At 60.5% G+C, this 57,498-nt stretch carries 49 protein-coding genes, 1 tRNA gene, 1 other RNA gene and 1 riboswitch (2 of these 52 running past the window's edge); of the genes, 19 read left to right on the top strand and 32 right to left on the bottom strand.

Going from position 1 to position 57,498, the window contains the following annotated elements; all coding sequences use genetic code 11:
- On the top strand, positions 1-515 hold the 3' portion of the coding sequence (olsF, locus tag BN1139_RS08380; protein WP_005353420.1) for a bifunctional ornithine lipid synthase OlsF. 1,195 nt of this gene lie to the left of the window's left edge; 515 of the gene's 1,710 nt are visible here — the last part of the coding sequence; its start codon lies off the left edge, out of view; it ends in the stop codon at positions 513-515.
- A 114-nt stretch (positions 516-629) separates the two neighbouring features.
- Here the strand turns inward: olsF and BN1139_RS08375 are convergent, their stop codons facing one another.
- The 4 genes from BN1139_RS08375 to BN1139_RS08360 form a co-directional block, all read right to left on the bottom strand.
- A complete protein-coding gene (locus BN1139_RS08375) occupies positions 630-938 on the bottom strand; it encodes an Rdx family protein (RefSeq protein ID WP_005334408.1) in 309 nt (102 codons plus the stop codon).
- Positions 939-1,016: 78 nt separating this feature from the next.
- Entirely contained in the window at positions 1,017-2,141 is a 1,125-nt protein-coding gene (locus BN1139_RS08370) for an adenosylhomocysteinase (RefSeq protein WP_005353422.1), read from the bottom strand.
- Positions 2,142-2,323: 182 nt separating this feature from the next.
- On the bottom strand, positions 2,324-3,061 hold the full coding sequence (locus BN1139_RS08365; RefSeq protein ID WP_005353424.1) for a hypothetical protein: 738 nt from the start codon (positions 3,059-3,061) through the stop codon (positions 2,324-2,326).
- A complete protein-coding gene (locus BN1139_RS08360) occupies positions 3,061-3,621 on the bottom strand; it encodes a YceI family protein (RefSeq protein ID WP_005353426.1) in 561 nt (186 codons plus the stop codon). The genes BN1139_RS08365 and BN1139_RS08360 overlap by 1 nt, the downstream gene beginning before the upstream one ends.
- A gap of 109 nt (positions 3,622-3,730) precedes the next feature.
- Between BN1139_RS08360 and BN1139_RS08355 the strand changes: the two genes are divergently transcribed.
- On the top strand, positions 3,731-4,633 hold the full coding sequence (locus tag BN1139_RS08355; RefSeq protein ID WP_005353428.1) for a LysR family transcriptional regulator: 903 nt from the start codon (positions 3,731-3,733) through the stop codon (positions 4,631-4,633).
- A 42-nt stretch (positions 4,634-4,675) separates the two neighbouring features.
- Here the strand turns inward: BN1139_RS08355 and BN1139_RS08350 are convergent, their stop codons facing one another.
- Positions 4,676-5,092: a hypothetical protein gene (locus BN1139_RS08350; RefSeq protein WP_005353430.1), complete on the bottom strand. Its 417-nt coding sequence runs from the start codon at positions 5,090-5,092 to the stop codon at positions 4,676-4,678.
- A 67-nt stretch (positions 5,093-5,159) separates the two neighbouring features.
- Between BN1139_RS08350 and BN1139_RS08345 the strand changes: the two genes are divergently transcribed.
- Positions 5,160-6,890, top strand: a complete 1,731-nt coding sequence (locus BN1139_RS08345) for a formate--tetrahydrofolate ligase (RefSeq protein WP_005353431.1) — start codon at positions 5,160-5,162, stop codon at positions 6,888-6,890.
- 72 nt (positions 6,891-6,962) lie between these two features.
- Here the strand turns inward: BN1139_RS08345 and BN1139_RS08340 are convergent, their stop codons facing one another.
- Complete coding sequence (locus BN1139_RS08340; RefSeq protein ID WP_013723570.1) at positions 6,963-8,618, bottom strand: methyl-accepting chemotaxis protein; 1,656 nt, start codon at positions 8,616-8,618, stop codon at positions 6,963-6,965.
- Positions 8,619-9,029: 411 nt separating this feature from the next.
- On the bottom strand, positions 9,030-9,686 hold the full coding sequence (gene folE / locus BN1139_RS08335) for a GTP cyclohydrolase I FolE (protein ID WP_005334419.1): 657 nt from the start codon (positions 9,684-9,686) through the stop codon (positions 9,030-9,032).
- Positions 9,687-9,995: 309 nt separating this feature from the next.
- Here folE and moeA point away from each other — a divergent pair, with 309 nt between their 5' ends.
- Positions 9,996-11,222 carry a molybdopterin molybdotransferase MoeA gene (gene moeA / locus BN1139_RS08330; RefSeq protein WP_005353436.1) on the top strand — a complete coding sequence of 409 codons (1,227 nt, stop codon included), beginning with the start codon at positions 9,996-9,998 and terminating at the stop codon, positions 11,220-11,222.
- The gene (moeB, locus tag BN1139_RS08325) at positions 11,219-11,974 is read left to right on the top strand and encodes a molybdopterin-synthase adenylyltransferase MoeB (RefSeq protein WP_005353440.1); all 756 of its coding nucleotides are present in this window, start codon (positions 11,219-11,221) and stop codon (positions 11,972-11,974) included. Before moeA ends, moeB begins: the two co-directional genes overlap by 4 nt.
- A gap of 70 nt (positions 11,975-12,044) precedes the next feature.
- Here the strand turns inward: moeB and BN1139_RS08320 are convergent, their stop codons facing one another.
- The 16 genes from BN1139_RS08320 to moaA all read right to left on the bottom strand — a co-directional run bounded on the left by BN1139_RS08320 (position 12,045) and on the right by moaA (position 24,954).
- Complete coding sequence (locus tag BN1139_RS08320; protein WP_005353442.1) at positions 12,045-12,821, bottom strand: alpha/beta fold hydrolase; 777 nt, start codon at positions 12,819-12,821, stop codon at positions 12,045-12,047.
- Positions 12,822-12,912: 91 nt separating this feature from the next.
- The gene (modC, locus tag BN1139_RS08315; protein ID WP_005353445.1) at positions 12,913-14,013 is read right to left on the bottom strand and encodes a molybdenum ABC transporter ATP-binding protein; all 1,101 of its coding nucleotides are present in this window, start codon (positions 14,011-14,013) and stop codon (positions 12,913-12,915) included.
- Entirely contained in the window at positions 14,010-14,690 is a 681-nt protein-coding gene (modB, locus tag BN1139_RS08310; protein ID WP_005353447.1) for a molybdate ABC transporter permease subunit, read from the bottom strand. Before modB ends, modC begins: the two co-directional genes overlap by 4 nt.
- Before the next feature lie 111 nt (positions 14,691-14,801).
- The gene (gene modA, locus BN1139_RS08305) at positions 14,802-15,530 is read right to left on the bottom strand and encodes a molybdate ABC transporter substrate-binding protein (RefSeq protein ID WP_005353449.1); all 729 of its coding nucleotides are present in this window, start codon (positions 15,528-15,530) and stop codon (positions 14,802-14,804) included.
- A gap of 87 nt (positions 15,531-15,617) precedes the next feature.
- Positions 15,618-16,091: a molybdopterin synthase catalytic subunit MoaE gene (gene moaE, locus BN1139_RS08300; protein WP_005353451.1), complete on the bottom strand. Its 474-nt coding sequence runs from the start codon at positions 16,089-16,091 to the stop codon at positions 15,618-15,620.
- A gap of 2 nt (positions 16,092-16,093) precedes the next feature.
- Positions 16,094-16,339 (bottom strand): molybdopterin synthase sulfur carrier subunit, encoded by a 246-nt coding sequence (moaD, locus tag BN1139_RS08295; RefSeq protein WP_005353453.1) that lies wholly within the window; start codon positions 16,337-16,339, stop codon positions 16,094-16,096.
- On the bottom strand, positions 16,336-16,860 hold the full coding sequence (gene moaC, locus BN1139_RS08290; protein ID WP_005353456.1) for a cyclic pyranopterin monophosphate synthase MoaC: 525 nt from the start codon (positions 16,858-16,860) through the stop codon (positions 16,336-16,338). The genes moaD and moaC overlap by 4 nt, the downstream gene beginning before the upstream one ends.
- A 9-nt stretch (positions 16,861-16,869) precedes the next feature.
- A complete protein-coding gene (gene moaB, locus BN1139_RS08285; RefSeq protein WP_005344126.1) occupies positions 16,870-17,376 on the bottom strand; it encodes a molybdenum cofactor biosynthesis protein B in 507 nt (168 codons plus the stop codon).
- Positions 17,377-17,618: 242 nt separating this feature from the next.
- A complete protein-coding gene (locus BN1139_RS08280; RefSeq protein WP_005353459.1) occupies positions 17,619-18,209 on the bottom strand; it encodes a cytochrome c3 family protein in 591 nt (196 codons plus the stop codon).
- An 11-nt stretch (positions 18,210-18,220) separates the two neighbouring features.
- Positions 18,221-18,676: a nitrate reductase cytochrome c-type subunit gene (locus tag BN1139_RS08275; protein WP_005334452.1), complete on the bottom strand. Its 456-nt coding sequence runs from the start codon at positions 18,674-18,676 to the stop codon at positions 18,221-18,223.
- The gene (napH, locus tag BN1139_RS08270) at positions 18,676-19,551 is read right to left on the bottom strand and encodes a quinol dehydrogenase ferredoxin subunit NapH (protein ID WP_005353461.1); all 876 of its coding nucleotides are present in this window, start codon (positions 19,549-19,551) and stop codon (positions 18,676-18,678) included. The genes BN1139_RS08275 and napH overlap by 1 nt, the downstream gene beginning before the upstream one ends.
- Positions 19,548-20,285 carry a ferredoxin-type protein NapG gene (gene napG, locus BN1139_RS08265; protein WP_005353463.1) on the bottom strand — a complete coding sequence of 246 codons (738 nt, stop codon included), beginning with the start codon at positions 20,283-20,285 and terminating at the stop codon, positions 19,548-19,550. The genes napH and napG overlap by 4 nt, the downstream gene beginning before the upstream one ends.
- A gap of 16 nt (positions 20,286-20,301) precedes the next feature.
- Positions 20,302-22,791, bottom strand: coding sequence for a nitrate reductase catalytic subunit NapA (gene napA, locus BN1139_RS08260; protein ID WP_005353466.1), 2,490 nt, complete (start codon positions 22,789-22,791; stop codon positions 20,302-20,304).
- 101 nt (positions 22,792-22,892) lie between these two features.
- Positions 22,893-23,147: a chaperone NapD gene (locus tag BN1139_RS08255; protein ID WP_031227438.1), complete on the bottom strand. Its 255-nt coding sequence runs from the start codon at positions 23,145-23,147 to the stop codon at positions 22,893-22,895.
- A 29-nt stretch (positions 23,148-23,176) separates the two neighbouring features.
- On the bottom strand, positions 23,177-23,719 hold the full coding sequence (gene napF / locus BN1139_RS08250; protein WP_005353470.1) for a ferredoxin-type protein NapF: 543 nt from the start codon (positions 23,717-23,719) through the stop codon (positions 23,177-23,179).
- Between the two features lie 239 nt (positions 23,720-23,958).
- Positions 23,959-24,954, bottom strand: coding sequence for a GTP 3',8-cyclase MoaA (gene moaA, locus BN1139_RS08245; RefSeq protein WP_013723569.1), 996 nt, complete (start codon positions 24,952-24,954; stop codon positions 23,959-23,961).
- Positions 24,942-25,082, bottom strand: a riboswitch (molybdenum cofactor riboswitch). Its footprint overlaps the gene before it by 13 nt.
- 78 nt (positions 25,083-25,160) lie before the next feature.
- On the opposite strand from moaA, the gene narQ reads away from it, so the two are divergent.
- The 3 genes from narQ (at position 25,161) to BN1139_RS08230 (ending at position 28,190) form a co-directional block, all read left to right on the top strand.
- Positions 25,161-26,873, top strand: coding sequence for a nitrate/nitrite two-component system sensor histidine kinase NarQ (gene narQ / locus BN1139_RS08240; protein ID WP_005353498.1), 1,713 nt, complete (start codon positions 25,161-25,163; stop codon positions 26,871-26,873).
- Positions 26,873-27,511, top strand: a complete 639-nt coding sequence (narL, locus tag BN1139_RS08235) for a two-component system response regulator NarL (protein WP_005334471.1) — start codon at positions 26,873-26,875, stop codon at positions 27,509-27,511. The genes narQ and narL overlap by 1 nt, the downstream gene beginning before the upstream one ends.
- A 103-nt stretch (positions 27,512-27,614) precedes the next feature.
- Positions 27,615-28,190, top strand: coding sequence for an LON peptidase substrate-binding domain-containing protein (locus BN1139_RS08230; RefSeq protein WP_005334473.1), 576 nt, complete (start codon positions 27,615-27,617; stop codon positions 28,188-28,190).
- A 249-nt stretch (positions 28,191-28,439) separates the two neighbouring features.
- On the opposite strand, the gene BN1139_RS08225 is transcribed toward BN1139_RS08230, so the two are convergent.
- Both BN1139_RS08225 and BN1139_RS08220 read right to left on the bottom strand, forming a co-directional pair.
- Positions 28,440-30,536, bottom strand: coding sequence for a hybrid sensor histidine kinase/response regulator (locus tag BN1139_RS08225; protein ID WP_005353503.1), 2,097 nt, complete (start codon positions 30,534-30,536; stop codon positions 28,440-28,442).
- Positions 30,537-30,567: 31 nt separating this feature from the next.
- Positions 30,568-31,752 carry an FIST signal transduction protein gene (locus BN1139_RS08220; protein ID WP_041202727.1) on the bottom strand — a complete coding sequence of 395 codons (1,185 nt, stop codon included), beginning with the start codon at positions 31,750-31,752 and terminating at the stop codon, positions 30,568-30,570.
- Between the two features lie 113 nt (positions 31,753-31,865).
- Here BN1139_RS08220 and BN1139_RS08215 point away from each other — a divergent pair, with 113 nt between their 5' ends.
- Complete coding sequence (locus BN1139_RS08215; RefSeq protein ID WP_005353509.1) at positions 31,866-32,780, top strand: gluconeogenesis factor YvcK family protein; 915 nt, start codon at positions 31,866-31,868, stop codon at positions 32,778-32,780.
- Between the two features lie 39 nt (positions 32,781-32,819).
- Here BN1139_RS08215 and BN1139_RS08210 read toward each other — a convergent pair whose 3' ends face one another.
- The 3 genes from BN1139_RS08210 to lpcA form a co-directional block, all read right to left on the bottom strand.
- Complete coding sequence (locus BN1139_RS08210; protein WP_005353511.1) at positions 32,820-33,155, bottom strand: Hpt domain-containing protein; 336 nt, start codon at positions 33,153-33,155, stop codon at positions 32,820-32,822.
- Between the two features lie 291 nt (positions 33,156-33,446).
- Positions 33,447-34,256, bottom strand: a complete 810-nt coding sequence (locus BN1139_RS08205) for a class II glutamine amidotransferase (RefSeq protein WP_005353514.1) — start codon at positions 34,254-34,256, stop codon at positions 33,447-33,449.
- A 164-nt stretch (positions 34,257-34,420) separates the two neighbouring features.
- Positions 34,421-34,999 (bottom strand): D-sedoheptulose 7-phosphate isomerase, encoded by a 579-nt coding sequence (lpcA, locus tag BN1139_RS08200; RefSeq protein WP_005353517.1) that lies wholly within the window; start codon positions 34,997-34,999, stop codon positions 34,421-34,423.
- Between the two features lie 254 nt (positions 35,000-35,253).
- Between lpcA and fadE the strand changes: the two genes are divergently transcribed.
- Complete coding sequence (fadE, locus tag BN1139_RS08195; protein WP_005353519.1) at positions 35,254-37,710, top strand: acyl-CoA dehydrogenase FadE; 2,457 nt, start codon at positions 35,254-35,256, stop codon at positions 37,708-37,710.
- A 179-nt stretch (positions 37,711-37,889) separates the two neighbouring features.
- Positions 37,890-39,164: an amidohydrolase gene (locus BN1139_RS08190; RefSeq protein ID WP_005353533.1), complete on the top strand. Its 1,275-nt coding sequence runs from the start codon at positions 37,890-37,892 to the stop codon at positions 39,162-39,164.
- Between the two features lie 81 nt (positions 39,165-39,245).
- On the opposite strand, the gene BN1139_RS08185 is transcribed toward BN1139_RS08190, so the two are convergent.
- Positions 39,246-39,593 carry an RnfH family protein gene (locus tag BN1139_RS08185; RefSeq protein WP_005353535.1) on the bottom strand — a complete coding sequence of 116 codons (348 nt, stop codon included), beginning with the start codon at positions 39,591-39,593 and terminating at the stop codon, positions 39,246-39,248.
- Positions 39,586-40,020: an SRPBCC family protein gene (locus BN1139_RS08180; RefSeq protein WP_005334496.1), complete on the bottom strand. Its 435-nt coding sequence runs from the start codon at positions 40,018-40,020 to the stop codon at positions 39,586-39,588. The genes BN1139_RS08185 and BN1139_RS08180 overlap by 8 nt, the downstream gene beginning before the upstream one ends.
- Before the next feature lie 169 nt (positions 40,021-40,189).
- Between BN1139_RS08180 and smpB the strand changes: the two genes are divergently transcribed.
- From smpB to fdhF, 5 genes are all read left to right on the top strand, one after another.
- Positions 40,190-40,678, top strand: a complete 489-nt coding sequence (smpB, locus tag BN1139_RS08175; RefSeq protein ID WP_005334498.1) for an SsrA-binding protein SmpB — start codon at positions 40,190-40,192, stop codon at positions 40,676-40,678.
- A 166-nt stretch (positions 40,679-40,844) separates the two neighbouring features.
- Positions 40,845-41,204: a transfer-messenger RNA gene (gene ssrA, locus BN1139_RS20920) on the top strand.
- A gap of 294 nt (positions 41,205-41,498) precedes the next feature.
- Positions 41,499-45,743, top strand: a complete 4,245-nt coding sequence (locus tag BN1139_RS08170) for an ATP-binding protein (RefSeq protein ID WP_005353538.1) — start codon at positions 41,499-41,501, stop codon at positions 45,741-45,743.
- Positions 45,736-46,947, top strand: a complete 1,212-nt coding sequence (locus BN1139_RS08165; protein ID WP_005353540.1) for an EAL domain-containing response regulator — start codon at positions 45,736-45,738, stop codon at positions 46,945-46,947. The genes BN1139_RS08170 and BN1139_RS08165 overlap by 8 nt, the downstream gene beginning before the upstream one ends.
- Positions 46,948-47,478: 531 nt before the next feature.
- The gene (fdhF, locus tag BN1139_RS08160; RefSeq protein WP_005353542.1) at positions 47,479-51,669 is read left to right on the top strand and encodes a formate dehydrogenase subunit alpha; all 4,191 of its coding nucleotides are present in this window, start codon (positions 47,479-47,481) and stop codon (positions 51,667-51,669) included.
- Between the two features lie 157 nt (positions 51,670-51,826).
- Here fdhF and BN1139_RS08155 read toward each other — a convergent pair.
- Positions 51,827-51,902: transfer RNA gene (locus tag BN1139_RS08155), tRNA-Thr, on the bottom strand.
- A gap of 89 nt (positions 51,903-51,991) precedes the next feature.
- The gene (locus tag BN1139_RS08150) at positions 51,992-52,732 is read right to left on the bottom strand and encodes a phosphatase (RefSeq protein WP_005353544.1); all 741 of its coding nucleotides are present in this window, start codon (positions 52,730-52,732) and stop codon (positions 51,992-51,994) included.
- Between the two features lie 462 nt (positions 52,733-53,194).
- On the opposite strand from BN1139_RS08150, the gene psrA reads away from it, so the two are divergent.
- From psrA to BN1139_RS08135, 3 genes are all read left to right on the top strand, one after another.
- On the top strand, positions 53,195-53,848 hold the full coding sequence (psrA, locus tag BN1139_RS08145) for a TetR family transcriptional repressor PsrA (RefSeq protein WP_005334507.1): 654 nt from the start codon (positions 53,195-53,197) through the stop codon (positions 53,846-53,848).
- A 48-nt stretch (positions 53,849-53,896) separates the two neighbouring features.
- Positions 53,897-56,236, top strand: a complete 2,340-nt coding sequence (locus BN1139_RS08140) for an acyl-CoA dehydrogenase (RefSeq protein WP_005353557.1) — start codon at positions 53,897-53,899, stop codon at positions 56,234-56,236.
- A gap of 167 nt (positions 56,237-56,403) precedes the next feature.
- Positions 56,404-57,498: the 5' portion of an efflux RND transporter permease subunit gene (locus BN1139_RS08135; protein WP_005353559.1), read on the top strand. Its footprint extends 1,968 nt past the window's final position; only the first 1,095 of its 3,063 coding nucleotides appear in the window; the start codon lies at positions 56,404-56,406; its stop codon lies off the right edge, out of view.

The raw sequence follows: 57,498 nt of genomic DNA, 5'->3' as shown, positions 1-57,498 counted from the left end.
TGGAACAGGCCATCGAGCTTGGCCGCAGCTTTATTCAGCCCGCCTACTGGGGCAAGCGGGGGCTCGATTATCTCTGGTTCGGCATCGGTGCCTATCTGGCCCGCTATCCCCGCTACCGCTACCTGTTTGGCCCGGTGTCGCTCTCCGGCAGCCTGCCGCCGGCGGCCAAGGATCTGCTGGTGAGCTTCTACCGCCAGCACTTTGCCCCCGAACTGGCGCTGGCCCCCTCCCGCCGTCCCTACCCCGAGACGCAACCTCTGTTCGAGGGAGTGGATTACGGCGCCGATCTCAAAGCTCTCAAGGCACGCCTCGACAATTTGGGCTGCGCCATCCCTACCCTCTACAAGCAGTATTCCGAACTGTGCGAGCCGGGCGGCGTCCAGTTCATGGATTTTGGCATCGACCCCGACTTCAACCACTGCATCGACGGGCTGGTGTGGGTCGATGTGAGCCGCATCAAGTCCCACAAGCGGGCCCGCTATATCGGCAGTCATCTGGCCGAGCCGCGCTTATAACCCTGCTGGAGCCAGGCAAACAGCCAAAGGCAAAAAAGGAGAGAGAGGCCATCGCCTCCCTCTCCTTTCGCTCTCATGCTCAGCACCTATTCGAGGCGCTCGGCCCATCTGGCGTTACTCGGTCACCTTGCGATCCGAGTGGCCGAGATCCCGCTCAGGGGCGATGACGTCACGCACCCGCTGCTTGATCTCCTTGGCCTCGGGGAAGCCGTCATCGACCACCCGATCCCACACCTGCACCCCGCTCACCAGAATGCGGAACTCCCCCTTGCTGGCCGGCACCAGCGCCACCTCCCCCAGATCGCTGTCGAAGGTGGAGAGCAGCTCCTGCGCCAGCCAGGCGGCGCGCAGCATCCAGCGACAGAGGGTGCAGTAGCGGATTTCGATGCGGGGTTTGCTGATCAGGGTTTCAGACTCGGTCATGAGTGACTCCATAAAAAAAGCGGCCAATGGCGGGAAGTGGCGTACCGCCACCCAATGGCCGATCCCGATTCGGTCAAATCAGTGCTGATCAACCCCATGAAAATCGGCCAGCCAATGGCGGGCAATGGTACGCATCGCCGATTCTGGCAGCTCGAACAGCCCGGGTGCAAGAGGGCCTGCCGCCAGCATCCGGATCCCTTCCATGATCTCCGCCAGCACCAGATAGACATATTCACCAATCACGGCGCCATGGACGAAGTTGACCGCCTCACCCCGGTTGAGCAGGTAGATCTGGGTACCATCCGGCCGGTTGAGGGCCAGCACATGGGGGCACACCTCTTCGCTCGGCCACGGCAACTGGGCCAGCGAGAAGGCAAACTCGTCGTCGGCCGAGGTGACCGAGGCGACCATGGTGCCGGGGCGCAGCGCCTGCAGATCCGCCAAATCCAGCGAGCCGTTGCCGGTAGAGCAGATCACCAGCTCGGCGCGGCTCAACGCCTCGGCCTTGGTGATCAAGCGAAAACCGTGAGAGAGCGCTTCGACCTGTCGCAGCACATCGGTCTCCACCAGCCCGAGATGGAGGTTGCGACAGCGCAGGTCGCGGGCGATGCTGCGTCCCACCTTGCCATAGCCAAACAGCACGGCTTCGCAGACGTTGAAAGTACGGTTGAGGTTACGAGCCAGCGACTCCGCGGAGTAGACCACGCTCAGACCAATCTGAATATCCTCGGCCTGCTTGAGGGGACTGCGTGCCACCGACACCACGGGGGTCGCCAGCACCTCCTGCTCATAGCGCTGGTGGCCGTTCTCGGTCATCTCCACCACCCCTAGGAAACGGGGGCCGAAGTATTCACTCAAGATCACCTGGGTTTTGGCAAAGTAACCGCCTATATCGAGGATCAGCAACCGCTCGTGGGGGGCCACCAGCGGCGCAATCTGCTGGATGAGGCTGTCGGGTTCATTGGTCCAGCGTCGGTTGAGGGGCAGTACCGGATAGTGCTGGGATACCCACTCCAGGGTCGGACCGTGTACCGATTTCGGTTTGGGCAAAATGGCGCCAATCCGTCCAATCTGACCGAGAGCGTCGATAAAACGGGGGCGATCGGGAAGCAGGTGAGTGACCAGCAGAATGCAGAGACCATCGATACGTCCCTGTCCGGTGAAATGGCGAAAAAACAGATGCTCAGATCCTTGACTGCGCAACTGTGGCCTCCTTATGTGCCGCAAAGCAGGCAAACAGAACCCGGCGCGGCCGGGTTCTGTGTGTGTCCAAATAAAATGAAAATCCTTTTTATCTGAAACACATATGGGGCTCAATCATTATCTGCCAAGAGTATGAGCGAGTATGCAAAAATGACTGTAATTGCCTGTTTTTCATGCAAAAATCAGTACAAAGAAGCAGCAGGCCACACCCACCACATGCTGAGCCCGGTTCCCGCCGCTGCGAGCAAGATCAGCCCACCCCAACGCACTGGCCAGGGTTTGTCACGCAACGCCCACTCCAGCAGCGGCATCAACCAGACCGGCAGCAACACCACCAGCGGCACCTCCACATATTGCCAGGCCAGCATCTGGACGAAGGCGAGGGCCAGCGCCAGACCGGCTGGGGCTACCTTGATGCCAACAAAGGTGGCAAGCAGGGCGCGAAAACCGGCAAAAGCGGCCAGCGCACCGGCCAGCTGGGCAATCAGCAGACTGCCATCGATGCCGATCACCAGCGCCAGCCAGATAAAGCCGAGGGCAAACCCGAGCCCCTCGCGGCTATCACAGCGCAAGGTGCTCCAGCCAAACCAGAGGATGGCGGGCAGTAGCGCCAGCCAGATCCCGGGTTCGCTCGCCAGTACCGAGGCCAATCCCTGCCACCACACCAGCGCACTGAACACCGCAAAGAGCAGCAGTGAACCGCGCTGATCGTTCACCTGAGCCGCGATGGCGGGGACCAGCAGAGTTAGCGGCAGCCATTGCCACGCCTTTTCCGGCATGCCATAGAGGCCGCCGAGCCAGGATCCCACCAGCCAGAGCGCCAGCGCGCCCCACAGATAACCCAGTCGCGGCCAGCGCCACGATAGCAAAGCGGCTCCCAGAGGAGCCGCCAGGGTTTGCAGCAGAAGTTCTGCGCCCATTACTTGCGCACGCCTTCGACAAACAGGTTGATATTCATCTCGTCCGGGATGCCGGGCAGCATGTAGCTCACGCCAAAGTCACTGCGCTTGATGGTGGTGGAGGCGTTGAAGCCGCTGCGGTAGCCGCCCCAGGGATCCTTGCCCTCGCCAATTTTGACCAGATCGAAGGCCACTTCCTTGGAGACACCGTGCAGGGTCAGGGTCCCTTTCAGCACGCCTTTATCCTTGGTGCCCTCGTAAGCGGAGCTGACGAAGGTCATCTTGGGATACTGCTTCACGTCGAGGAAGTCAGGACTGCGCAGGTGCTTGTCGCGGGCCTCGTGGTTGGAATCGACGCTGGCGGCATCCACTTCAAAGCTCGCCTTGGCGGCCGCCGGTTTGGCGTCATCCATGCTGAAGGTGCCGCTGAAGGTGTTGAAGCGACCCACCAGCTCGGAGAAGCCCAGGTGACCCACCTTGAACTGCACTGTGGTGTGCGCCGCATCCACATCGTAATCCGCCGCCATCAGAGGGGTAGCCATAAACAGGCAGGAGGCCAGCAGAGCCTTGGTCATTTTCATCCGTTCGTTCCTTCATCTTGGGGTTCACATCAGTGGTTAAAATGCTAACCTCGTTCTGAAGATGAATAATCAGTGATTTATTAAATTCATTATTTACTGAGGATGGAAAATGGACCAGATCGCCGCCATGCGTACCTTTATCAAGGTGGTGGAGTGCCAGAGCTTTACCAAGGCCGCCAACCAGCTCGGCATCTCGGTCGCCATGGCCTCCAAACTGATGCAGCAGCTGGAGGAGTCCCTCGCCACCCGGCTGCTGTCGCGCACCACCCGTCAGGTCAATCCCACCGAAGCGGGCCAGTTCTACTACCAGCGCTCCCTCGCCCTGCTGGCAGAGTTGGAAGAGACCCACAGCCAGCTGACCCACCACAACCAGCAGCCGAACGGCACCCTCAAGCTCTCGGTGCCGATGGACTTTGGCTATCTGCACCTCTCCCCCGCCCTGCCGCTGTTTCGCCAGCGCTTTCCCGACCTCAAGCTCGATATCGAGTACAGCGACCGGCGGGTAGCGCTGGTGGAAGAGGGGTTCGATCTGGCGCTGCGGATCGGCCACCTCAGCGACTCCTCGCTGGTGGCGCGCCAGCTTGCCACCATTCGGGTCGAACTCTGCGCCAGCCCCGCCTATCTGGCACGCAAGGGCAGACCGGGAAAACCCGAGGATCTCAAGCAGCACGACTGTCTGATCTACACCCTGACCCAGCCGGAGTGGCACTTCAAACGGGGAAGCGAGCAGCAGAGCATCCGGCCACAGGGACCGCTGCGGGCCAACAACGGGGTAGCGCTGACCCGCGCCGCTTGTGATGATCAGGGCATCATATTGCAGCCCACCTTTATCGTGGGGGAGGCCCTGCGGTCAGGACAGCTGGTCAGCCTGCTGCCGGAGTGGGACAAGGGAGATGTGGGACTTTATGCGGTCTATCCGCACCGCCGCTTCGTCTCGGCCAAGGTGCGCTGCTTTATCGAGTTCGTGCAGGAGCGCTATCTCGCCCCGCAACAGTGGGATGCGCCGACCTGATTGCCAGAGCTGAGGGTACGGCCTGGCTGTCCGGCCTGAAACCTAGCGCTGGCCAGGGGCCGCGGCAGGAACCAGCTTCGCCAGCAGACGCTCCTGCTCGGGGTGCAACTGCCAGCGTGGCAGTCGGGTGCGGACAACCGACAACTGCTGTTCACTGAGGGCATAGGGGAGCGCCACTTCAATCTCGGGGCAGTCAAACATGGCGGCCAGCTGCAGGATCAAAATGAGGTTTGCCTCGTCGGTCTTGTGCTTGTTGACCCGTTTGCGGATCTCGTGGCGCAGCTGGGTTTCGGGGTCCTGGGTCATCGCCTGCCAGCCGAAACCGAACAACGGCACCAGCGCGCTGACAATCCCCAGCGCCGTCATCGGCTGCTTGGGGGGATGATAGAGTGCGTTGAGATCCAGCCGAACAGGATTCTGACGAACCTCACCCTCACCAAATAAAATCGTTTTCGTCATTGGATTACCCGTTATATTCCACTAGACTGCGCCGCATATTTTACCCCGATATGCCAACGAGGTGCTGATGCTAAGCGATATCGAGATCTCCCGCCAGTCCCCCCGTCTCTCAATCCACGCGCTGGCCGAACGCCTCGCCATCCCCCAGCACCTGCTCAGCCCTCATGGCCACTACAAAGGCAAACTCAGCCTCGATCTTCTCACGTCTCAACCCAAGCATAGCGGCAAGCTGGTACTGGTGAGCGCCATCACCCCGACCCCGCTCGGTGAAGGGAAGACGGTGACCACCCTTGGCCTCTCCATGGGGCTCAACCATATCGGCCAGCCCAGCATCGCAACCATCCGCCAGCCGAGCCTCGGGCCGGTATTCGGGGTCAAGGGGGGCGCTGCCGGTGGCGGCCACGCCCAGGTGGTGCCGATGGAGGAGATGAACCTCCACCTCACCGGCGATTTTCACGCTCTGACGGCGGCTCACAATCTGGCGGCGGCAGCCCTCGATGCCCGCCTGTTCCATGAGCGCAAACTCGGCGACCAGTTCACCGCCAAAACCGGCCTGCCGCGGCTCGATATCGATGCCGACAACATCCTCTGGCCACGCACCCTCGACATGAATGACCGCGCACTGCGCCACCTCACGATTGGACAGGGGGGCGCTGCCGATGGTGTGGAGCGCAGCGATCGCTTCGTCATCACCGCCGCCTCCGAGCTGATGGCCATTCTGGCGCTGGCGAGCGATCTGAAAGACCTGCGCCAGCGCATCGGCCGCATCCAGCTGGCCCGCGATATTCACGGCGAGCCCATTACCGCCGAACAGTTGGAAGTGGCGGGCGCCATGACGGTGCTGCTCAAAGATGCGCTGCAACCGACCCTGATGCAGACCACCGAACAGACACCGGTGCTGGTGCACGCCGGCCCCTTTGCCAACATCGCCCACGGCAACTCCTCGGTGATCGCCGATCGTATCGCCCTTGGCCTGACCGACTATGTGGTGACCGAGGCAGGTTTTGGCTCCGACATGGGGCTGGAGAAGTTCTTCAACATCAAGAGCCGCCAATCCGGCATTCCCCCCGCCTGCGTGGTGCTGGTGGCCACGGTGCGCGGCCTCAAGGCCAACAGCGGTCTGCTCGATATCCGCCCGGGCCAGCCGTTGCCAGCCAGCCTGCAGGGAGAAGATCTGCCAACCCTCAAGCAGGGCTGCGCCAACCTCGCTTGGCATATCCGGAACGCCCGCCGCTACGGAGTGCCGGTGGTGGTCGCCATCAACCGCTTCCCCACCGACAGCGAGGCCGAGCTGGCGCTGTTGGCCCATGAAGCGCAGCAAGCCGGTGCCTGTGGCGCGGCCATCTCCAACGCCTTCACCCAGGGTGGTGCCGGTGCCAGCGAGCTGGCCCGCGCCGTGGTCACCGCCTGCGAGCAACCCGGCAAGGTGAAACTGCTCTACCCCGATGAGATGAGCCTCGACACCAAGCTGGCGACCCTGGTGGAGTGCGGCTACGGTGGCCGCGGAGTGCAGCTCTCCGACAAAGCGCGCCAGCAGCTGGCACAGCTCTCCGCAGAAGGGTGGGATCACTTGCCCATCTGCGTGGCCAAGACGCCGCTCTCCATCAGCCACGACCCAGCCCTCAAAGGGGTGCCGACCGATTTCGAGGTGCCCATCGACGAGGTGAAGCTCTGCGCCGGTGCCGGGTTCGTCTATGCGCTGGCGGGCCCCATCATGACCATGCCGGGGCTGGGTAGTCTGCCTGCCTATCGCCATATCGATATCGATGAGAACGGCGAGATAGTCGGCCTGAGCTGAGCCCTTCCACAACGCCAGAAACAACAAGGCCCCGCCAATTGGCGGGGCCTTCTGTTATCCATGCATCAACCCTTAGAGGGTGAAGCGCTGGGTCATATGGTGCAGGGTGTTGGCCAGCTTGCTCAGCTCGACGCAAGCCTGGGCGATCTGATGAGCGCCCTGGGCATTCTCGTCAGCGGCATTGTGAATGTTGACAATGCTGCGGTTGAGCTCTTCGGTCACCGCGTTCTGCTCTTCGGTGGCGGTGGCGATCAGAGTGTTCATGTCGGTGATGCGCACCACGGCACCGTTGATGGTCTCGATACTGGTACCGGCATCCCGTGCCAGACCGACACTCTCCTGCATCTGGTGACGGCTCAGCTGCATGGCGTTGCCCGCCTCGGCGGCGCGGCTCTGCAAGAGCTCGATCATCTTGCTGATCTCGGCGGTGGAGTCCTGGGTACGCTGGGCCAATGAACGCACTTCATCCGCAACGACCGCAAAACCACGGCCCTGCTCACCGGCACGGGCCGCTTCAATGGCTGCGTTAAGGGCCAGCAGGTTGGTCTGACCGGCGATATCGCGGATCACATCCAGCACCACGCTGATATTGGCGCTGTCGGCCTCCAGCTGCTGCACTACTGTGCCCGCCTGCTCAATCTTGACCGACACATCTTCGATGCTGGCAATGGAGCTGCGAACCACTTCGCTGCCAGCAGCAGAGGTGCGGGAGGCATCCTTGGCGGCGCTCATGGCATCCGTGGTGTTGCGGGCCACTTCATTGACGGTGGACTGCATCTCGTTCATGGCGGTCGCCACCTGGGAGACTTCGTTCTGCTGGATGGCCATGCCGCTGGCAGACTGGCTGGAGATGGCGCTCACCTCCTCCACTGCGCTGCTGAGTTGGCTCACGGAGCCGGCGATCTCACTCACCAGATCGGAGAGGGAGCCCTGCATCCGGTTGATGGCGGAGCCCAGCTGACCCAGTTCATCACGGTTGAAGCGGCTGTCACGGATCCACTGCTGCAGTTCGCCCTGACCCAGATCGCCATTGGCAATACGCTGGGCCTGACGGGCCAGCATGATCAGCGGGTCGCGGATCTGGCGGGTCAGTACCACGGAGAGCACCACCACAAGGATCAAACCGATCACCAGCGCGATGGTGACACTCAGATTGGCGGATTGATAAGAGTCGACAATGTCGCTGCGGGATTCAGACGCATAACCATGGTTAATCTGAATAAGGGAGGCCACTGACTTGCTCAGCGCGGTGTAAAGGGGAACCCCCTCCTCAAGGAAGATGCGTTGGGCTTCGGCAAGCTGATCGCTGTCTTGCAGCTGTTGGACTCGCTGGTGCAGGGCGACGTAACGATCCCAGTCAGATTTCACCGTATCGAAGGTACGGCGTTCCGCCACATCCTCAGGCCAGATCGTCTTGTCATGGGCAATCAGCTGCTGCGCGATCGAGTTAAGCTGTTGACTGGCAATATTCCGATATTCAGCCCTTTTCAGCGGCTCGGCAGCCACCACGAAATAACCCAGCTCATAACGACGCAACTCACCGAGAGAATCCCCGATCGCGCTGGTGCGATTGACCGCTGGCAAGATGCTGTCGGTAAACCGGATGGCAACATCATTCATATTGCCAAACTGGACAAGGGAAAAACCGCCGATAAAGGCGACCATCAAACCGAGCACGGCAAAGCCGGCGGTGAGTTTTTTGCCTATGGTCATGGAACTGGTATTCATGGGATATCCTGGTGGTCGTTAAATTCGTAGCACTCGTCCGGTTCACGCCCTCCTGGCATGAACTATCTGGCCACCTGTTCAGTGGCGCACCATCCAACCTTGATGAATATCTCTGAATTCCATGAGCGGCAGCGAGAGCCGTGAGGGGGCGCTAGAGTAACCGGATTGTGATGGTTCGGAAAGAGTCTGCCCGGTTACTTTTTGTAAGGTGAAAACGAGGGATTTATCGTACTCGATTAAATATACCGCTCAGATGAATAAATCGAAAAAATGCATAACGTTTGCATAAGGCAAGCCGCGCGGGTCAAGCCGTTGCAGGCCGGCACTCTCATCCGGGACCAATGAAAAACGCCAGCAATGGCTGCTGGCGTCTCGTTTATTCAGCGTTGCGGTTACAAAATAACCGCAATCTTATCCGCGCAGGCCGCCCAGAAACTCGGCCCGGGTATCGGGCTGGGTCTTGAACACCCCGCCGAGGGAGGTGGTGGTGGTATAGGAGGTGGAGTCCATCACTCCGCGCGCCTTGACGCAGTAGTGAGTCGCCTTGATGCTGATGGCCACATCCTTGGTGCCGAGCAGGGTCTGCAGCGCCAGCAGGATCTGCTGGGTGAGCCGCTCCTGCACCTGGGGACGGCGGGCAAAAAACTGCACGATGCGGTTTATCTTCGACAGGCCAATCACCTTGCCACGAGGGATATAGGCCACATGGGCCATGCCGTCGATGGTGACGAAGTGGTGTTCGCAGGTGCTGGTGAGGCTGATATCCCGCACCATGATCATCTCGTCCACCTGCATCTTGTTCTCGATCACTGTCACCTTGGGGAAGGTGGAATAATCGAGGCCGGAGAAGATCTCGTTGACGTACATCTTGGCGATGCGGTGCGGCGTCTCGGCCAGACTGTCATCGGTCAGATCCAGCCCCAGTGTCTCCATGATGGAGCGCATATGGCCTTCGATCTTCTCCCGCTTCTGCTGGCTGTTCAGCTCGTTGGTGACCAGGGGGGTTTCCAGTCCCTGGGCTTCGAGGGCAGCCCTGACCAGCAAGGCTTCCGGACTTAAGGTTGTCATTATCTTCTCTCCCACGCTCAGGGACTGTGAGGGCAGCTCAAGGAGCAACCCCTTATGTTATTGCGGCGCACAGGGCCGACGGTATCGCTGTAATGGTCGCCACTCGGGATGTGACGGCCATCTGTTATGGCGGCATAGTAAACGGCCATTGCCGCCAAGATTCAAGTCAACTTGTGCGTCACCTCATACTTTATGGCCATCTACCCCCGTTTTGGCGCCGATTACCCCGAGATTCCCTTGAGATAACCTGCCCATACCCGGGGATTTTTGTGATAATCCCGCCTTCAATCATAGAAAGAGGTCATGACGATGGGATTTGATACCAGCGGACTACTCCCCTTAAGCGATGCCCTGCAAGGGATGCTGGAACAACTCGCCTGCTGCTGCGACAGCGAGCAGTTGCCCCTGCCAGAGGCCCTTGGCCGGGTTCTTGCCAGCGACATCGCCTCTCCCCTCGCCGTGCCCCCCTTCGACAACTCTGCCATGGACGGTTACGCCGTACGCCTTGCGGATCTCGCCAGCGGCACCCCGCTCATCATGGCGGGCAAAGCGTTTGCCGGTCAGCCCTATCAGGGTGAATGGCCCGCCGGCCACTGCGTGCGGATCATGACCGGCGCCCCGGTACCGGCTGGTACGGATGCAGTGGTGATGCAGGAAGAAACGCAGGCCGACGGCGATCGGATCACTTTTCTGGCACAACCCGAACCGGGCCAGAATATCCGCCGCGCCGGCAGCGATATCGGCAAGGGCGCCTGCGTGCTGCCAGCCGGTACTCGCCTCACCCCGCGCGAAATGCCACTGCTGGCCTCCCTCGGCGTGGCTACCGTCACGGTGCGTCGCCCGCTGAAAGTGGCCATCTTCAGCACCGGCGATGAGCTCAAACCGGTCGGCACCCCGCTCGCCCACGGCGATATCTATGACTCCAACCGCTATGGCGTACGGGCCATGCTGGCGCGCATGGGCTGCGACTGCCTCGACCTTGGCATCATCCCCGACGATCCCGCCCAGCTACGCGCCGCCTTTATCCGCGCCGACGAAGAGGCCGATGTACTCATCACCACCGGCGGCGTCTCGGTGGGGGAAGCGGACTTCACCAAACAACTGCTGGACGAGCTCGGCGAGATTGGCTTCTGGAAGCTGGCCATCAAGCCGGGCAAGCCGTTTGCTTTTGGCCGTCTGCCCCGCGCCTGGTTCTTCGGCCTGCCGGGCAACCCCGTCTCCGCCATGGTCACCTTCGATCAGCTGGTGCAACCGGCGCTGGCCAAGCTGGCGGGCCAGCACTTCGAGCGCCCGCTCCAGCTGCAAGCCATTGCGGCCGAGCCACTCAAAAAGAGCCCGGGCCGACTCGACTTCCAGCGCGGCATCCTGAGTCAGGGACCGAACGGCCTCGAGGTGCGCAGCACCGGCTCGCAGGACTCCGCAGTGTTCAGCTCCCTGTCGCGAGCCAACTGCTACATCGTTCTTGAACGGGAACGGGGCCGCGTCGCCGCGGGCGAGACGGTGACCGTGGAGCCATTCGGGGGATTGCTGCTGTGAGCGAGATCCTGAGCGACGCCGAACTGCTGCGCTACAACCGCCAGATCATCCTCAAATCCTTCGACTTCGAGGGACAGGAGGCGCTCAAGCAGGCCCGTGTGCTGGTGATCGGCGCCGGTGGCCTTGGTTGCGCCGCCAGCCAGTATCTGGCGGTGGCCGGGGTTGGCCAGCTCACCCTGGTCGATTTCGACAAGGTGGAGCTCTCCAACCTGCAGCGTCAGGTGCTGCACAACGATGAGCGCATCGGTCACTACAAGGTGGACTCAGCAGCGCAGTCGCTGCGTGCCCTCAACCCCTGGCTCAACGTGGAGACCCACGCTGCCGTGGCCGATGAGGCGCTGCTCGATACCCTGCTGCCACGGCATCAGCTGGTGCTCGATTGCACCGACAACCTGGCCATTCGCAACCTGCTGAATCAAAAGGCACGCCAGCACAGGGTGCCGCTGGTCAGTGGCGCCGCCATCCGGCTGGAGGGACAGCTGTGCAGCTTCACCTGGCAGGAAGATGAGCCCTGCTACGCCTGCCTCAGCGCCCTGTTTGGCGAGCAGGCCCTCACCTGTGTCGAGGCGGGAGTGCTCGCCCCCGTGGTGGGGCTGGTGGGCAGCCTGCAAGCGCTCGAAGCCATCAAGCTGCTGGCTGGCATGGGTAAGAACTACAGCGGCCGCCTGCTGATGATCGACGGCCTGAGCGGCACCTTCCGCGAGATGAAGCTGCCCAAACGCCCTGACTGCCCGGTCTGCTCCCACCCTTGACGCAAACGGGATCAAAAAAGCCGAACCCTGTGGTTCGGCTTTTTGGTACCTGCACCTAACAACCCCTTCCTCAATGGGTCGTGAGGATCCGTTGCAACAGGTGATTAAAGCCCGAGGGATCTTCCGCGGGCCAGGCGTGGTGGCCATTGGGGGTGTGGATGGTGGCGTTGGGCAAGGCGGCAAACTGCTCTACCCGTTTGGCCAGCGGCAGGTAGTCGTGACTGGTGGAGATGATGGCCACCGGCTGCCAGATGGAGCCGAGCCGGGCGCGTACCGACCAACCCGGTAGCGCCTCCAGCAGCGCCTTGTAGGTTTTCTTTTTATTGCGCACGAAACGCAGTCGGAAGGTGTGGCGCACCTTTGCCAGATCCGGGCCCGGGAAGAGCTCGCGCCCCAGCCACCAGGCGAGGGGGCGCATACCGAACCAGCGCAGCCACTTGAGGCGCTGGGCATAACGCTCCTGCTCTTTGGGGGTCTCCAGCAGAAACTCGCTAAAGCCATTGACCAGCACCAGCCCCTGCACCTTGTGGGGCAGTTGCAGCGCCAGCTCCAGCGCCACCATGGCCCCGAGCGACAATCCCACCACCCAGGCGGGCTCCGGCTGCTCATCGAGCCAGCTCACCACATCGGCTGCCAGGGTCGCCACGTCAAACGGCCCCTCCTGCATGCTCTGGCCGTGGCCACGCAAGTCCAGCGCCACCACCCGGTAGTGCTCGGAAAACCGTTCGATCTGCGCCTGCCAGTCGAGGCTCGAGGAGCCCAGCCCGTGCAGCAGCAACAGCAAGGGGCCCTCCCCCGCGCTGCGCAGGGCAAGACCGTTGAATTTCATCACCTGATTGCGGCGCATCAGTGTATTGCCTCTCGACTCATCACCTGAACCATCTCTCGTTGTTATGTTGCCCGTGGCCATCCTGCCACGTTATCAGCACGGCGCCCAATCAGCCTTCGCTGACCAGACTCACCGCCTTGATATAAGCGTAGATCTGCTGCTTAGGCGCCAGCGCCAGCCGCCTGGCGGAGCGGCTGGTGATCCGGGCCAGCAGTATCTGCTCACCCAGCGCCAACTGCAACAGGGTCTGGCCGGGGCGCACCTCGCGCACCGCCAGCAGACGGGTGACGAGACAGTTGGAGAGACTGGAGTGCTCGATAGGTGCTGTGGCAATCACCACATCGCGCCCCGCCACCTTGATCTGCAAAGGGCCGCTCTCGTCCGGCACATGGGTCATGGTGACCCGCAGTTGCTGCTCACCAAGCTGCAGGATCGCCATCTGCTCCTCTTCATCGTAGTGAGAGAGGGTCGCCGCCAGCATCACCCCTGCATCGTCACGGCTGGCAAGCGAGAGATCGGTTCGGGCGAAAATCTCGCTCGGCCTACCTTGCGCCTCCACCCTGCCACCTTCCAGCAGCACCAGCTGATCGCAGAGCAGGCTCACCTCCTCCATGGCGTGGCTGACGAAGATCATCGGGATGCCGCTCTCCTGCTGCAAGCCCTTGAGCACATGGGCCTGATGGATGCGGCTGCGCCGATCGAGCGCCGAGAAAGGCTCATCGAGCAGTAGCAGATCGGGTTCGGCCAGCAGCGCCCGCCCCAATGCCACCCGCTGGCGTTGCCCACCCGACAAAGCATGGGCAGGCTGCCCCAGCAACTCGGCAAAACCGAGCCGCGCCGCCAGCGCCTCGGGCTGCCAGCGCCCTCGCCCCTTGCGGGCCGCCAGTTGCAGATTGCCGAGCACCGTCAGATGGGGGAAGAGGCGCGAGTCCTGAAACACCAGTCCGATCCGGCGCGCTTCGGGCAGCAGTTGAGCATACTCCCGATCGCGCCACAGCAAGCGATCCCCGCTTCGGCGATCGAGTCCGGCGATGATGCGCAGCAGGGTGCTCTTGCCACAGCCCGAGGGGCCGAACAGGCCAAGGATCCCCCCCAGTTCGAGAGTCAGTGCGCAATCGAGAGTAAAGGGGCCAAACTCACGCCGAGCATTGAGGCTCAGGGCATGGCGGTGCAGGGCGTTGTCTTGCGGAATAGTGGCTGGCTGGTTCATCCGAACACTCTCCGCTGTCTGCGCTGCAACACACCATAGACCAGCACCAGCATCACCAGCGAGAAGGCCATCAGGCCGCCAGCCAAAATATGGGCGTTCTGGTAATCCATCGCCTCCACATGATCAAACAGGGCGATGGAGAGTACCTGGGTTTCGCCGGGGATATTGCCGCCAATCATCAGCACCACGCCAAACTCCCCCAATGTATGGGCAAAGCCGAGGGCTGCCGCCATTACGAAGCTGGGCAGGGTCATCGGCAAGATGATGTGGAAAAAGCGCTCCAGCGGGCCGAGCCCCAGGGTCGCAGCAGCTTCCAGCTCCTTGTTGCCCATGTTGACGAAGGCGGAGGTGAGCGGCTGCACCACAAACGGCAGCGAATAGAGGATGGAGGCAAACAGCAGGCCGAGAAAGCTGAAGGCGAGCGGGGCGCCAAAGGTGTCGCGCCACCAGGCGCCGAAACCATATTCGGGGGAGAAGGCGAGCAGCAGATAAAACCCCAGCACTGTGGGGGGCAGCACCAACGGCAGCGCCACCAGCGCCTCCACCAGCGGCCGCAGGCGGTTCTGACTGCGCGACAACCACCAGGCCAGCGGCGGAGCCAGCAACAGCAAAATCGCTGTGGTACTGGCTGCAAGCTTCAGGGTGAGCCAGACCGCCAGCAGATCCCCTTCACTCATTGCCGACCTCCCGGTTGATAAATGCCCCCAACGGCATGGTATCCATCCTTATTGCAAAGAGTGGCCGACCCGAAGGCCGACCACTCAGGGTATCGCATCAGGCCCATCCCCTTATTGGGGCAGGGCATAACCCGCAGCCTTGATCTGCGCCTGACCCGGCCCCTTGAGCCAGGCGACCAGCGCCTCGACCGCACTCCCTTTCTTCAATACCAGCCCCTGCTGCTCGATGGGGGGATAGAAGCTCGCAGGCACTGCCCAGGCTTCACCAGTCTTGCCCGCCTCAACCAGATTGGCCCAGGCGACAAAGCCCAGCTCGGCATTGCCGGTGTCGACAAATTGCCAGGTCTGGCCAATGTTGGCGCCGGTCAGCAACCGGTACTGCTTGGGATCGATCTTGAGATGGGTGAGGGTCGCCATGGCGGCAGCACCATAGGGAGCTGTGCGGGCATTGGCGATGGCGAGGTTGCCTTTCCAGCTACGCAGGGTCGCCTCGTCAGGGGCCGGCCCCCCCTTCTTCCACAGCCCCAGCTGGCCGATGGCGTAGGTGAAGCGATCGCTCCCCTTGCGCTCTTTTTCCAGCTTCTCGGGGGTCGCCGCATCGGCGGAGAGGAAGAGATCGAACGGTGCGCCGTGACTGATCTGGGTGTAGAGCACCCCGGTGGCGGCAGACGAGATGGCCAGGGTGTGGCCGGTCTTGGCGGTGAACTCCTTGCCGATACGCTCTATGGTGCCCTTGAAGTTGGCAGCCACGGCCACCTTCACTTCATCAGCCTGCACGGCACCGGTATGCAAGGTGGCGGCGCAGACGCCGGCGATGACAACAGATAACAGCGGTTTCATTCCCTTTCTCCTGATGGGGCCCGCACATCCGCGCCCCTTGGCGGGGCCGTGGTTCCCGTTGAACCTGCGCCCCTCGTGATGAACAGGTCAGGCTTGCCAGCGGGCAGCGGCGGCGTTGTCGCGATCAAGCGCCTCGACCCAGCGTTGCACACCCTCGGCAGTCAGCTCTTTTTTCCAGAACGGTGCCCGGGTTTTCAAGAAATCCATGATGAAGTGACAGGCATCAAAGGCTGCGTCGCGGTGGGCACTGCTCACCGCCACCAGCACAATCTGATCGCCAAGCCACAGCTCGCCGATACGATGAATGAGGGTACACTCCTGCAGCGGCCAGCGGCGGCGGGCCTCCTGCACGATATCGGCCAGCGCCTTCTCGGTCATACCGGGGTAGTGCTCGAGGGCCAGCCCCTTCACCTCCTCCCCCTGATTGAAGTCGCGAACCTTGCCAACGAAGGTGACGATAGCGCCACTGTCGGGGCGGGTGGCGAGGCGGGCATATTCGTCCGCCAGCGAGAAATCCTCCCGCTGCACCAGAATGCGATCTGTGATGGTTGCCTCGCTCATCCTTAACCTCCGGTCACCGGCGGGAAGAAGGCCACCTCATCGCCATCGTTGATGGGGGTATCGAGGGGCACCAGGGTCTGATTGACCGCCACCAGCAGTTTGCCCGCCTCGAGGGCGAGCGCCCACTTGTCGCCGCGCTCACAGAGCGCCGCGCGCAGTTGTTCGGCAGTGGCGTAGTCGCACGGCAGGCTCAGCTCATCGCAGGCCACCAGCTCTCTTACTTGCGCAAAAAACAGTACCTTGATCATGCTTGCTCCCCGCTATTTGACCCCAGCTGAAAATGGCCGGACTTGCCGCCCTTTTTCTCTACCAGCCGCACCTGTTCGATCACTATGTCCTTTTGCACTGCCTTGCACATGTCGTAGATGGTCAGCGCCGCTACCGACGCAGCCGTCAGCGCCTCCATCTCCACCCCGGTCTTGCCGGAGAGCTTGCAGAGGGTGCGGATATGCACCCGATTCTGCTCGGCCAGCGGCACTATCTCCACCTCGACTTTGGTCAAGGCCAGCGGATGGCAGAGGGGGATGAGATCGGAGGTCTTCTTGGCGGCCATGATGCCGGCGATGCGGGCGGTGGCGAACACGTCCCCCTTGTGGTGCTGGCCGCTCAGGATCAGCGCCAGCGTCTCGGGGGCCATGGCAACAAACGCCTCGGCGCGGGCTTCGCGCTCGGTCACCAGCTTGTCGGTCACATCCACCATATGGGCTTCGCCGCTCTGGTTCAGATGCGTCAGGTTGGGCTGGGTCTGCTTGGGATCGGTCTGGTTCATCGTTTGCTCTCAGAGGTGGGAGACAAAGTTGCACGGCTTGGTGCGGGCATCGAGCTGATCGCGGATCAGTTGCTCCCAACCCAGCTGGCAAGCGCCGGTGGAGCCGGGCAGACAGCAGATCAGGGTGCGATTGGCGAGTCCCGCCAGCGCACGGCTCTGCATGGCGGAGCCTTTAATCTCGGCAAAAGAGAGTTGACGGAACATCTCGCCAAAACCCTGTACGGTGCGCTCGAACAGCACACCGACCGCTTCCGGTACCCGGTTCTGTTCATTGAAGCCGGTACCGCCGTTAATCAGTACCACCTGCACCCCCTCATCGGCGATCCACTCGCTCACCCGCGCGCGGATGCGAAACAGGTTGTCCGGGCAGAGCGCCCGATCGGCCAACTGATGGCCCGCGTCGGTAAGGGCTGAGACCAGATAGTCGCCCGAGCTGTCATCGGCGGCGGTGCGGCTGTCGGAGACCGTCAGCACGGCGATCTTGAGGGGAATAAATGCGTTGTGTTTCTGTCCCATCGGGCAGCTCCTTGTGGCTATGGGCCGTCAACGAGGCAGGAAGAGAAGGGGTATGAGAGGCCAGCTGTCAGGGCGCAAAAACGGACGCAGACAGGGGTGACCAACTTGCTCAAGCGTGTGACGGCGGGCTGATTCTATCAAAGGTTTCACGAGATATGGGATTTAAAAGACACACAAATCTGATGCTTGTCCCATATATGAACAAAACGCAGGCCGGGCAAACCCGGCCTGTCGTCGCAGGATCAGAACCCTTTCACCCCGGTCATGTCGGGCAGCTGGTGAGCTATCCCCTTGTGACAGTCGATGCAGGTACTTTCACCACTGGCCAGATTGGTAGAGTGCATCTTGGCGGCACGCTGCCCCTGCAGGGAGAAGTCCATGTACTCGAAGTTGTGGCAGTTGCGGCACTCGCGCGAATCGGTCTCTTTCATTCGTTGCCACTCCCGTTCCGCCATCTCGCGCCGGTGCGACTCGAACTTCTCGCGGGTATCCACCTTGCCGGTGATCATGCCCCACAGCTCCTTGGAAGCCTGCACCTTGCGGATGATCTTGTAGGTCCACTCATGGGGTACGTGGCAATCCGGGCAGCTGGCCCGCACACCGGAGCGGTTAGCGTAGTGGATGGTATCGCGATACTCCTCGAACACGTTGTCCTTCATCTCGTGACAGCTGGTGCAGAAGGCCTCGGTGTTGGATGCTTCCATGGCGGTGTTGAAGCCACCCCAGAAAATCACGCCACCGAAGAAGCCCATCAGCAGGATGACCCAGAGAGCCGCCTTCGATGGTGACTTGAAGGTGGTCCACAGACGCTGGATAAAGCCGGGTAATTTCATCTATGGATTCCTCAGTTCAGCGCTTCAACCGGTTTAAAGGTATTTTCCACCAGCGGCTTGGCATCCGCTTGCGGTACATGGCACTGCAGGCAGAAGTAGCGACGCGGCGACACTTCACCCAGGGTCAGGCCGTCGCGGGTCTCGAAGTGAGTCGGGCTGATCTTGGGGGCCTTCATGGCGCTGGCATTCTTGAAGCTGTGGCAAGCCAGGCACTTGTTGACCTTGGTATCTACTTCATAGTTGCGAATGTCGTGGGGGATCAGCGGCGGCTGATGCATGTACTGGCGATCGTAGGGCGCGCCATCCTTGCGGAAGTTTTTCAGGGGCGCGGCGGTGGCATCGGTCACCAGATCGGTGGCGCCCCGCTCGGACTTGAGGCCACCGGTACTGTTGGTGATCTCGGGGGCCGCTGCCATCAAGGATCCCGCCATCAGGCAGGCCAGCATTGCTCCAATCAGCTTTTTCATTATTTGTTCTCCGACGTTTTTTCTGCCTTGACGGCAAAACCTACAGTGATTTCAAAAACTTGTTCCGCGCAGACATCGATGCAGCGGCCACAGTTGGTACACTCCTGAGCCGCAATCAAGGGCCCGTGACCGCGCTTGGCACCATGAAGAGGCCCGCGCAGGATGGGACGCTCCGGGCAGACCGCATAACAATCCATGCAGTTGTTGCACCGCTCGCGCCCCTTGGCAGAAATCTTGATAAATCCGACCCGGTTGACCAGGGCATAGAAGGCACCCACCGGACAGAGATGACCGCACCAGCCCCGCTCAACTACGAAGAGATCGAACAGGAATAGCGCCGCCAGCAGAGCCCAGCCCGCCCCCATGCCAAACAGCAGGCCGCGCATGGCCAGCGACACAGGATTGACCAGCTCCCACGCCATCACCCCGACCACCGCTGGCACCACCAGCACCATGGCCAGCAGCCAGTAGCGGGTCGCACGGCTGAACTGGCCATTGCCCTTGAGGCCAAGTCGCCCCCTGAGCCAGGCTGCGGCATCCGTGATAAGGTTGACCGGACAGACCCAGGAGCAGAACACCCGCCCCCCGACCAGCCAGTAACCGGCCAGCACAATGGCAGCACCCAGCCAGAGAGTTGTGATGGGCCAGTGACCCGCCGCCAGCGACTGCAACAGCGTGAGGGGATCGGTCAGCGGTACCGTCTCCAACAACAGCGAGCTGGAGAGGTTGCCCTTGAGAATCCAGATGCCCGCCAGCGGCCCCAGCAAAAACAGCCCGAGCACGCTGAACTGACTCAGCCGACGCAGCAGCAGGAAGCGGTGGGAACGCCACCACCCCAGCTTGATGCGAGCCTCTTCCCCCGGATAACGACTCATAACCCCTCCGGTTTGCGGGTGGGCAGGGTGAGTCTGTCGCCGATGAGCGACTTGTTCCCCGCCTTGGCCTTCTCTTCCCAGCCGAGCCGGTAGTGATGACCCAGCTCACCTTTGGCAAGCTGGCGTGGCACCACCTTGATGGCGGCCTCCTCCAGCACGCAGGCATGCTCGCACTTGCCACAGCCGGTACAGACATCGCTGTGTACCGTGGGCAGGAACATGGCGTGTTTGCCGGTACGCTGGTTATGCTGCAGCTCAAGAGTGATCGCCTTGTCAATCAGCGGGCAGACCCGATAACAGACATCGCAGCGCAGCCCCAGATAGTTGAGGCAGGTCTCGTGATCGATGAGCACTGCCACCCCCATCCGGGCCTGATCGATGTCGGTCATCTGCTGATCCAGCGCCCCGCTCGGACAGGCCACCACACAAGGGATGTCATCACACATCTCGCAGGGCACGGCACGCGCCTTGAAATAGGGGGTGCCAGTGGTCACAGGGTCAAACAGCCGGGCGAGCTTGAGGGTGTCGTAGGGGCACGCCTCGACGCAGAGCCCGCAACGCACACAGGCGCCGAGAAACTCTGTTTCATCGAGGGCTGCAGGCGGACGCAGCGCCTGGGCAGGCACAGCTTGTGCCTGCTGGCGGGCCACGCCACCGAGCCCCACGCCAAGCAGGCCCACACCGCAGGCCCCCTTGGCCATGTCGGCCAAAAACTGGCGACGACTACGACTCATCTCGTACTCCCCCGCCTCAGGCCTTCATCACCTTGACGGCGCACTTCTTGTAATCGGTCTCTTTCGAGAGCGGATCGGTGGCGTCCAGGGTCAGCTTGTTGACCAACTGGCTCGCATCAAAGAAGGGCATGAAGACCAGTCCTTTCGGCGGACGGTTGCGACCACGGGTCTCGACGCGGGTCTTCACCTCGCCACGGCGGGAGGAGACGATCACCTCTTCACCACGGCGCACGCCGCGAGCCTTGGCATCGTCCGGGTGCATGAAGAGCACCGCATCCGGGAAGGCGCGATAGAGCTCGGGTACCCGACGGGTCATGGTGCCGGTGTGCCAGTGTTCCAGCACGCGACCGGTGGAGAGCCACAGATCGTACTCCTGATCCGGCGACTCGGCGGCGGGCTCGAACGGCAGGGCGAAGATGACCGCCTTGCCATCGGGCTTGCCATAAAAACGTACCCCCTCGCCCGCTTTCACATAGGGGTCAAACCCTTCGCGATATCGCCACAGAGTCTCTTTGCCATCTACCACAGGCCAGCGCAGACCACGCGCTTCGTGGTACTGATCGAACGGTGCCAGATCGTGGCCGTGACCGCGACCGAAGGTGGCGTACTCTTCGAACAACCCTTTCTGGACGTAGAAACCGAAGTGCTCGGCCTCGTCGTTCAGCAGCCCCTTGCTCTGCTCTTTCGGGAACTGGTTGACCTGACCGTTGGCATAGAGCACGTCGAACAGGGTTTTGCCCTTCACTTCCGGCATCTTGGCAATCAGTTCAGCCGGCCAGACTTCCTCAACCTTGAAGCGCTTGGAGAACTCCATCAGCTGCCACAAGTCGGACTTGGCCCCTTCCGGCGCTTTCACCTGCTGGTGCCAGAACTGGGTGCGGCGCTCGGCGTTGCCGTAGGCCCCCTCTTTCTCCACCCACATGGCGGTGGGCAGGATCAGATCAGCCGCCTGGGCAGTGACGGTCGGGTACGGGTCAGAGACCACGATGAAGTTGCGCGGATCGCGATAGCCAGGCAGGCGATCGGTATTCATGTTGGGGCCGGCCTGCATGTTGTTGTTGCACATCACCCAGTAGGCGTTGAGCTTGCCATCTTTGAGCATGCGATCCTGCAGCACGGCGTGGAAACCCACCTTGTCGGGAATGGTCCCTTCTGGCAGTTTCCAGATCTGCTCGGCAATGACGCGGTGCTTGGGCTCGGTCACCACCATGTCGGCAGGCAGACGGTGGGCAAAGGTACCCACTTCACGCGCAGTGCCACAGGCAGAGGGCTGGCCGGTCAGTGAGAAAGGACCATTACCCGGCTCGGAGATCTTGCCGGTCAGCAGGTGGATGTTGTAGCAGAGGTTGTTGGCCCAGACGCCACGGGTATGCTGGTTGAAGCCCATGGTCCAGTAAGAGACCACCTTCTTGCCCGGATCGGCATAGAGCTTGGCCAGCTTTTCCAGCTTCTCTTTGGAGACGCCGGAGAGCTTGGAGACCGACTCCACATCGTAATCCGCCACGAACTTGGCAAACTCCTCAAAGGTCATCGGAGTGGCATCGCCGCTGTCCGGATTCTTCGCTTTCTGCTGCAGCGGATCGGTCGGGCGCAGGCCGTAACCGATATCGGTGACCCCCTTCTTGAACACGGTGTGTTTGTTGACGAAGTCCCAGTTCACCTTGTCGTTCTGGATGATGTAGTTGGCGACATAGTTGAGGATCGCCAGGTCGGTCTGCGGAGTGAACACCATGCCGTTGTCCGCCAGCTCGAAGCTGCGGTGTTCGAAGGTCGAGAGCACGTGCACCTGCACATCCGGGTTGGAGAGACGGCGATCAGACATCCGCGACCAGAGGATGGGGTGCATCTCGGCCATGTTGGAGCCCCACAGCACGAACGCATCGGCCTGCTCGATATCGTCGTAACAGCCCATCGGCTCATCCATGCCGAAGGTACGCATAAAGCCGACGACCGCAGAGGCCATGCAGTGGCGGGCATTGGGGTCGATGTTGTTGGAGCGGAAACCGGCCTTCATCAGCTTGGCGGCAGCGTAACCTTCCCAGACGGTCCACTGGCCGGAGCCGAACATGCCGACAGCGGTCGGCCCCTTCTCTTTCAGAGTTGCCTTGAACTTCTCGGCCATGATGTCGAACGCCTGATCCCAGCTGATGGGGGCGAAGTCGCCATCCTTGTCGAACTGGCCGTTCTTCATCCGCAGCATCGGCTGGGTCAGGCGATCCTGGCCGTACATGATCTTGGAGAGGAAGTAGCCCTTGATGCAGTTGAGGCCACGGTTGACCGGTGCATCGGGGTCGCCCTGAGTCGCCACGACCCGACCATCCTGAGAGCCCACCAGCACGGAGCAGCCGGTACCGCAGAAGCGGCAGGGTGCCTTATCCCAATGGATGGCCGTCTTGTCGGTACTGGTGATGAGATTGGCTGCCAGCGTGGGGGCACTGACACCGGCCACGGCAGCGGCAGCTGCCACCGCGTTGGCCTTCATAAAGTCGCGTCGACTCAGCTTCATGGCATATCCTCACATTGCTTATCGCGTAATAGTTGTCGAATCTGTCGAACGGGAGCCAGCCATCAGCGGCAGAGGGCACGCCCGGCATCCCATCACTCTTTTCAGTGACCGCCCAGTTCATCGAACTGGTGGTAAATCAGGGCGGCTGAGAGCACACCCGGCATCGCCTGTATCGCATCAATGGCCGCCATGATCGGCCGCTGGCTCGGACCTTCCAGGGTCACGACCAGCTTGCCCTCGTCACTGACGGCGTGGATCTCGGCCCCTTCAAGGGCGCCAATCTGCTCGGCGAGCTGATGGCGCAAAGGGGGCTGGGTCAGCACCACCAGACTCGATACATGGAACTCCTGATCCATTGTGGCTTCTGTGTCACACGGCTTCTGACTCATTCTGACTCCTGCTTGAGGGTGGGCTGGCTCGCACCACCGGATGGGGCGGCTCGCCCGTCGACCTTGATGCTGCCAACCGGACAATCCTGCACACAGGCGCCGCAGCCATTACAGCGATCCGGCTCGACCGTCGGGGTGGGCACACGCCCCAGCACCGGAATAAAACGAATGGCATTGGGCTCACAGCTGTCCTGACAGCGCTGGCAGAACACCTGACCATTGGCCAGACAGTTGGCCTCGATATGGGCCTTATAGTGCCAGGGGGACTCGCTGGTCGGGCGAAACAGCGGCGCCTTGCAGACCGTGACGCACTCGGTGCAGAAGGTGCATTCGCCACGCTGGAAATCGACCACCGGAAAACCACCCTCGCCATTCACCAGGATCTGCTCCGGACAGGCCGCCAGACAGTCCCCGCAGCGGGTGCAGTCGGCGACAAATGCCGACCAGTTGACTGACCAGGGCAACTGCACCGGCGGTTCGGCAGTTCTCAGCCGCCCCCGGAACAGGCCGCGGCGGGCAAGATCGATCTCATCCGGCATGTTGACTCCTGTTCTGGTGAAAAAGGGGACAGTGCGAGTCCATGATTGGCATTCTTGATACCAATTATAAGAGTGGGTGTATATTGCGGCCCTGACAAGGTAAGGGATATACCACCAGGGAGATAAACAGGGGGGATTCTTGCGCCAGATCAAAGCCTTGCAGCGCAATAAAAATGGAGGTATCGGTTAAAATACCTCCATGTGAGGATTGCTATTTAATCGTTGGCGATTTTTTGCGGTTATCCGCCGATCGAGGCGAGATGAGGGGTGATGCCGGCATTGCCCTCATGGAGACGATGGGTGGCACTCTTGCCCGCCAGTGCCGCGCGAATGCGCTGTTGCAGCTCATCAGATTGTCCATCTGCGCCGAGCAGATCCCGCAGGTCGATGCCGTTGTCGCCAAACAGGCACAGATGCAGCTTCCCCAGCGAGGAGACCCGCAGCCGGTTGCAACCGGCACAGAAATCCTTGCTGTAGGGCATGATAAGCCCCACCCCACCTTGCGAATCGGGGTGCATAAAGACCTGCGCCGGACCGTCATCCGTGCCCCGCAACTGCTGCACCCAACCGCTCTCCAGCAAGCGCTGTTTGATCTGTTCGCCGCTGACATGGTGGTCACGAAACAGGGTATCCATCTCGCCAGTCTGCATCAGCTCGATAAAGCGCAGCTCGATGGGCTTGTGCCTGATCCAGCCCAGAAAGGCATCAAGCTGGTAGTCGTTGAGCCCCTTGAGCAGCACAGCATTGATCTTCACCGATTTGAAACCGGCGGCCAGTGCTGCTTCGATCCCCTCCATCACTTCGGCCAGCTTGTTCTCACCGGTGATCTGATGAAACTGGCGCGGGTCGAGACTGTCGACACTGACATTCAGCGCGTTGAGTCCGGCATCAAACCACTCCTGAGCCCGCTCCTTGAGGCGATAGCCGTTGGTGGTCATGGCGACCTTCTCGATGCCCGGGGTGGTGGCAATCACCTTGACGATCTCGGTGAAATCGCGGCGCAGGGAGGGCTCGCCCCCCGTGATGCGCACCTTGCGGGTGCCCATGGCGGCAAAACCGCTGACCACGCGGCGGATCTCGTCAATCGAGAGAAAGGGTTGACGCCCCGTTTTGTGGCCTTCCGGGGGGCGATAGCCGTCAGGCAAACAATAGGTGCAACGGAAATTGCACACATCGGTCACTGACAGACGCAAATAGTAAAAACGACGGGAAAAACCATCTTCAAGTGGCAACATAAACACCTTTCCAAATACGGGAGGCCAGGGCATTTCTTTCCTGACCCTTACAGCTCGAACGTCGGCTGACGGCTGGTTTCCCCCTATCGCTAGGACTTAGGCAAAACCGCTCGGAGTTCATCTAGTTTTTCGATGCTAACACAAGTTGGAGTACACTCCCACGCATCTTGCGGGGTCCTTATCACTATTCAGAGGTGCGCATCAGTATGGGAAAACGGTTCAGGGTCCATTCGGTCAGCAGTGCCATTGGCCGCGCCATGGTATTGATCCTCTTCATGGCCAGCCTGATCGCGCTGGTCGCCATGGTCACCCTCTTCTACTCGGTACCCGATGCCAAGGCGATCAACCTCTCCGGTTCGCTGCGGATGCAGGCCTACCGGATGGCCTACGAAATCGAGCGGGGCGACAGCGTGCTGGGGCGCCTCTCCCAGTTTGAAGAGACCCTGCACGCCGAAGAGCTGCAGGAGACCCAGCGCTGGATCACTCCTGCCTCCCTGCGTCGCACCTATGGCGAGGTGCTCGGCCAGTGGCAGGTGATGCGCCAGCACATCGAGGATCGCACCCCCAGACGGTACACCGATAACACCGAGCAGTTTGTGGCGGCCATCGATAATTTCGTCAATCAGATGCAGTACCACGTGGAATTCAAGGTGAGGATGCTGGCACTGGCGGAGGGGCTCGGCCTGCTGGCCATCATCACCATCGCCTGGTTTACGGTGCGCTTCACCCGTCAGCAGGTGGTCGCCCCCCTCAACCAGCTGGTCTACTGCGCCCGCCAGATCCAGCGGCAGGATTTCGATCTTAAGCTGCCCGCCCACGGCGAAAACGAGCTGGGGGAGCTGTCGCGCGCCTTCGTCACCATGGCCGATGAGCTGGGCAAACTCTATCGGGAGCTGGAAAACAAGGTGGAAGAGAAAACCGCCAAGCTGCAACAGGCCAACGACACCCTCTCGTTTCTCTACTCGACCGCCCAAAAGCTGCACGCTGCCCCGCTCAGCACCCGTACCCTTATCAAACTGCTGGACAGGGCTGCCGCCCACCAGCATATCGACCACATCCGGCTGACCCGCTTCGAGCACAACGCCATGCCGGTCTACATCTCGGGGCGCACCGGCTGGCCCGGCGATCTCGATGCGGTCGCCAGCTTTTATCTGCAGATGGATGAGCAGGAGTTCGGCCGCCTCGACATCATCAGCCAGCACCCCATCGATGAGCGGTTGATCAAGAACTTCACCATGCTGCTGGCTCAGGTGCTGCACAAAGACCAGACCCTGCTGCAACAGCAGCGACTGCTGCTGATGGAGGAGCGGGCGGTGATCGCCCGGGAGCTGCACGACTCGCTGGCGCAGGCGCTCTCCTACCTCAAGATCCAGTCCACCCTGCTCAAGCGCTCTTACGCCAAGGAGCAGCATGACAAGGCGCAGGAGGCGATGCAGCAGATCGACGAGGGGCTTAGCAATGCCTATACCCAGTTGCGTGAACTGCTCGGTACCTTCCGTCTCACCATTGGCGATGCCAATCTGGGGGAAGCGATCCGCGTCATGCTCGATCAACTGCAACCTCAGACCCAGGCCGAAATCCGGTTCCATTACGGACTGGCCGACAACGACCTGGAGGCGGGCCAGCATATCCACATTTTGCAGTTGATCCGTGAGGCAGTGCTCAATGCCATCAAACATGCCAACGCGCAAGTGATTGATGTTAGCTGTGAGACCCTCGCCAGTGGTAACATTGAGGTTCAGATTTCAGATGACGGTGTCGGGATCGGACTCGCCAGCTCGGCGATCAACCATTACGGGTTGAGCATCATGAACGAGCGCGCCAGCAAACTGCACGGTCTGCTGACCATCAACGAGCAGCAACCACAAGGCACCTGCGTGCATCTGACCTTTCCCACCAGTCTAGCGAGAGACGCCTGATGGACGAGATGAAATACACAGTTCTGGTCGTAGATGACCATCCCCTCATGCGCAAAGGGATTGTGCAGTTGCTGGCTCTGGAAGAGAACATGGAGGTGACCGGTGAAGCCTCCAACGGCACAGATGCCGTGGCGCTGGCCAAAGAGTCCGAGCCGGACCTGATCCTGCTCGACCTCAACATGAAGGGGCTCTCCGGCCTCGATACCCTCAAGGCGCTGCGGGCCGAAGAGATCACCTCCCGGGTGGTGATCCTCACCGTCTCCGATGCCCGTCAGGATGTGGTGGCTTTGCTCAAGGCCGGTGCCGACGGCTACCTGCTCAAGGATACCGAGCCTGATCTGCTGCTGGCCCAGCTGGCCGACGTGATGACCGGCAAGCAGATCCTGAGCGAACCGCTGCGCCCCTATCTCGAAAACATCTACGAGCTGGATCACCTGCAGCAGAAGCTGGAAAGCTTAACGCGTCGCGAAATGCAAATCCTGCGCGAAATTGCAAAAGGCCTCTCCAACAAACAGGTCGCCTCGGTACTCCATATCTCCGAGGGAACGGTCAAGGTTCACGTGAAGAGCCTGCTGAAGAAACTCGAGGCGCAAAGCCGCGTGGAAGCAGCTGTCATGTATCTGGAGCAGCGCAACTAAGCGCCCTCAACCGCCCGAAAAGCCACCCTCCGGTGGCTTTTTTCATTCTCTGGCACAGTCGCTGCATTGTCATATTCAGCAACTACTCAATGGAGGATGGAACATGAAACTACAACCTTTGGCACTGTTCCCCTTGCCTTCCCACATACTGCCGGGCGGCAAGCTTCCTCTGCGTCTGTTCGAGCCACGCCACCTGCAGATGCTCAAGGAGTCATTCATCAACGATCAGGGCTTTGGCATCGTGATGGAAGAGTCGACCACCTCGGGACAGTCCGGCCGCATTCTGCCGGTGGGGACCCGGGTCAAGGTGACCGACTTCTACACCCTCAATGATGGCCTGCTGGGGGTGACGGTGCTGGGACTGGAGCGCTTCTGTATCCACGAGATGGAAACAGACGAGATGGGCCTGCGCCGGGCCAAGGTGGAGATGCTGCCCAACTGGCCGAGCACCCACTCAGATTTCAACGACAAGCTGCTGGTCAATCGCCTGCGGGAAGTGTTCGAGCAGTATCCGGAGCTTGATGAGCTCTATCCGGACAAGCGCTTTGAAGATGCCGCCTGGCTCTGCCAACGCTGGCTCGAGATATTGCCGATGCCGATTTATGAAAAGCAGATGCTGATTGCCAAACAAAACAGCGAAGCGGCCCGTAAATTCCTGCATCGCCTGATTTCACAATGACAAAAACAGCGTTGCAAAATGCAATTATTCCAACAATGAAAATGTGAAATTCGCATTTTGCGAGTAAGTAGGAACGCAAAACACCATAACAAGAGAGAGCCGCTGCGCTAAACGGCCAAAATTGAACACAAAAGAGTCCTGAAAAAGTTGGCACAGATTTTTCATATAGATTGATACAACCCGATTTATCCCGTGCTCTCTTCAGTATTTGCTGAAGAACTGGTCAACCCACAAAGTTGACCATTTTTTTTATCCGCGCGTCGGCAACCGCTGACCAAAATGACGCTGCAAACACTCTCTCAGCCGTGACAAGGTGATGGGCTTGGCGAGAAAGTCATCCATCCCCTGCGCCAGACAGCACGCCTTGTCCTCCGCCATAGCATTGGCCGTCAGGGCGATGATAGGCATAGTACATCCCAGCTCCCGCAAGCGCCGGGTGGCTTCCAGTCCGTCCATCAGGGGCATCCGCATATCCATCAGGATCAGATCCGGGATCTGCTCATCCACCTGCGCCAGCGCTTCCAGACCATTGGCAGCCAGCCGAACCTTGCCCACCAGTTTTTGCAGCATCAGCGACACCACCAACTGGTTCACCGGGCTGTCCTCCACCACCAGCACATCCAGTGGCAGCAGTGCCGAAGCCCCCTCCTCCCGCTGCGGCTGGCTATGGCAAGGCAACGCCATGCCAGGCAGTTCGAACCAGAAACAGCTTCCCTTGCCCGGCTCGCTCTTCAGGTGGATCTCTCCCCCCATAAGCGTCACCAGACGCTTGCTGATGGCAAGACCGAGGCCGGTACCGGAAAAACGCCGGGTGGCCGAGTTGTCGACCTGGGAGAAGGGTTCAAACAGCAGCGCCTGATCCGCATCAGCGATCCCGATCCCGGTGTCGGAGACCGAGATCAGCAGCTTCTCATCCTGCCAACCCAGGTGCAGTGTCACCTGCCCCTGCTCGGTAAATTTGAGGGCGTTGTCCAGCAGATTACCCATCACCTGCGACAGACGCATCGGATCCCCCTGCAACTCCCGGGGCACAGACTCATCGACCCGATAAACCAGCGCAATCCCCTTGGCGGTCGCGCGAGCTTGCAGCGGCTCGACCAGAGATTGGCAAAGCTGGACGGGTTGCAGGGTCTCGCAGTGAAACACCAGGGTTTGCGACTCAATTTTCGAAAAATCGAGCACGTCGTCGATGATGGTTTGCAGCAATCTGGCCGAGTGGGTGGCATGGCGCAGCAGGCTCTGTTGCTCCGGCGCCAGCTCGGCATGCTGCACCAGATCGAGCATCCCCAACACCGCATTCATGGGCGAGCGGATCTCATGGGTCATCATGGCGAGAAACTGGGACTTGGCACGGTTGGCCGCTTCAGCCTCATCCCGTGCCCGCGCCAGCTCCTCTTCCCTACGGATCTGGTTACTGATATCCCGAGCAGTGCCGCGATAACCAATAAACAGGCCATCATGGTCAAAGCAAGGCTCGGCACTCACCTCCATCCAGCAGGGGCCATGTTGCAGCGCAACCTGCATCCGCACCCCTCGCACCGGCTGGCGCAGATCCAAAAGCTGCAGGTATTTCTGGGCATCGCAGCTCTGCTTGTTGCAGACGTAGTCATAGAGGGTCGGCCGGGTCGCCTGCGGGGTCATCTCATCCAGATAACCCGGCTCAGAGGCATAACTAAGGCGATGCTCGGCATCTGTCTCCCAGAACCAGTCCGAAGCCATGGCGGCGAAGCTGCGAAAACGGCGTTCGCTGGCCTGCAGCGCCTCGGTTTTTACCGCGACCTGTTCCTGCAAGCGGGCCCGATAGGTGATGTTGACCAGCGCTTGGGCGATAAGCGGGCGGCAACGCTCCATGGCGGCCTTGCTGGTGAGATCGAAGGTGCCCGCCCGAGCGTGGCGGCAGATGAGGGTGGCGGTAAAACCGGGGGCCTGCAGCCCGGTCAGCATCACGCTGGCCCAGCCCGGCTCGCTCGCCAGCGGCGCAAGCTCAGGCAGCTGGGCGGGATCGTAAATCACTAGGGTTTCACCCGAGATAGCGCGGGCAAATGCCGGGGTCATGCGCCAACTGCGGGCTGATAGCATTGGCTCGGTACTGAGGTGGGTACTTCCCTGCTCCCCTTCCCAGGCCACCACATCCGCGTGCTCAAAGCCGATAAAGGGTTTGAGCACCTGGATAAGGCTCTCCAGCACCTGCTCCAGCGTCTTGGCATCGGCGAGGGTGGCAACCCCCCCCAGCAGAGTCTGGGACTCGTGACGATACTTGGCCTCGCGCTCGCGGCAACGCATAAGGTCGACCAGCGTGGTCTGCAATTTGTCGCCGAGGGCTTCCAGTTCACTGTTGCCAATCATCTTGTTGCCTGCTCTATTATGTTCTGCCGACTCAACGGGTCAGGAAAATCACGCTCGATACCATCAGGTTGCCGTGGGCCAGCTCGCCATTGGGCAGCCGCCCCTGTTCGCCGAAGGTAAAGGGGGTGATAAAGGGGATCTTGCCGAGGCGAGCCTGGCTCTGCTCGACAAATTGGCACAACATATCACCTAGCGCCAAACGACAACCAGCACAAAAGATGATGAGCGCGCCGATGGGCTGCAATTCCACGTCGACCCCATACCCTGGCTCGATACGCATGGCATTGAGGCTGCGCTGCAGCAACCCTTCCTGACTGCTGTACATCAACAGCAGACGCTCCCCTTGCACCACATCGGTAAAAAGCCGCAGCCCGCCCTGTTCGGTCACCGCTTCGGGATGGGAAAGTTTGTAGTAAGGAATACCATCCAGCGCTCCCACCTGACGAGCCAGCGGGGTGAGCGTGGTCTCGCGCAAAATCGCTCCCACCGGCCAGAGCTGCTCGCGCCCGCACCAGCGGGCATAGACCTCGGCGGCAGGCTGGTGATCGATGGTGAGTACCTCCCGCCCGTTGCAGGTGGTGATCTCGCCGCTGAATTCGGCAGGCACATAACCGGAGTGAAACTGAAAAGCGAGCTGGCAATCGGGATAGAGCACCGCCAGACCGATGCCATCCTGAGCCACCGCCTCATCCCAGCAGAGCTGCCAGTCACCGCTGACGCTGCTATCTGCCGCGGATCCACCGACCACCGGCACCGAGGCACCGAGTTCGGCCTCGATACCGGCCAGCAGCCCCTCTTCCTTGCCGGGACTGGCGTGAAACAGAATCAACTGGGGCAGCTCGCCCGGTCGACCACAGTCGCTCATGGCTCGGCGCAGCAACTGCCGCACATCCACCCCGTCACCGCTGGCACCGGCTACCCCGAATGCCCCTTTCTCATCGTACAGGGCAGCAACGGCCAGCCCATATCCGTCTCGGGCGTGGTGTCCCATCTCGGTCATGACACCACCGCAAGAGCTGCACCCAAGCAGGCGGGTCGTCGGGAACTGGCGTTTGAGCGCGTCGCGCAGTATCGCCCCCTCATGGGCTTGGGTAAAATAGAGTAACAGCAGGGAGGGGGCCTGATCGGCATAGTGGCGCAGCTGCGCGCAGATATCTTGGGCCGCCAGCGATGAATCCTGGGCGAGGGAGTGAACGGTCAGAAATTTCAACACCATCTCCTTGTTTTATCGAATGGCAGCCTCAAGCAAAAATCATACCTTTATCAAACAATTATCTCGCTTCGCTTGCTAACATAGCGGTCAACTGAGACCAATGACAGGACGCCCATATGTGGCAAAAAAACATCAATGACTTCGATCGGGTCGTTGCCATCGGTGGTGGCCATGGCATGGGACGAGTGCTTTCGTCCCTCTCGTTTCTCGGTCAACGGCTCACCGGCATCGTCACCACCACAGATGATGGCGGCTCGACCGGACGCCTGCGCAAGAGTCAGGAGTGCATCGCCTGGGGCGATCTGCGCAACTGCCTGAACCAGCTGGTGACCGATCCCAGTATCGGCAGCCTGTTGTTCGAATACCGCTTCGCCGGCAAAGGCGAGCTGGCGGGCCACAACCTTGGCAACCTGATGCTGCTGGCGCTCGATAATCTCTGTGTCCGTCCTCTTGATGCTATCAAGCTGATCAGTGACATGCTCAAAATCGAGTCACAATTGCTACCCATGTCTGAATTTCCCACCGATCTCTGCGCCCATATGGAGTGTGGCACCCAGATCCTGGGAGAGGTATCCATCGATCAACTGGCAACACCGCCTCTCTCCCTCGGCCTGATGCCGGAAGTGCAAGCGACCCGGGAAGCGGTGCTGGCATTGCAGCAGGCGGACATGATCATTCTGGGGCCGGGCAGTTTCCTCACCTCCATCATGCCGCCATTGCTGCTGGCCGAGATCGCCCAGGCCATCAACGAGAGCAGCGCCATGCTGGTTTTCGTCTGCAATCTGGTGACGGAAAACGGCCCTGCCAGTCAGCTGGATCTGATGAGTCAATGTCGCTGGCTGGAATCCCGGGTCGGTCAGGGTCGGCTGGATGCCATCCTGGCCCCACAAGGCGCGGGTGATGCGGGGGACTGGCAAGGGCGAGTGATCGAAGCCGAGCTGGGCGAGCTTGAGCTGCCCCATCGGCACGATCGGTTGAAGCTGAAACTGGCGCTGGACCGGATCATCCAGCAACTGCTCAACCAGCGTTAGGCTACGGTCACGGCGCCCCGGCATCCCTGCATGGCGCCGTTACTGATAATCGGCAAGAAACGCGAGCACCTGGGGCAAGGAGGCCTCCAGCAGTTGCAATTGGCGCTCTGCCTCGGCCACATCGGCCTGCTTGCTGGCCATCTCCAGCGCCATCACCTGCTGATAACTCGGCATGGCGCCATAGCTGCCACAGGATGATTTCATGCTGTGCGCCACCCGAGCCAACGCCTCCCACTCCCCCTGCTCATAGAGGGGTCTGAGCTGACTCAGCTGCTCGCCCACCTCTTCAATAAAGACTGCGATGACCACGGGCAGCATATCCGGACCGATATCCTCTGCCAGCTGCTGCAACACCTTGCGATCCACCCACTCCATGCGAGGCTCCTCCAGAACGGTATTCAAACAGACCATACTATAGATAGTTTTCGATGTCGTGGCTCATGACCAGGCAGTGATGAAGCACCCGATTGGATGACTCAGGGAATAAAGTGGCAAAAAATGTGATCAGTATCGAAATAGCGATGCTGAAACGCCCCTCAACACAACAACTTGATTGCCACAAATTAACAATTGATCAACACTCAATGCCGTCAGAGTGATGATGCTCAGCAACACCTCTCATCCCTTTTGCCTTTTATGGCTGCTGCGAAGAACCAGGGTAGGTATCTACCCTGGTATTTTTTTATCTTGCTCAAGCGCGACCTGGTTGGTCGCCACCCGCTCCCCCATGCGAAACAGATTGAATTCGCCGGGCGCCATTTTGACCCAATTCTCATTGCCGGTCAGCGGACGGGTGGTGATCAGGGTCACCACATCGTTGGGGGTGGTCTCCCTTTGAAAGTCGATCACCACCTCCTCATCCAGCAGGCTCGCCTCGCCAAACGGCGCACAGCGAGTCAGCCAGTGCAGGTTGTTGCTGCAGTAGCTCATCACATACTCCCCGTCCGAGAGCAGCATGTTGAACACCCCGAATGCTCTGAGCTCGTCACACAGGGTGGCGAGATAGCGAAACATGGCGGGAAAGTTGGCAGGACGCTTGGGATATTTTTGCTCCAGCCGATCGAGCAGCCAGCAGAAGGCGTGCTCGCTGTCGGTATCCCCCACCGGCCGGTGGCGACCGGTTGGCAGCTTCTTGTAACCGGTCAGCTGACCGTTGTGGGCGAAAGTCCAGTAACGGCCCCACAGCTCACGGGTAAAGGGGTGGGTATTTTCCAGTGACACGCAGCCACGGTTGGCCTGCCGAATGTGGCTGACCACGGCGCAGCTCTTGATGGGCAGCGCCTGTACCAGTCTGGCGATGGGAGATTGGGCGCTGGGCTCGGGATCCTTGAAGGTGCGAAAGCCCTTCCCCTCGTAGAAGGTGATCCCCCAGCCATCCTTGTGGGGCCCGGTCTTGCCGCCGCGCAGCATCAACCCGGTAAAGCTGAAGCAGATATCGGTCGGCACATTGGCACTCATGCCGAGCAGTTCGCACATATCCGGCAGACTCCTTTCATGATTTGGCTTGTGTCATGTTCGACCAGCACGCTGGTTCGACAGACAACAGGGGAAGGCGCAATCCCTTCCCCTGTGACTGGCAACAACCGGCAGATGGCGAACCATGCTACCGGCGCAGCCCTTATCTGGTAGTTATGGCCTGATTACTTGACCATCTCTTTTTCGACCAGCTGGATCAGGATGTGGATCACCTTGATGTGCACTTCCTGAATACGGTCGGCATAGCCAAAGTGCGGCACGCGGATCTCGACATCCGCCAGACCCGCCATCTTGCCGCCATCCTTGCCGGTCAGGGCGATCACTTTCATCCCTTTGGCGCGGGCAGCCTCGATGGCTTTCAGGATATTGCCGGAGTTGCCGCTGGTGGAGATGCCAAGCAGCACGTCGCCACGACGGCCAACAGCTTCAACGTAACGGGAGAAGACATAGTCATAGCCAAAGTCGTTGGAGACGCAGGAGAGGTGGCTCGGATCGGAGATGGCGATACCGGCATAACCCGGGCGGTTCTCGCGGTAACGACCGGTCAGCTCTTCGGCAAAGTGCATGGCGTCACAGTGGGAGCCACCGTTGCCACAGGAGAGCACCTTGCCCTCTTCCTTGAAAGAGTCAGCCAGCAGTTTGGCGGCCGCTTCGATGTTTTTCAGGTTCTGCTCATCAGCCAGGAAGGCCTGCAGCACGCTGGCAGCTTCGGTCAGTTCATTGCGGATCAATTCTTGGTACATGATGTCTCTTCCACTGTTTTTAGTGTGCGTGTAGATCGCGGCTATTCTCGCACAAGCGAATCGCACAGTCGCCCCCCTGCGAGCCACAGCGCTGGCGGCGCGTGAGCGTTATGGGGATCACAGAGAGAAGGTAATGAAGATGTAAACAGCTTGATAACTTTGTGCGTATGAATTACAACAGGGGCCATATCCAACAGGTCAGACCTCTGGATCAGTTACACCACGTTGGCAATCTTTCACGCAAGGAGCAAGCAATGACGACGACCCTCACTCTGCTCGGGGTGATCCTGGTTATCGGAGCCCTGGCCTATCGCCGGGCATCCCTGTTCATCTCCACCCTGGTCACCGGCGCCGCCCTGGTGCTTGGCGCCCTCTATGGTCATGTGCCCTTGCTGGTATGGGCGCTGTTCGCGGTGATCGCCATCCCGCTCAATCTGGTGGAATTTCGCCGCAATCAAATAACCAAGCCGCTGTTCAAGATCTACAAATCGATCATGCCGGAGATGTCCCGCACCGAGAAAGAGGCGATTGAAGCGGGCACCACCTGGTGGGAAGCCGATCTGTTCGCGGGCAACCCGGACTGGAAAAAGCTGCACGCCATCCCTGTAAGCGCCCTCTCTGCCGAAGAACAGGCCTTTATGGATGGTCCGGTCGAGGAAGTGTGCCGCATGGTGAGCGACTGGGAAGTGACCCACGAGCGCGCGGACCTCTCCCCCGAGGTGTGGCAATACCTGAAGGACAACAAGTTCTTCGCCATGATCATCAAGAAGAAATATGGCGGTCTAGAGTTCTCGGCCTACGCCCAGTCCTGTGTCCTGCAAAAGCTGTGCGGTGCCAGCGCCGTGCTCGCCTCCACCGTTGGCGTACCCAACTCGCTGGGCCCGGGCGAACTGCTGCAACACTATGGCACTGACGAGCAGAAGGATTACTACCTGCCCCGCCTGGCGGTAGGTAAAGAGATCCCCTGCTTCGCCCTGACCAGCCCGGAAGCGGGTTCTGACGCAGGTTCCATCCCCGACTTCGGTATCGTCTGCAAAGGCGAGTGGGAAGGGAAAGAGGTGCTAGGTATGCGCCTCACCTGGAACAAGCGTTATATCACGCTCGCCCCCATTGCTACCGTGCTGGGTCTGGCCTTCAAACTGCGTGATCCGGAACACCTGCTGGGTGAAGAGGAAGAGCTCGGTATCACCTGCGCCCTCATTCCCACTCACATCAAGGGAGTCGGCATTGGACGTCGCCACTTCCCGCTCAACGTGCCGTTCCAGAACGGCCCGACCCAGGGCAAGGATGTGTTCGTCCCGCTCGATTTCATCATCGGTGGCCCAGCCATGGCTGGTCAGGGCTGGCGCATGCTGGTCGAGTGTCTGTCAGTCGGTCGCGGCATCACCTTACCCTCCAACAGCACAGGTGGCGTCAAGATGCTGGCCCTGGCAAGCGGCGCCTATAGCCGCATCCGTCGCCAGTTCAAGCTGCCCATCGGCAAGATGGAAGGGATTGAAGAACCGCTGGCCCGCATCGGTGGCAACGCCTACATCATGGGCGCCGCAGCCAACCTGACCGTGACCGGCATCGACCTTGGCGAGAAGCCCTCGGTCATCTCCGCCATCGTCAAATACCACCTCACCGACCGTGCCCAGAAGTGCATCATCGATGCCATGGACATCCACGGCGGCAAAGCCATCTGCATGGGCCCCAACAACTATCTGGCCCGTGGCTATCAGGGTGCCCCCATCGCCGTTACGGTAGAAGGGGCCAACATCCTGACCCGCAGCATGATCATCTACGGTCAAGGCGCTATCCGCTGCCACCCGTATGTACTGCCGGAGATGCTGGCTGCCAGCCACCCGGATAAAGAGCAGGCGCTGAAAGATTTCGACAAGGCGGTATTCAGCCACGTCGGCTTTGCCATCAGCAACCTGGTGCGCAGCTTCTGGCTCGGTATCACCGGCGCCCGCTTTGCCGCGGCCCCTTACAAGGATCAGACCAAGGGCTACTACCAGCAACTCTCCCGCCTCTCGGCCAACCTGGCGTTCCTGTCAGACATGGCGATGGGCACCCTGGGTGGCGAGCTCAAGCGCAAGGAGCGGGTCTCCGCCCGCCTTGGCGACGTGCTGAGCCAGCTCTATCTGGCCTCCAGCGCCCTCAAGCGCTATCAGGACGAGGGACGCCAGCAGGCCGACCTGCCGCTGCTGCACTGGGCACTGCAAGATGCCATGTTCAAGGCACAAGAGGCGATCGACGAGCTGCTGCGCAACTTCCCGAACCGCTGGATTGGCCTTGCCCTGCGTGCCGTGGTGCTGCCGCTGGGTCGTGACCTGAACCGTCCGTGCGACAAGCTGGACCAACAGGTTGCCCGTCTGCTGCAAACCCCGAGCGAGACCCGCAGCCGCCTGGCCAAGGGCCAATACCTGACTCGCGAAGAGGGCAACCCCTTCGGTCTGCTGGAGCAGGCGCTCGATGACGTACTGGCCGCCGAGCCACTGTTCGAGAAAGTCTGCAAGAGCGATGGCATCAAGCGCCCCTTCATGGCACTGGACAAGGTGGCCGACATGGGTCTGGCCGCTGGCGTACTGACCCAGAGCGAAGCCGAGCTGCTGCGCCGCGCCGAAGTGAGTCGCCTGCGCACCATCAACGTCGATGATTTTGACCCCATCGATCTGGTGGCCAACAAGAAGCTGTTTGAAGCCTCCGCTTACCATCACGCGGCCTGATAACCAGCTATCGACAACGCCTCCCTTGTGGAGGCGTTTTTTATGGGCGCTCACCACTATTCACGGCCCGAACAGCCACCACTAGCACGCACAGCTCCCCCGACCAGCTGCAGCCCCCGTGTGGTCAGCCGGGAAAAAAGGCACAATAGCCGACAAATCGAATCACCAAGGAAGCCAAGATGACCCTTGAGCACCTGATCCTGTGGCGCCGCGACCTGCACCGCCTGCCGGAAGCGGCCTGGAAAGAGTTTCGCACCACCAGCCTGATTGCCCACCACCTGAGCGAGCTCGGTTATCGCATTGTGCTTGGCGACAAACTGCTGGCCAGCAATCTGATGATGGGCCGTGATGTGGATGTGGCGGCCGAGAAGGCCCGTGCCCGCCGTCAGGGAGCCCATCCCGACTGGCTGGAGCGGATCGGCGATGTCACTGGCCTGATGGGAGAGCTGGATACCGGCCGTCCCGGTCCGACCCTGGCCTTTCGCTTCGATATCGACGCGGTGGAGGTGGAAGAGTCCGATGCTGAACAACACCAACCGCAGCAGGAGGGTTTTGCCTCCCACAACAAGGGGTGGATGCACGCCTGCGCTCACGATGGCCACACCGCCATCGGCATGGGGCTGGCCAGCAGCCTGATGGCGTTCAAGGAGCAGCTGTGCGGTCGCATCAAGCTCTTCTTCCAACCCGCCGAAGAGGGGTGTCGCGGTGGCAAGGCGCTGGCTGCCGGTGGTGCACTCGATGACGTGGATGCCCTGCTCTCGCTCCATATCGGCATTCACGCTGGCAGCGGCGAGCTGGTGATCAACCCCACCGAGTTTCTCTGCTCCACCAAGTTCGACGTCCACTTTATGGGCACCGCCGCCCACGCGGGGCTCGAACCCAACGCCGGCAGCAATGCGCTGGCCGCCGCCTGCATGGCCACCACCGCCATGCTCGGCATTCCCCGTCACCGCGACGGCATGACCCGCATCAACGTCGGCCAGCTTCACGCTGGCAGCGGCCGCAACGTCATCCCCGATCATGCCGAGCTGCGCGGTGAAACCCGCGGCGCCGATAGCACGCTCAACGACTACATGTTCAGTCAGGTACAACGCATCGTCGAAGGGACTGCCCTCGCCCACGGTGTCACCTATCGCATCATCAAGCAGGGTGAGGCCATTGCCCTCGACAACAGCCCGGCACTGCAGGCCGAGCTGGCGGCGCTGGCCCGCAAGCAGGGGCTCGCCACCATCCAGACGCGCCGCTTTGGCGCCAGCGAAGATGCCGGTTTTCTGATGGAGCGGGTGCAAAAGCAGGGGGGCGAAGCGGCTTACCTCATCCTGGGGGCCGATCTGGCGGCGCCGCACCATCACAACGAATTCGATTTCGATGAGCGGGTGATGCAAAGCGGGGTAGAGCTACTGGCCGCTTGGGCCCGTGCACGACTGGGTGTGGCAGAAGCAGCCCTCTCTTGATATCCCCTCGGCCAGCTCACCGGCTAACGGGATCAAAAAAAGGCGCCTCGGCGCCTTTTTTCTGCAAGAAAAACCTGAGCGCTACTCGCGGTGCTTGCGATGCACATCGGGGCGACCACCGGTCACGCTATCGGCTCTCCCCTCCTCTTTGGCCTTCTCGGCGCGCTTTTTGCGCATCTCGCGGGGATCGGCGATGAGCGGGCGGTAGATCTCGATACGATCCCCGTCGTGCAGCGGTTCGCTCCCTTTCACCGGGCGGCTGTAGATACCGAACTTGTTGACCGCCAGATCGATCTCGGGGTGTTTTTGTACGATGCCGGACTGCTCGATGGCCGCCAGCACGCAGGTCTCGGGCGCCACCCGCAGGGCAATCACCGTCTGCTGCTGCGGCAAGGCATAGACAACCTCGATATTGAGCTGGTCAGACACCGTATACCTCCTTCGCCCGGTTGGAGAAGGCGGAGACCATGGAGCTCACCAGATCGCGGAATACCTGACCAAAGGCCACCTCGATAAGCTTGGAGGTAAACTCGAAATCGAGATCAAACTCCACCTTGCAGGCGTCGACATCGAGCGGGGTAAAGGTCCACCAGCCCGCCAGCTTGCGGAACGGGCCATCCACCAGCTCCATCCTGATCTGACGGTTCACATCCAGCTGATTGCGGGTAGTAAAGGTCTTGGCAATCCCCGCCTTGGCCACATCGACCGACGCCATCATGTAGTCATCGCCAGCCTCGTGGACACGGCTGCCGACACAGCCGGGCAAAAACTGCGGATAGGCATCCACATCGTTAACCAACTTGAACATCTGTTCTGCACTGAACATCACCAGGGCACTGCGCGTAATTCGGGGCATGGCTTTTCCTCATCCAATCGGCGCGATTTTATCACCATGTTTGGGGTTGTGGAGGTAAAACCTAAGCCAAACCGCTCAGAAAGCCACCACTTGACCTGCTGCGCGTTTTACAGCCGCCCCTGCCTACGTATAATACGAGCCTCCTAGTCATTGCCGGAAATCGCCCGTCATGAGCAAAAAAAACAGTAAAAACAAAGCCGGGTCCAGCACCATTGCACTCAACAGAACCGCGCGCCACGAATACTTCATCGAAGAGAAGATCGAAGCGGGTCTGTCCCTGCAAGGGTGGGAAGTCAAATCCCTGCGGGCGGGCAAGGCCAACATCAGCGAAGCCTATGTCATCTTCCGCGATGGCGAGGCCTATCTGTTCGGCTCCAGCTTCCTGCCACTGCAAGCGGCCTCCAGCCACGTGGTATGTGACCCGACCCGCACCCGCAAACTGCTGCTGAGCCGTCGTGAACTCGACAAGCTCGAAAGCCTGATCGCCCGTCAGGGCTACACCATAGTTCCCCTCGCCCTCTACTGGAAACAGTGCTGGGTCAAGGTCGAGATCGGCCTGGTGAAGGGCAAGAAAGAGCACGACAAGCGCGAAGATACCAAGGCCCGCGAATGGGATCGGGAAAAAGCTCGCATCATGAAGAACAAGCATCGCGGCTAACCCACTACTGGCAGGATCAGAACGCCAGTTCACCTTCCCCCGGCGCAGCTGGCTCTTCAGGCTCAGCTGCGTACAATAAATCGGCAAACAGACTGGCTGCCAGAGGGAATGGGTATCAACGCCTTGCTATGACAGCATTTTTGCGTACAATCGCAATTAACAACTTGGGGCTGATTCTGGATTCGACAAGATTCACGAAACCCAAGGTGCATGCCGAGGTGCGGTAGGCCTCGTTAATAAACCGCAAAAAAATAGTCGCAAACGACGAAAACTACGCACTAGCAGCTTAATAACCTGCATAGAGCCCTTCTACCCTAGCTTGCCTGTGTCCTAGGGAATCGGAAGGTCATCCTTCACAGGATCGTGTGGAAGTCCTGCTCGGGGCGGAAGCATTAAAACCAATCGAGCTAGTCAATTCGTGGCGTGTCTCTCCGCAGCGGGTTGGCGAATGTAAAGAGTGACTAAGCATGTAGTGCCAAGGATGTAGTAATTTTGGACGGGGGTTCAAATCCCCCCAGCTCCACCAAACGTTTGGAAAGGGCCACCTCGCAAGAGGTGGCCCTTTTTATTTGTCCATGTCCATGTTGTTTACCGATATCAAACTGGTTGGATTTTTTCCAATATCCCCCTTGAACTGGCCTTTGGCAAAAAAAATCAGGCGCATCACCGCGCAGGCTTTATCATCAGGTTGCCATCCCGGTACTAGCCGGACTCACAGCCGCACAGTGGCATGTCGTGGCCCAATATTGAGTAAATTGAAGTTGGCCGCTGCATTTTAAATGCACTTACAATACGCCCCCAATTTTGTTGGATTCTTGTGATGCCCAGTCAATGTAATCGTCTCTTCCTGTTTCTCCTGCTACTGCTCTGGGGCGTGGCGGCGCACGCCATTACCAGTCTGAATGAAGACGAGTTTGATCTGTCTGAGCGCGCCTGGCTGTCATCACACCAGGAGCTGGTCATCGGCATGCCGATGATGGGTGATCCTCCATACAGCTATAAAGATGCAGATCAACGCTTTACCGGCCCAGTCCCCGATATTGCGCAGCAGATTGCCAGAACGCTCGGGTTGACCCTGCGCTTCAAGGTTTACCCCTCCTACGTGGATGCGCTGACCGGGCTTGACCACGGCGCAATCGACATGCTGGTGAACGACCAGCCAAGCGAACAATGGCGATCCAATATTGTCTCCCTCCCGTTTTTGCTCTCCATGCCGCGCGGCGTGCTGCTCAACAATGGCAAAACGAAGTTGTCACGACAGGATGCCCATGGTTTGCACTGGGTATGTGTCACGGGAGTCAATGCTTGCAGTGAATTGAAAAAACTGGGATTTCTCCGTGTGACCGAGGCAGAGAGTCGCAGTGAAGCAGCCTTTATGCTCAAAAAGCGCATGGCTGACGCCTATCTTGCCGACATGCCGTCACTGGTGATGGTGAGAGATCAGCATCCCAAGGCTGGCTTCACCATTGCCACTCCGGAATGGGTAAGCGGCACGTCTCTCTCCATCAATATGCACAAGAGCGACCCGGCACTAGTCAGCCTGGTGAGCAAGGCATTCAACGAGATACCGGTTGAAGATCGTCGTCACATGCTGGCCGCCACTACGACTAGCCAACATGCGGACTCAGGAGCGGTGAAGTCTGTGCAGTTTACCCCTGAGGAGCAGGAGTGGCTCAACCAGCATCCTGAGCTGACTTACGGCGTCTCTCCGGACTGGACCTCCATGAGCGAATTCAATTACCGGGGCAGGCTGGTCGGTTATGTGGCGGACCTGATGGCGCTGATGCAGCAAGTCTCCGGGCTGAAGTTCTCTCTGGTTCGCACCAATAGCTGGGGTGAAACCCAGAATATGCTGAAGCTGCGGCAGATCGATTTTATTCCGGCCATCTCCCCCAACCACGACCGCGGCCAGTTTGCGCTGTTCACCCCCGGCTATCTGTTTGTCGATCGGGTCGTTATTGCCCCCAAAGGCAGTACCGATATCACCGATCTCTCACTGCTGCGAGGGAAACGGGTCGGCATGGTGCATGGCTCGCTGGATAAAGATCTACTGACCCACATCGGCGCCCATCCGGTAGAGGTCAACAATGACAACCGCTTGCTGGAGCTGCTGGACACGGGCGATGCCGACTACGTGATGGTCACCCTGCCATCCATCAACAAGCGGGTGAGCGAACGCTATCAGGTGGTCTATGCCGGCAAAGACTTGCGCCTGCCGGTCGCCATGGCTACGCGCAAAGATCCCATGCTGCAGCGGATCCTCACCAAGGTGCTCTATTCGATACCGCCGGAGGAGCTCAATAAAGTGGAGAGACGCTGGCTCTCCATGAGCGTGCAGACCGGCATCAATAGCGAAACAGTGCTGTTCTGGTTCGCAATGGGCGGCGCGGCAGCCACCCTGCTGTTTGCCCTGTTCTGGGCCTGGAACCGTACCCTGAAACGGGAGATCGTGCAGCGACAACGGGCCGAGAAGACGCTCAATGAACAGTTGGTGTTCATCCAGACCCTGCTCGACTCCCTACCCAATATGGTGGCGCTGCGGGATCGCGATCATCGCCTGACCCTCAGCAACCGGGCATACCGCGAGCTGTTTGTCGGTGATGGGGAAGAAGGTGATCACTGGGGCTATATGACCGAGGACGAGCGGCAACAGATGCTGCGCGAGGAGCGTGCGGTCTGGGAAACCGGCGATATCTTCGAAGGATCGGGTTATACCCAACGCGAGGGGGATGTTCCCCTTCACGTGGTCTACGTCAAGTTGCCCTATCGCGCAGCAGACGGCGCGATTCAGGGGGTGCTGACGGTATTGACCGATGTCAGTGCCCTCAAGGCCGCCGAAAACAAGGTGCGGGAAGTGGAGGGCAGGCTGCGGGACATCACCGACAGCATGCCGGGTCTGGTTTATCAATATCTCTGGCAAGGGGCCGGCAAGGGGCAATTCCTCTATCTGTCCCAAGGAGCCAGCGACATTCTCGGGATGACCCACCAAGAGTTGATGGCAGCCGAGTCTGGCGGCGTGATCCTCGGCTTGAACGACGAGGCGTTGGCAACCTTTATCGATAAGGTGGCCAAACATGCGCAAACCCTTGAGCCGCTCGATATGGAGGTGCTGGTGCCCTCTGTTCAGGGGGAGCGCTATATCCAGATCCGCGGCAACTTTGTGGCGCAACAGGGCCATGATCGCCTGCTCAACGGCGTGGTGCAGGACATCACCGCCATCAAGCAACAGGAGCATGAGCTGCGTGAGGCGCGCGCCGCGGCCGAGCAGGCGATGCAGGCGCGCAGCCTTTTTCTGGCCACCATGAGCCATGAGCTGAGAACCCCCATCTCGGGCATGCACGGCATGCTGGAGCTGCTGCGCATGAGCGAGCTCAATGATGACCAGCGCTATCTGCTGCGCAATGTGGAGAGCTCGGCCAACCACCTGCTCTATCTGGTCAACGATATCCTCGACTTTTCCAAAATCGAGGCGGGTCAGCTGCACCTCAATCGCCAATCCTGCCGTCTGCAACCTGTGGTGTGCGATGTGATCCGCGGCCATGCCGCACTGGCCTACAGCAAGGGGCTGAAGGTCACGCTCCAGTGGGAGGATCAACTCCCCGACCTGGCCGATATCGATCCGGTCAGAGTGGGCCAGGTGGTTTCCAATCTGCTCAACAATGCGGTGAAGTTCACCGAGCAGGGCGCCATTTCGATCCAGGTCAGCTGTCACGACCAGCAGCTGGTTATCGCGGTGACGGATACCGGCATCGGCATCGCCGAAGAGAAGCAAGCGAAGCTCTTTACCCCGTTCGAGCAGGTGGAATCCGATATCAATCGCCGCTTTGGTGGCACCGGTCTGGGCCTGGCCATCTGTGATCAGCTGGTGAAGAAGATGGGCGGCACCCTGACGGTCAAGAGCCAGCTCGGTGAAGGAGCCTGTTTCCGCTTCAGTATCCCGCTGCTCAATGTCCTGTGGGAACCACCCGCACTGGCGGGCAGCGAATGGTGGTGGCTGGGTAGCGATGCCGCCTTGCAGGCCACCATGGCACGGCTCGGCGCCCAGTTGACCCCCCTCGATATCCACCAGCTCACCGCCGATCTCGACGGCCTGCTGTTGGCGGAAGAGGCCGCGCTGGAGTCCAGCCTGGGGAGCGATTGGCACACCTTGCTGCAGTCCGGCACTCTCAAGGGGGTCATCCTCTCCCCCCGCGAAGCGTTGCGGGGACGCATGGGCTCGGAGAACTGGTGGCGCCTCGGCCAATCCCCCCTCTATCCTGATCTGTTGCTCGAAAGCTGCCGCGAGCTGATCACCGGGCGAGCCGTGACCACCCATGCCGCCAGCATCGAAAAACTGGGCGGGCGGGTGCTGGTCGCCGATGACCATCTGGTCAATCGCGCCCTGCTGACCCGTCAACTGGCGATTCTGGGAGTGGAGTGCGAGGTAGTGGAAGATGGCGAGAAGGCGTTGCGCGCCTGGCAAACCCGGAATTTCGCCCTGCTGATCACCGACTGCCACATGCCGCACATGGATGGCTACACCCTGACACGCCGCCTGCGGGAACAAGGGGAGCAGGCCCCCATCATCGGCGTCACCGCCGATACCTCGGAGGAGGCGGCAGCCAATATGGCGGCAGCCGGCATGAACGACATGCTGTGCAAACCCTATTCGCTGGAGTCACTGCGCCAGATGCTGCTGCGGTGGTTGCCCGCGACTACGATCACAGAGAGAGTGCCCGCACGACAGGCCATCAATCTCGACATGCTCGGTCGCTGGCAAGATCTGTTTGGCGATGAAGAGATTGCCAAAAGCATGGCAAGGGAGTATCTGGCCTCCAACCGGAAAGATTGCCACGCTATGATGAGCGCACTCTCCTCCGATGATAGCCAGGAGCTGGTGGAGATCGCCCACCGCATCAAAGGGGCAGCCAGAATGGTCGGGGAGCTCTCCCTGGCCGAGCAGGCGGCGCAACTGGAATCGGCGGCCCGCCTCAAACAGTTGAGCGAGCTCGCGCTGCTGACACAGAGAGTGGAAGAACAGATGAACAATATTGAACGTGAAATGGGATTGTGGCTCGATGAGTAGAACGGCAGACGAGTTGGTCATCATGGTAGTCGAGGATCATGGGTTTCAACGCAAGACCCTGATGCACCAGATCCGGGCGCTCGGTTATCAGCAACTGCTGGAGGCCGCAGACGGCATCGAAGCCCTGGCGCTATGCCAGAGCCACACTGTCGACATCCTGTTCTGCGATCTGCGGATGCCCGGCATGGATGGCATGGCGCTGCTGCGCCGCCTCTCGCTGGGTGGCTTTCGGGGCGGCATCATCCTCTCCAGTGCGCTGGAAGATGACGTGGTGGAGGCCGTGCTGCGGATGAGCGCGGCCTATGGTCTCCATGTGCTGGGTCGCATCGAGAAACCCTCCAGCCCGCAGCGGCTGCGCCAGTTGATCGACTCCTGGGCACCCAAGTCGGCCCCCTCGGGCAAGGACGATGGCCTCGTCCTCTCGGTGGACGAGCTCAAACGCGCCCTCGACAACGACCAGCTGTTGCCATGGTATCAACCCAAGGTCGGCTTTGCATCCGGCCAGTGGGTGGGGATGGAGGCGCTGGCCCGCTGGCAGCATCCGGAATATGGGCTGATCTCCCCCGGCATGTTTATCCCGCTGGCGGAAAATAACGGCCTTATCGATCAGCTGACCGATGTCATCATCAACAAGTCGCTGCAGGATTGCCATCTGTGGGGCCAGACCGGTCTCTCCCTCAATCTGTCGATGAATCTCTCCACCACCTCGCTGATCGAGGGGGATCTCTGCCACTTCCTGATCAACCAGTGCCAGCGTTGGGGCGTCAATCCCGAGCTGATCACCCTGGAGGTGACCGAAAGCTCGTTTGTCGAGGATATCGGCAAGGCACTGGAGGTGCTGACCCGGCTGCGGATGCACGGCTTTGGCCTCTCCATCGATGACTTCGGCACCGGCTACTCCTCGATGCAGCAGCTGGCGCTGCTGCCCTTTACCGAGCTCAAACTTGATCGCTCGTTTGTCGATCGCTGCTATGCCGACCCCTCCCGTCTGGCCATTATCGAATCGAGCATCGAGCTGGCCCGCAAGCTGGGGCTGAAATCAGTCGCCGAAGGGGTGGAAGATGTGCAGACCTGGCAACTGCTGGCCAAGCTGGGGTGCGATATCTGTCAGGGCTTCTTCACCGCCCGCCCGATGCCGCGCAGCGAACTGCAGCACTGGCACCAGATCTGGCAAGCCCGGCTGCCCACCCTGATATCCGGCTGATCTTCCGCAACCAACCCTTTGGGCCAACAGGGCGCCGATCGGCCGCGTGAATGGCCGCCTTGGAAAAGGTGGCCATTTTCTTTGTGTCGGGCTCGCCACTCAGCATGCCCGCCCCCTATCCACCAACCTTTTATCCAACCGAGTGCCCCCCCCTTTGCTCTGCATGCGCCGCATGCCTTCATCAGAGCCACCATTTATGCAAAATAAGTTGCATCACAAATGGTGCTACTGGCGGATCACGCCTACCGCTAGCGAGAGCAGCCTCTCTTCTACCAGACGCATAAACTGACAATAAGACAATGAATCTCTTGCTTTAACAGGAATGATTCTCAACGATGCGCCGAGGCGATGAGGTAGACAAGGCAACCTGAAATCGTTTTCCCTTTTGAACAATAAGCTGTCTAAAATCAAATAAAGTTGTAAATAATCTTTGTTATGGTGAGCGTATAGCAAGCGGCCTCCCTGTCGCTTCCCCTGCTGGCTCCGCCAGATGCAGCATTTTCTGCGCCTTGAAAGCGAGTTTATGACGCCATGATCACCATCACCCTCGATGGGGCTCAGTTGACGGTTGACCCGACCAGAACCCTGCTCCAGATAGCCAAACAGCACCAGACTGATATCCCCTCCCTGTGCGGTGACAACACCAGCGGCCCCCAAACACCCTGCGATCTCTGCGTGGTAGAGATTGCCGGTCTCGGCATCCGCCGCGCCTGCGAGACGCGCCCCGAGGCAGGGATGGTGATCACGACCAAAAGCGAGGACCTGAGCACCCACCGCCAGCAGGCGCTCGGCCGCATCCTCGCAGATCACTACGCCGATTGCGAAGCCCCCTGCCAGCGCGCCTGTCCGGCCGGGGTGGACATTCAATCCTATCTGCACCATATCGCCATGGGGGATCACGAAGCGGCGATGGCCGTCATCAAGCAGACCCTGCCAATGCCCCTCTCCATCGGCCGGGTCTGCCCTGCTTTCTGTGAGGCGGAGTGCCGCCGCGCGCTGGTGGATGAACCGCTGGCTATTCGTCAGCTCAAGCGCCATGCCGCCGATCGCGATCTGGCCGAGATTGCCCCCTATCAACCAGCCAAGAAGCCCGCCAAGGGCAAGCGGGTGGCCATTATCGGCAGCGGCCCGGGCGGCCTCACCTGCGGTTACTATCTGGGTTACGAGGGGTTCGAGGTCGATCTGTTCGAGGCGATGCCCGAAGCGGGTGGCTGGCTGCGCTACGGCATCCCCGAATACCGGCTGCCCAAGGCGATCCTCGATCAGGAGATCGCCCTGATGTGCCAAAGCGGCATGCGGATCCACACCAAGCAGCGACTGGGCCACCAGCTCACCCTCTCGGCGCTGTGCCGCGACTATGATGCGGTCTGTCTGGCGGTTGGCGCTTCCAAGGCGGTGCCGATGGATTACCCGGGCAGCACCCTGGCCGGTTGCTATCTCGGGGTCGATTACCTCAAGGATCGGATGCTGGCCAAGCGGCTCACCACCGGCAAGAGGGTTGCTGTGATCGGGGGTGGTAATACCGCAATCGACTGCGCCCGCACGGCGGTCAGGCTGGGGGCTGAAACCACCCTTATCTATCGCCGCACCCGCGCCGAGATGCCCGCCGAAGCCTACGAAATCGACGAGGCGGAGCACGAAGGGGTGCGCTTTTTGATGCTCACCAATCCGGTAGAGAATCTGCCGGATAGCTGTGGTCGCGTCTGTCAGGTGCGCCTCGAGAGGATGGCCCTCGGCGAGCCGGACGCCTCCGGTCGCCGCCGCCCGGAGCCCACCGGCGAGTTATTCCTTGAAGAGTTTGATACCGTGATTGCGGCAGTGTCGCAGCAGCCGGATCTCAGCTTTATGGAAGGGGAGCCCCTCACCCTCCCCTTCACCCGCTGGCAGACGCTGGAGTCCCACCCCGAGACCATGCACAGCGGCCACGGCAACCTGTTCGCCATCGGCGATCTGCGCCGCGGGCCCGCAACCGCCATCGAGGCGGTTGCCGATGGTCGCAAGGCCGCGCTGGCGATCGATCAGTTCCTCCACGGTGACATGGTCGATCCGGTTCGCCCCTTCAACGCCTGCAAGGCACCCACACTCAAGCAGGTCGATCCCGCCCAGTTTGCTCACCTGAAAAAAGTCGCCCGCACCATCATGCCCCATCTGGCAGAGAAGGATCGCGAGGGCAGCTTTGCCGAGGTGGAGCGCGGGCTGAGTGATGCCGATGCCCGCAGCGAAGCCAGCCGCTGCCTCGAGTGCGGCTGTCAGGCCAACACCGATTGCGCGCTACGCGACTACGCCACCGAATACAAGGTCGAGCAGAGCGCTCTCGATACCAGTCAATGCCAGAAGTTTGCAGTGGATAACAGCAGCGAATTTATCGTCTTTGATGCCAACCGCTGCATCGGCTGCGGCCAGTGCGTGCAGACCTGTGGTGAGCAAGCGGTGCAGGGGGTGCTGCGCTTTGCCAAGAACAGCGATGGCACCCTCTCGAACCGGCCACAGTTCGACACGGGACTCTCGATGGGCGACTCCCACTGCGTGCAGTGCGGTGCCTGTGTACAGGTCTGCCCCACCGGGGCCCTGGTGGATGCCCGCGACAAGTCGCAGGGGCGCACCGAACTGCTCACGCCGGTCAATACCATCTGCACCTACTGCGGGGTCGGCTGCGGTGTCACCCTCTACGTCGATGAGGAGCGCAACCGCATCCGCTATGTGGAGGGGAACCGCAACTCACCGGTCAACCAGGGGCTGCTCTGCGTCAAGGGACGCTTCGGCTTTGACTTTATCCAGAGCGAGGAGCGCCTCACCACCCCGCTTGTCCGTAAAAATGGCGAACTGGTGCCCGCTAGCTGGCAGGAGGCCATCGCTCTGGTGGCCGAGCGCTTCACCGCACTGCGCCAGCACTATGGCAGCGATGCGCTGGCGGGTTTTTCGTCGGCCAAAACCACCAACGAAGAGAACTACCTGTTCCAGAAGTTCATGCGCCGGGAGCTGGGCACCAACAACGTGGATCACTGCGCGCGGCTCTGCCACGCCTCCACCGTCACCGGGCTGGAGGCGTCACTTGGCAGCGGCGCCATGACCAACGACATCCCGAGCATTGATCACTCGGATCTCATCTTCATCATCGGCTCCGACACCTCGGCGGCCCACCCCATCATCGGCTCCCATATCAAGCGGGCCGTCACCATGGGCAAGGCGCGGCTGGTAGTGGCCGATCCGAAGCGGATCGAGATGGCGGACCATGCCAGCCTCTATCTGGCCCACCGCCCCGGCACCGACGTGATGCTGCTCAACGGCCTGATGCAGCAGATCATCCAGAACAACTGGCACGACAAGGCCTATATTGCCGATCGGGTGGAAGGGTTCGAAGCGCTGCAAGCGGAGGTGCTCTCCCCCGCTTATGCACCGGACAAGGTGGCCCTCGTCACCGGCGTACCGGCCGAGCAGGTGATCGAGCTCGCGCGCCTTATCGGCACCGCCGAACACACCGCCGTCTACTACTCGATGGGGATCACCCAGCACACCACCGGCCACGACAACGTGCGCGCCATCGCCAACCTGCAACTGCTATGCGGCAACATCGGCATCGAAGGGGGTGGCATCAACCCGCTGCGGGGCCAATCCAACGTGCAGGGCGCCTGTGACATGGGGGCGCTGCCCAACTGCCTGCCCGGCTATCAGAAGGTGGCCAACCCCGAGGTGCATGCCCGCTTCGTGGCAGCCTGGCAGCAGCCAGACTTGCCGCGTACGCCCGGCCTTACCCTCACCGAGACCATAGATGCCGCCTGCGCGGGCAGCATCAAGGGGCTCTACGTGATGGGAGAGAACCCGGTGCTGAGCGATCCGGATCAGCACCACGTCATCGAAGGGCTCAAGCAGCTGGAGTTTCTGGTGGTGCAGGATATCTTCCTCTCGGAAACTGCCCAGCTCGCCGATGTGGTGCTCCCCTCATCCTCCTTTGCCGAGAAGAGCGGCCACTTCACCAACACCGAGCGGCGAGTTCAGCGCATCTCCCCCGCCCTCAATGCACCGGGCGACGCGCGGGAGGATTGGTGGATCATCCAGCAGATCGCCAACGCCATGGGTGGCGACTGGCGCTATCAACACCCGAAGGAGATCACCGCCGAGATCTGCCAAGTCACCCCGCAATACGCCGGCATCCAGTGGGACAAGGTGGGAGCGCAAGGGCTGCAGTGGCCCAGCAACGATGCGGCGCCCGAAGGCACTCGCCTGCTCCATAGCAAGCAGTTCACCCGTGGCAAGGGGGAGATGGTCGCCACCCCGTTCCGCTATGCCGCCGAACTGCCCGATGAGACCTATCCCATCGTGCTCACCACCGGCCGCCTGCTGGAGCAGTTCCACACCGGCACCATGACCCGCAAGACCAAGGGGCTCGACAAGCTGGCAGGCCCGCGGGTGATGATGAGCGTGGTGGACGCCGAGCGGTTGGGCATCAGCAACAGCGAGCGGGTGAAAGTCACCAGCCGCCGTGGCCATATCGAACTGCCCACCTTCGTCACCAAGCGGATGCAGCCGGGTGTAGTCTTTATCCCGTTCCACTTCGCCGAAGCCCCGGCCAACCGGCTCACCATCAATGCCACCGACCCCCACGCCAAGATCCCCGAGTTCAAGGTAGCTGCGGTGCGCATCGACAAGCTGGAATCCCCGTCGCAAACTGGAGTGCTATCCATGCAGAAGGAGCCAGCCAAGCCAGACATCGAGGTTCCCTGAGGGGAATAGCAAAACCTGCGTAGCCGCCTGCCGGGAGGGTTGGACCGCTGCCCCTTCCCCTTTGGGGTTGCGATAGCAAAAGAGGGGGATGAGAAGGGTCACCAGCCAGAAAGCACAAAGGGTTAGCTTCGATAAGAAGCTAACCCTTTGTTTTATATGGTGCCGATAAGGGGAATCGAACTCCTGACCTTCGCATTACGAATGCGCTGCTCTACCAACTGAGCTATACCGGCTTGTTGCTCTCCACATTCATAAAAAATGACCGGCAAGTCAATTGAGCTAGCTCGATTTTATGAGTTGGCTCATGGTGTTAGAGCCCGATTTACAGATCGGCAAACTCGGGGATATGGGCCCGGCCGCGGCTTTCGAGAAATTCGAGCAGGGCGCGGGGGGAGCGCACCAGGATCCGCTCTTGCGGGAAGCCCGCTTCGGTCACCAGACGGTGGCAGTGGTCAAAATCGCCAAGGGTAAATGCCACGTGGGAATCGGAGCCGAAGGTGAGATAGGCCCCCAGATCTCGCGCAGCTTCGACTATGGCACGGCAGTTGCCTTCGCTCCCCGGGCGGGAATGAATGAAGGAGGAGTTGTTGATCTCCAGCGCTACCCGATAGTCAGCTGCCGCCTTGACCACCGCCTGAATGTCGATGGGAAATGAAGGGTTGCCCGGGTGGCTGATCATGTCGACCCGACCGCTCTTGATGGCGTTGATCATCGCCTGAGTATGGGTTGCCTGATCGCAGGGAGGGAATACCTGCTCATGAAAACCCGCCATGATCATGTCGAGGCGCGACTCATAGCGCTCGGGAAAATCGATCTCCCCGTCGAGGTTTTTGATGTTGGCCTCGATACCCCGCAGGATCCCTACCCCATCCACCACTCTTGGCAGTATTGGCAAGTTGGCAAAGTGCCAGACATGAGGGGCATCGGCCATCTCGGGCCCGTGATCCGTGGTGGCAAACAGCTTGATCCCCTTGGCCCTGGCTATCGGCAGATAGTCGTGGATGGTGCTGTAGGCATGGGTGCTGGCAATGGTGTGAGTGTGGGTATCGACCGGGTACTTCATCTTCTCTCCCCTCATATTTTGAAAGGGCAGCATAGCAAAGAGCGGCAGCGTGGGCCACGACAGTGCTTGCCACACTTTGTCACAAAATACCGCGAAGCTGACATAGTCTGAGGGGCTCTGGCTGGCATACTGCCCCCGTCGATACATGCCTGAACTCGCATCGACAGTTTGCCGTCAGGATGACGCGAACTCACTTTCCCCACCGTCGCGCCCTGCGGCGGTTTTTTTTGCCTGCAAACCGGTAACAAACGCGCAAAAAAAAGGCCCAACTAGCATGGTGCTGGTTGGGCGAGACTTAATGTTTAATTGCAGTGGCATAGATATAGAGTCCTGCTTTTTGACTAAGTTCCGCCCACTTTGCTTTTTTCATCGAAAAACATTCCGCTAACACTCATTCACATTCTCTTGACACTTCACGTTATGAAACGTACTTTTTAAACATTCGTTTAAGTGAGGTGTCCAGTGAGTAAAATCGATACCAAAAACCGTATTCTCGACGCCGCTGAAGTGCTGTTTGCCGAGCGGGGATTCGCCGATACCTCTTTGCGTCTGATCACCAGTGAGGCCGACGTTAATCTGGCGTCGGTGAACTATCACTTCGGCTCCAAGAAGGAGCTGATCCAGGCGGTGCTCGACCGTTACCTGAGCCTGTTTATGCCCGATCTCGATGCCCGCCTGCGGGTACTGATGGAGCAGGAGCAGCTGACCCTGCTGCAACTGTTTGAAAGTTTTGTCGAGCCGCTGATGAAGCTCTCGGCCGTGCGGGCCAACGGCCCGGCCATCTTTATGCAGCTGCTTGGGCGCGGCTATATCGACAGCCAGGGCCACCTGCGCCGCTTTATCACCGCCCACTATGGCCCCATTTTGCAGCGGATCACCCAGGCCATCTCCAAGGCCAATCCGGCCCTGTCGCCGGCGGACCTCTTCTGGCGCCTGCACTTCACCCTGGGCACCGTCGTATTCACCATGGCCTCCGCCGATGCGCTGCGCGACATCGCCTTGGCCGACTTTGGCCAGCAGCTCGATGTGGAAGGGTTGGTGCGCAACGTTATTCCTTATCTGGCGTCCGGAGTCGGGGCGCCCGTGGAGTCGACCAGGCTCTCCCTGGCCGTGTAACAACCAACAATAAATCAACGGAAACAGTGAAATAGAAGGAACTTCGGTATGATCACATTGCTTGTCCTGCTGGTGCTGGCGATAGCCGTTGTGCTCGGCGTACCCTCCATCCGTAAAAAGGTGGTAACCCGTCCGGTGTTCGGCATCTTCAAAAAGATATTGCCGCCCTTGTCAGCTACCGAGCGGGAGGCCATGGAAGCCGGCTCCGTCTGGTGGGATGGCGAGTTGTTTCGCGGCAACCCCGACTGGAAAAAACTGCACGGCTACGGCAAGGCCGAGCTGACCGCAGAGGAGCAGGCCTTTATCGACAATCAGGTCGAAACCCTGCTCGCCATGGTTGACGACTTCAAGATCGTTAACGAAACCAAAGACCTGCCGGAGCCGGTGTGGGACTATCTGAAGAAGGAAGGCTTCTTCTCCCTGATCATCCCGAAATCCTATGGCGGCCGCGAGTTCTCGGCGATTGCCAACTCCACCATCGTCACCCGCATTGCCACCAAGAGTCTGAGCGTGGCGGTCACCGTCATGGTACCGAACTCTCTCGGCCCGGGTGAGCTGCTGATGCACTACGGCACCCAGGCCCAGAAAGATTTCTGGCTGCCGGGGCTGGCCAATGGCAAAGAGGTGCCCTGCTTCGCCCTGACCGGGCCGGAAGCGGGCTCCGATGCCGGCGCCATTCCTGACAAGGGGATCGTCTGCAAAGGGATGCACAAGGGTGAAGAGGTGCTGGGTATTCGCCTCAACTGGAACAAGCGCTACATTACCCTGGCGCCGCGCGCCACCGTGCTGGGGCTGGCGTTCAAACTCTATGACCCTGAAAAACTGCTGGGTGACAAGGAGGAGCTGGGTATCACCTGCGCGCTCATCCCCACCAGCCACCCGGGCGTGCGCGTCGGCGATCGCCACTACCCCATGGGTCTGGCGTTCCTGAACGGCCCGACCTTCGGCAAGGATGTGTTCATTCCGCTCGACTGGATCATCGGCGGCCCGGATTACGCCGGTCGTGGCTGGCGCATGCTGGTGGAGTGCCTCTCCGCCGGTCGCGGCATCTCGCTGCCTGCTCTGGGTACCGCTTGCGGTCACATGGCGAGCCGCACCGTGGGTGCCTACTCCTATGTGCGCAAGCAGTTCGGCATGTCCATCGGCAAGTTTGAAGGGGTGCAAGAGGCGCTGGCTCGCATCGGCGGCCTCACCTATCAGCTGGAAGGGGCCCGTCGCATGACCGCCGGTTCGCTGGACTTGGGTCAGGCACCGGCCATCGTCACCGCGATTTCCAAGTACCACATGACCGAAATGGCGCGTCAGATCATGGATGACTCCATGGACATCCACGCCGGTCGTGCCATCCAGCTGGGCCCGAAAAACTACACCGGCTACGCCTACATGGGTATTCCGGTCGCCATCACGGTGGAAGGGGCCAACATCCTGACCCGCAACCTGATGATCTTCGGGCAAGGTGCTACCCGCTGCCACCCGTACGTGTTTGCCGAGCTGGAAGCAGCGGCTGACACCGACGTGGAGCGCGGTCTCGAGAAGTTTGACGCCCTGCTGATGAAGCACATCGCCTTCGGCGCCGGCAACTTCTTCGGTTCCCTGTTCCAGGGGCTGACCCTGGGTCAGTTCAACAGCGCGCCGGTAGCCGGTGAAACCGCTCGCTACTACAAACAGCTCTCCCGCATGAGTAAAGGGCTGGCCCTGTGCGCCGACGTCTCCATGCTGATGCTGGGGGGCGATCTCAAGCGCAAGGAGATGATCTCCGCCCGTCTGGGTGACGTGTTGAGCCACCTCTATCTGGCCTCCGCCACCCTCAAGCACTACGAGGATCAGGGCCGCATGGTCTCCGATCTGCCGTTCGTGCAGTACGCGGTGGAGCGCAACCTCTACCTGATTGGCAAGGCGTTCGAGGGCTTCTTCCAGAACTTCCCGAACAAGGTAGTGGGTGCCGTACTCAAGCGGGTGGTGTTCCCGTTCGGCGTCGGTTACAAGATGCCGGCAGACGATCGCTGCCACGCCATCTGTCTGGCCATGATGAAGCCGGGCGAATTCCGCGACCGTCTGACCGCCCTCTGCTATGTCGGCAAAGACGAGGCAGATCCGGTCGGTCTGATGGAGCGCGCCTTCCAGGCCATGGTCGCTGTGCAGCCCTACGAGAAGAAGCTGGTGCAGGCCCAGAAAGAGGGCAAACTACCCCGCAAACTGGCGCTGCCGGAGCTGGTTGCCGCCGCACTGGCCGGTTCCATCCTGAGCAAGGACGAAGCGGACAAACTGCTGGCCGCCGATGCCCTGCGCTACGAAGCGATTCAGGTAGACAACTTCGCCCCGGGCGAGCTGGAAGGCTTCTCCCAGCAAGCAAACAAGCAGCCAAACAAGGTCGAGCACGCCGCCTGATCCCTTGGCAAACCAGTACCAAACCGGCCCTCGTGGCCGGTTTTTTTGTTTGTTAACCATGCATTTACAAGCCGGGAGAATTCCAGTTAAATGCTTGAGTCCCTGTTGCAGGGGCTTTGGAAGCAAGGCCAGCGGAATGGCCGATAACAACAACTCAGGAAGAGTGAATGAACCTCGCCAAAACGGCGATCGAACGCCCCATCTGGGTGGCGGTCTCGATCGTGCTGATTTTCCTGCTGGGCCTGCTCAGCATCCGGGGACTGCCGATCCAGCTGTTCCCCGACATCGACCGTCCACACCTTAACATCTCGGTGAGCTGGCGTTCAGCCTCGCCGCAAGAGATGGAGTCGGAGATCACCGACCCCATCGAGCAGGAGATGCAGGGGGTTCAGGGGCTCAAGAGCCTTGTCAGCAACAGCTATCCCGGCTTTACCGAAATCGACATGGAGTTTGCCCTCGGCACCGACATGCAGCGGGCCCAACTCGACGTGATTTCGCGACTGAACCGGGTCTCGGGATTGCCGGACAAGATTGGCGGTCCCTACGTCAACAACTACAGCAGCAACGATACCCTCACCTTCTTCTTCATCCAGCAGCTGCCCGGTGCCCAAGGGGTGATCGATGATCATCAGGCGTTGATCGAGGCGCGGGTCAAACCCGAGCTGGAACGCATCGAAGGGGTCTCGACAGTCGCAGTCGAGGGGATCAACGAGCGCCAGATCCAGATCCGCTTCGACCCCTACCGCGCCGCCGAGCTGGGAGTTGAGATCCCGGTGCTGGCCAGCCGCGCCACCACCGGCTGGGACGTGTCGGCCGGCACCCTCGACATCGGTCGCTGGGAGTACAAGCTGCGCTTCGCCGGTCGCTACGATGTCGAGACGCTGGGGGACAAGGTGGTGGACTGGCGCGATGGCCTGCCCATCTATCTGCGGGATGTGGCGGAGGTAAGGGTGGCCAGGGAAGAGAACCCGGTGCTGCGGATCCAGAACGGCAATACCGCCATCGCCGCCCAGATCTTCAAGGAGAGCGGTGCCAACGCCCTGGCCTCCCTTGAGGCGATCAAGGCCCGGGTGAACGAGCTCAACCGCGAGGTGCTGGAGCCGGTCGGGCTGCACATGGAGCAGTCGTTCGATGCCTCCCTCTACATCAATCGCGCCGTCAGCATGGTCACTGCCAACCTGGGGCTCGGGGTGCTGCTCTCCTGTGCCATCCTCTGGCTCTTCCTGCGCCAGCTCAAGGCGACCCTGATGATTGCCCTCGCC

Origin of the sequence: Aeromonas veronii bv. veronii, assembly GCF_000820225.1 — a bacterium.
Taxonomy (GTDB): Bacteria; Pseudomonadota; Gammaproteobacteria; order Enterobacterales; family Aeromonadaceae; genus Aeromonas; species Aeromonas veronii.
This window is presented reverse-complemented; position numbering and strand designations above follow the sequence as displayed.

What these genes read in the sequence shown, in the direction of transcription:
- moaB (WP_005344126.1), bottom strand. Translation starts at nt 17,376, where the DNA reads ATGGGACAGAAACACAACGCATTTATTCCCCTCAAGATCGCCGTGCTG.
- napG (WP_005353463.1), bottom strand. Translation starts at nt 20,285, where the DNA reads ATGAGTCGTAGTCGTCGCCAGTTTTTGGCCGACATGGCCAAGGGGGCC.
- modA (WP_005353449.1), bottom strand. Translation starts at nt 15,530, where the DNA reads ATGAAACCGCTGTTATCTGTTGTCATCGCCGGCGTCTGCGCCGCCACC.
- BN1139_RS08365 (WP_005353424.1), bottom strand. Translation starts at nt 3,061, where the DNA reads ATGGGCGCAGAACTTCTGCTGCAAACCCTGGCGGCTCCTCTGGGAGCC.
- BN1139_RS08275 (WP_005334452.1), bottom strand. Translation starts at nt 18,676, where the DNA reads ATGAAAAAGCTGATTGGAGCAATGCTGGCCTGCCTGATGGCGGGATCC.
- BN1139_RS08345 (WP_005353431.1), top strand. Translation starts at nt 5,160, where the DNA reads ATGCTAAGCGATATCGAGATCTCCCGCCAGTCCCCCCGTCTCTCAATC.
- fadE (WP_005353519.1), top strand. Translation starts at nt 35,254, where the DNA reads ATGACGACGACCCTCACTCTGCTCGGGGTGATCCTGGTTATCGGAGCC.
- BN1139_RS08190 (WP_005353533.1), top strand. Translation starts at nt 37,890, where the DNA reads ATGACCCTTGAGCACCTGATCCTGTGGCGCCGCGACCTGCACCGCCTG.
- BN1139_RS08360 (WP_005353426.1), bottom strand. Translation starts at nt 3,621, where the DNA reads ATGAAAATGACCAAGGCTCTGCTGGCCTCCTGCCTGTTTATGGCTACC.
- BN1139_RS08350 (WP_005353430.1), bottom strand. Translation starts at nt 5,092, where the DNA reads ATGACGAAAACGATTTTATTTGGTGAGGGTGAGGTTCGTCAGAATCCT.
- moeA (WP_005353436.1), top strand. Translation starts at nt 9,996, where the DNA reads ATGGGATTTGATACCAGCGGACTACTCCCCTTAAGCGATGCCCTGCAA.
- BN1139_RS08170 (WP_005353538.1), top strand. Translation starts at nt 41,499, where the DNA reads ATGCCCAGTCAATGTAATCGTCTCTTCCTGTTTCTCCTGCTACTGCTC.
- lpcA (WP_005353517.1), bottom strand. Translation starts at nt 34,999, where the DNA reads ATGTACCAAGAATTGATCCGCAATGAACTGACCGAAGCTGCCAGCGTG.
- narQ (WP_005353498.1), top strand. Translation starts at nt 25,161, where the DNA reads ATGGGAAAACGGTTCAGGGTCCATTCGGTCAGCAGTGCCATTGGCCGC.
- modC (WP_005353445.1), bottom strand. Translation starts at nt 14,013, where the DNA reads ATGAACCAGCCAGCCACTATTCCGCAAGACAACGCCCTGCACCGCCAT.
- BN1139_RS08165 (WP_005353540.1), top strand. Translation starts at nt 45,736, where the DNA reads ATGAGTAGAACGGCAGACGAGTTGGTCATCATGGTAGTCGAGGATCAT.
- BN1139_RS08230 (WP_005334473.1), top strand. Translation starts at nt 27,615, where the DNA reads ATGAAACTACAACCTTTGGCACTGTTCCCCTTGCCTTCCCACATACTG.
- narL (WP_005334471.1), top strand. Translation starts at nt 26,873, where the DNA reads ATGGACGAGATGAAATACACAGTTCTGGTCGTAGATGACCATCCCCTC.
- folE (WP_005334419.1), bottom strand. Translation starts at nt 9,686, where the DNA reads ATGACAACCTTAAGTCCGGAAGCCTTGCTGGTCAGGGCTGCCCTCGAA.
- modB (WP_005353447.1), bottom strand. Translation starts at nt 14,690, where the DNA reads ATGAGTGAAGGGGATCTGCTGGCGGTCTGGCTCACCCTGAAGCTTGCA.
- BN1139_RS08210 (WP_005353511.1), bottom strand. Translation starts at nt 33,155, where the DNA reads ATGGAGTGGGTGGATCGCAAGGTGTTGCAGCAGCTGGCAGAGGATATC.
- BN1139_RS08340 (WP_013723570.1), bottom strand. Translation starts at nt 8,618, where the DNA reads ATGAATACCAGTTCCATGACCATAGGCAAAAAACTCACCGCCGGCTTT.
- napA (WP_005353466.1), bottom strand. Translation starts at nt 22,791, where the DNA reads ATGAAGCTGAGTCGACGCGACTTTATGAAGGCCAACGCGGTGGCAGCT.
- moaC (WP_005353456.1), bottom strand. Translation starts at nt 16,860, where the DNA reads ATGAACCAGACCGATCCCAAGCAGACCCAGCCCAACCTGACGCATCTG.
- BN1139_RS08215 (WP_005353509.1), top strand. Translation starts at nt 31,866, where the DNA reads ATGTGGCAAAAAAACATCAATGACTTCGATCGGGTCGTTGCCATCGGT.
- BN1139_RS08255 (WP_031227438.1), bottom strand. Translation starts at nt 23,147, where the DNA reads ATGGATCAGGAGTTCCATGTATCGAGTCTGGTGGTGCTGACCCAGCCC.
- BN1139_RS08220 (WP_041202727.1), bottom strand. Translation starts at nt 31,752, where the DNA reads ATGGTGTTGAAATTTCTGACCGTTCACTCCCTCGCCCAGGATTCATCG.
- BN1139_RS08375 (WP_005334408.1), bottom strand. Translation starts at nt 938, where the DNA reads ATGACCGAGTCTGAAACCCTGATCAGCAAACCCCGCATCGAAATCCGC.
- BN1139_RS08180 (WP_005334496.1), bottom strand. Translation starts at nt 40,020, where the DNA reads ATGCCCCGAATTACGCGCAGTGCCCTGGTGATGTTCAGTGCAGAACAG.
- moaD (WP_005353453.1), bottom strand. Translation starts at nt 16,339, where the DNA reads ATGATCAAGGTACTGTTTTTTGCGCAAGTAAGAGAGCTGGTGGCCTGC.
- BN1139_RS08280 (WP_005353459.1), bottom strand. Translation starts at nt 18,209, where the DNA reads ATGAAATTACCCGGCTTTATCCAGCGTCTGTGGACCACCTTCAAGTCA.
- BN1139_RS08320 (WP_005353442.1), bottom strand. Translation starts at nt 12,821, where the DNA reads ATGCGCCGCAATCAGGTGATGAAATTCAACGGTCTTGCCCTGCGCAGC.
- fdhF (WP_005353542.1), top strand. Translation starts at nt 47,479, where the DNA reads ATGATCACCATCACCCTCGATGGGGCTCAGTTGACGGTTGACCCGACC.
- BN1139_RS08355 (WP_005353428.1), top strand. Translation starts at nt 3,731, where the DNA reads ATGGACCAGATCGCCGCCATGCGTACCTTTATCAAGGTGGTGGAGTGC.
- moaA (WP_013723569.1), bottom strand. Translation starts at nt 24,954, where the DNA reads ATGTTGCCACTTGAAGATGGTTTTTCCCGTCGTTTTTACTATTTGCGT.
- BN1139_RS08140 (WP_005353557.1), top strand. Translation starts at nt 53,897, where the DNA reads ATGATCACATTGCTTGTCCTGCTGGTGCTGGCGATAGCCGTTGTGCTC.
- napH (WP_005353461.1), bottom strand. Translation starts at nt 19,551, where the DNA reads ATGAGTCGTTATCCGGGGGAAGAGGCTCGCATCAAGCTGGGGTGGTGG.
- napF (WP_005353470.1), bottom strand. Translation starts at nt 23,719, where the DNA reads ATGCCGGATGAGATCGATCTTGCCCGCCGCGGCCTGTTCCGGGGGCGG.
- BN1139_RS08150 (WP_005353544.1), bottom strand. Translation starts at nt 52,732, where the DNA reads ATGAAGTACCCGGTCGATACCCACACTCACACCATTGCCAGCACCCAT.
- smpB (WP_005334498.1), top strand. Translation starts at nt 40,190, where the DNA reads ATGAGCAAAAAAAACAGTAAAAACAAAGCCGGGTCCAGCACCATTGCA.
- BN1139_RS08225 (WP_005353503.1), bottom strand. Translation starts at nt 30,536, where the DNA reads ATGATTGGCAACAGTGAACTGGAAGCCCTCGGCGACAAATTGCAGACC.
- moaE (WP_005353451.1), bottom strand. Translation starts at nt 16,091, where the DNA reads ATGAGCGAGGCAACCATCACAGATCGCATTCTGGTGCAGCGGGAGGAT.
- BN1139_RS08205 (WP_005353514.1), bottom strand. Translation starts at nt 34,256, where the DNA reads ATGTGCGAACTGCTCGGCATGAGTGCCAATGTGCCGACCGATATCTGC.